The following is a 53799-nucleotide window of genomic DNA, read 5'->3' as shown; positions in this document are numbered from 1 at the left end:
TACCTTTCAGACCACTATTATCGTAACGGTAAGTAAGCCAGTTACCCATCGGCACAACGTGAGAGTAAATTCCTGCTGCTCCACCAACTTCACGATAATTCATTTTAATATTAACTTGATTGTTTCTATTTAAAAGAAGCAATCTATCAATGTTGTCTAAACTGTGGCCAGTAGATTGATAATTCCATCGATCAATTTGTTCGATTCCATCTACTTCAACTTTCAAACCAGTGTCAGCCATTGTTTGAAGGAAATAATCGCCCTTTAGTACTTGAGATTGGTCAAATAAAATTTCAAAATTATCTTTCAGATTTTGTGGACCATTACTTCCCCAGTTACATTCAATTTTTTCAGCAAAAACTGTTTCTCCAATATTAATTTGGGTACATGACTCGTTTGATAATTCAGAAGCATTGGACACTTGGATTGTGGGATAAATAAAAAACAAAACAATAAACAAGCCAAAAAACCTTTTAATTTTATTGACCTCCTTTCTTATTCATTATTTAACATAACTCGTCGCAATAAGCTGCAAGTTACATTGCTTTTATAATAACATAGAAGTCATACTCTATTCAGCAATATTCTACAATTTTTTATTAAAAAAAGAATATTTTCACAGTAGTTACATAAAGAATTTCTTGAAAAATATTTGATTTACAAATATAATTCATATTAGGTATGTGTATGCATGATTTATGTTAAAATCATTGATATATTAAAAGTCTTTATAATTTTGAAGACACTACCGACTTATAGGAGGAAAATACACAATGAAAAAAGTAATCACATACGGTACATTTGACTTGCTTCACAATGGCCATATAAATATTTTACGCCGTGCAAAAGAATTAGGAGACCATTTAACAGTTGCTATTTCGTCTGATGAATTTAATGCTATTAAAGGTAAAAAAGCTTATCACAGCTATGAAAATCGTAAAATGATTTTGGAAGCAATTAGATATGTGGATAAAGTCATACCTGAACATGAGTGGGAACAAAAGATTGATGATGTAAAGAAGTATAATATTGATGCCTTTGTAATGGGAGATGACTGGAAAGGCAAGTTTGACTTCTTGAAGGATTATTGTGAAGTCATTTATTTACCAAGAACAGTTGGTATCTCCACTACAAAAATTAAAAATGATATGAAAAAGGTAAATAATGCTTAGAGAAGTTGCAATAAGTCTTTACCTGTTCCTATTCAGGATCATGTTTTCTTTCTTTAAACTTTTTCCACAACAAGAAAAAACAGTCTTAGTTAGTTCATTTGGTGATAATATCTATCATGTTGCTAGTAAAGTGAGTCAACAAACCGATCAGAAAGTAGTTGTTTTAAAAGATTCACATTGTCGTACAGATTTTTCTGATATTAGCAATGTGCAAATTTTACAATTTCATGTATTTCAAGTGATAGATTATATTCGTTCTATTTATCACCTGGCCACATCCAAAGTGATTTTTATTGATAATTACTTTGGATTTTTGTCTGTTACATCTTTCAAACCAAATGTCAGTTGTGTACAGCTTTGGCATGCTGCTGGTGCTATTAAACAATTTGGATTAATGGACCCGTCGAATGCTGCACGATCAGATAGAGCCAATAGACGATTTCAAAAAGTCTATGATCGGTTTTCTTATGTAGTTGTCGGGTCTGAGAAAATGAGTAGGATTTTTCGTAAAAGTTTTGATTTGTCAGAGGATCGGATACTAAGAACCGGTATCCCTCGTACTGATTTCTTCTTTGATAAATATCAGATAAAAGAGGTTGAAGGACAGTTAAAGGCTAATCTACCAATGCTACAAAAGAAAAAGGTAATCTTGTATGCACCAACGTTTCGACAAGGAGAATTGCATCAAGTAAGCTTGCACCTAGATATTGAAAAGATGTATAAGACATTAGGAGACAGCCATGTATTGTTGCTACGTCTCCACCCTGCAATTCAAGGGAAATTCGAAAACTACTACCCTGATTTTGTTATTGATGTTTCGGACTATGAAAATATTAATCATTTATTAGTTATAACAGATATATTAATTACAGACTATTCGTCCATCCCGTTTGAGTTTTCATTACTAGAAAAACCAATGATTTTTTTCACTTATGATTTAGATTCTTATACAGTAAAGCAAGGCTTTTGGGAGGATTACCAAACAAATCTCCCTGGTCCTGTCGCTCACACGACTGATGAAATCGTTTCATTGATTCAAAGAAACCAATTTGATTTCAATCTAATAAGAAATTACGCAAAAAAATGGAATGCCTATTCACGCGGTAATGCTAGTGCAACTATTGTTCACTTTCTGTATGATGAAGTCCAAGCAGACGTGGCAGGAAGCATATAACGAAAAAAACTTTTCCAACCAATAACATGTTGGAAAAGTTTTTTTATTTTCTTCGTTCTAATAATTTTAACAACGGACGATAATTTTTGCTAATTAAACCAGTAATTTCAACCAACACTTCAACTAAAATGGTTAGTGCAAGTAACATAATAGTAGTGCCCCACATTGTTGATTTCGTGAAAATGATTGCAGCTAAACTAAATAGTGCACTCATTGAGTAAATTAAAATTACTGTTTGTTTGTGACCGAAGCCTAAGTTTAATAAACAATGATGCAAATGTAGCTTGTCTGGTGAGAAAAATGGTTTCTTATGCACCACACGCCTAACAATTGCAAAGAACGTGTCCAATAGTGGAACACCTAAAATAGTGATTGGAACAATTAAAGAGAACAATGTGGCATTCTTAAATCCTAGAATAGATAAAACACCAATCATATACCCCAAAAATAGCGCTCCTGTATCTCCCATAAATATTTTTGCTGGGTGAAAATTATACACTAAAAAGCCTAATGTACTTCCAAGCAGCATAAATCCTACAAATGCAACGAATCCATCTCCCAGCGAGATTGCTAAACCAGAGATCGTGATTAGTGCAATAGATGATACACCTGCTGCTAACCCATCTAAGCCATCAATTAAGTTAATTGCATTCGTTACGCCAACAATCCAAAAAATTGTGATCGGAACGCTTAAATAACCAAAATGTAATGTTTCTCCAAATGGTAAATTGATAAACGTTATCTGCGCACCACCTAATACAACAATGGTTGCGGCTAAAAGTTGAACTAAAAACTTAACTTTTGCTGATAGATCGTATATATCATCTAAAATACCAGTGGCTGTTACTAAAATGGCCCCAATGAATATTGGCCAAAAATAAGGGCTATCCGGATTAAAGATAATAAAACCAATCATAAAACTAATAAATATCGCTAAACCACCTAGTCTCGGCATCGTTTTAGCGTGTATTTTTCGCTGATTAGGTTGATCGACAGCGCCAATACGAATGGCTATTTTTTTTACAAAGGGTGTTAAGATAATTGCTACAATAAAACATAGAAGCAATGCAATATATTTCATACTTTCCCTCCCGATCACCCTGACATGTCTTTTTCATTCCAAGTACAGTCTGTTTAAAAATTAGATTTACATTAATAATAAACGGATGTTTTGTTAAAAAGTTTCACATCTCATTTAAATTTGCATAGAACTCTTATCACTATAACATAATCCCCTAAAAAAATCATGTATTTTATTTTATCAACTAGTTATGTGATTATCCCCGTATCTAATGATAAAGAAATATACAAGATTTACGATTAGTATGAGAGCGTTAGTTCATGTTTATTCACTTATGATCTTGTTGAATAAATTGGTTAAGAATCGATAATAATCTTGTCTTACCTGATTGAAATGTTTTTGGTTGAAACTGTTTGCTTTGCTCTAACACATGAGATAGCTGGTTCGTATCACGGCAAGCTAGCAAGTGACCTTGGTTTTCAAATGCATCGATTAATTGCAGTTGATGGTCATCATTGTGTTCACGATACTTCTTTAATCGTGGAACAGCAATAATTACTTTGCCTTTCTTTAGTCCAGTAATAACTGATCCTGTTCCAGCATGGGTAATAATTAAATCAGCCTGTTCATAAAGCTGATCCATTTGTTCATAGGTAAGGAATTGGTACATCTCTATCTGATTACTTTGATATTTCGTATGTCCGATTTGTGCAATTACTTGGTCTTTAATCCTATCTTTTGTGATTAAGTCATCTATCTCTTTTAGTAAGCGAGTAAAAGGGAGCTCATGGGTACCTAATACAACCAGTATCAATAAATAGACCCCCCGTAAATTGCTTTTGGATAAATTTCTTTCATTGATTCCCATTGTACGATAAACAAATCAGAAATTGGATAAACTAATCGTCCAGATAGAGTTGGACTAGTTGATTTAGCAAAACTTTCGATAAAAACAACTTTCTTTCTGAACAGTTTTGCAATGTAGCACATAGGAACGGCCGTATGTGCTCCTGTAGTAATAATGATATCTGGTCTGTGCTTTAAAAAAATACACAATGACTTGATTGTATTGTATGAGAATTTAAACATATATCGAAATGGATAATTTCTTGCACCATACAATAACAACGAAACGGAATATTTATTTTTAAGTTCTTTAGTAATTGATGATTTTTCCGTAACGATGTGATATCGATAATTTTCAAAGATAGATTCTAATTGTAACAATTGGGTTAAATGTCCACCTATTGAGGAAATAAGCAGTAATTTCTTTTGCTTCATCGTAAGTTGCTCCTATCTGCTGTAAATTGTAATTAGTGAATCAATCAACTTCTCCTGATCGTTTTGTTTTGCTTTTATTTCCCCGTAGTGGATCATTTTTTTTTGTAACGTTTCGTTAGACAATACCTCCTTTATCCCTTGAGCAAGTATATTAACTTGCTTCGGTGGAACAGATAGTCCAGCCCCTCCTTCTAATAAGACACGTAGCCCTCCTACACTTGTACCAATTACCGGTGTATGACACGCCATTGCTTCTAATGCAACTAGTCCAAATCCTTCCATGTGTGATGGCAGAACACATACATCAGCCGCAGCCATCCATGTTGCAACTTCTTTTTGTGGCTTAGCAGAATGAAAGCTCACATGCTCAAGCTTCTGTTGTTCAATTGATTGAAATAATTTCTGATAAAAAACAGGATCTTTTTTTGAACCTATTAGGTGTAACACTAGATTGGGATTAGTCTTTTTTAACAGAGCATAAGCCTGCACCAGTTCAATTAATCCCTTTGCTTTAAGAAAATTACCAACGTATAAAATAATTTTTTGTGCTTGCTCTAACTGTAAAGTCGTTTTGGCTTCTTGTTTAGGAATTGGTCGAAATACATTTCGATTTACCCCCATATTAATGACGTGTATTTTCTCTCTGAAAATCTTAAATTCGTTTAAAATGACTTGTTTCAAACCCTCTCCAACAACAATAATTTCATCAGCTTGTTCCAAAATACGTTTCGTTTGCCTATAAATCCATGGATGTAAGCGTACCATTTTGTCAATATCACCACCATGTGCGGTAACGATTAACTTGGCTTTAAACAAACGTTTAAACCATAAACCAATCCAACCACTAGGAAATACATAATGTGCATGGACAATATTGTATTCGCTTCCTTTTTTCAAAAACAATAAGAGAGCTTTCATCAGCCAAATACTATATTTTTTTATAACCATAGTCTTCCCCCTTTTTGGTTCTTTTATTGCGAGAACATCTACACAATACCCCTGCTTTCTAAGTTGTTCTACTTGATTTTTAACAAAAACACCAAATGAAGTGTGCTGTTTTGACGGATACATGGTGGTAATGACTAGTATGTACTTATTCGTTTGTTGCATATTAGCCCTCCGTTCTGTTTTTTACTGTTGGATGTGTCAATGCATATACATATCCAATTGCAATAGCCAGATAAATACTAACTGCCGGAGAGGAAAGGACATGCCCTGCCACTAGCGCAGCACCAAAACCAATACAAATGCTCATACCAATCATAATCACTTCCCAGTTCAATTTAATTGGTTTTACAAGAAATATGTGCTTGAATAGTCTTACTGCAATCATACAAATTGGTGCAATTAAAAGGATAAAGCCAATTACACCAAAACCAAATAGCCAATCTAATAGATCCATTTCAATCAGTTTTGGTTCGGTTTGATAATTTCCCCCATAGCCCATGCCGAAAAGTTTTTGTGAGGGTGATGCATCTTGATATTGTTGCATTGTTTGTTTTAAAAAATCACTTCGGCCACTTAAAATATGGTTGAATCCTTCTGCATCTTCCTCTAATAATTGATTTTCTGTGTCGGTTGATGGCGAGAATGATGGTCCTAACGTAATATGTAGATTTTGACCAATTGATGAAAATGGTAACCATATTAGTGTAGCTGCGAAAAGAATGCTCGGGATTAATATATGTAACATCGTTTTTTTTCTAAAAAAGAATTCTGATATTCCAATGATGACCGCTAGAATTAAAAACAGAATCAATCCACCAAAACTTACTTTTGTTCCAATCGTCATCATTGCCCAACAAAGAATACCTAACAGACCAAATAAAATCATCTTGACACGTGTGTTTTTTTGTCTAAAAAAATATAGTAGGATGAATCCAAAACCCATTGCTAAAATTGCACTTAATTCATTCCCGGAGAAAAACCATCCCGAATGGCCAGCTTTTAGCAACATGTCGTAAGAACGCTTTCCTGTATTAGTTAATTCTGCGAGCACCATAACAACCGCAATTATTGCCATACTAATCGTGACTTTTCTTAACAGGATGTTTTGCCAATTGTTTTTACGACTGATTGAAAAAATCACACAAACATAAACGATTAATAATTCAATAAAGAAAATAGTTTTAGTGATATGTGTTAACTCCACTACTAGCGAAAACGGTTCTTTAAACAAATAGCTAACAAGCAGGTGGATTGAAAAATAAAGGATCAGAATGATATGATAAAAAAATGCGAGCTGTTGGATTTTTTTATTTTGATTAAACAACAGATAAATCATTCCTATAAAGATAGCTAACACTCGAATGACTTCTGAAATCGGCAAACCTAGAAAAGCAAATAGATCAAGTATTGGTTGAATGAATATAAAAATAAGGAATATAGATTCGATTCGTTGCATGGTATTAGATTTTAATTGCCTCATATTACCCCTCCGACAGTTGATCATTCTCTTTTTTTCTTAACGCGCTCCACAAAAAATAGAAAGCTTCTATTTTAAGTATGTACGAACAAACCACATATATAAGTGCACCAACGAAAATAGCTATCAGAAGGTAGTTACCATTTGCTATATAAAATTTTACATTCCCTATAATTTGTAGAGTGATAGTCATCACTATTATCGAGAGAATCATTTTAGTGATTTCAATTAATCTTTGTGCGTGTATTAGACTTCCTATTTGCTTAGATAGGAACAGATAACAGCTTATTGCGTATACCAAACCGACAATAGATGAAGCTAGCGGGATCCCTACATACCCTAATATTTTTGTAAAAACACTATTGCATACTATATTAAACAGAATTGACCCTAGTCCAATCCACATCACATAATATCCTTTTTTCAATGTGTACATCGCATTATTTATAATTACGGTTAAACTAAAAAAAATAACCGATCCTACATAATAATAAGCTACCTGTGAAGTAGCTAACGTTGCTTCATGCGTGAACGCTCCACGCTCAAATAATAATTGAATAATGCTCGGCATAAGGAGCATCATTCCTGTAATGGCTGGTAATAATACATAGCACATAACCATCAATCCTTGTCCCGTCCTGTACCTTAATTCTTTTATGTTCCCTTTTGCATAACTTTTTGCTATTAACGGGAAAGTAATGGTTCCAATCGTAACGGCAAAGATAGCTTGTGGGAAATGAACAAGGTTTTTGGCATAGTTAATATAAGTTACCGCTCCTTCCTCAAAATAACTAGCAAAGATGTTGTCTACAGCTAGATTAACTTGCCCAATCATCACGGTGATTGCTACAGGGATGAAAACAATAAAGAATGATTTCACATCATCTCTATGTATTTTTGTTGAAAATTGTATAATATTTTGTTTATGAACGATCAATAATTTAAATAGGAATGATAGAATCACCCCAAATAAATAGCCAGATGATAAGGCATATGGTCCAATCTGCTTTGCAAACAGTACGGCAGAACTGATCATCGTAAGTAATACAATGAGCTGAGCAATAGTAGTAATCACATACTTCGATTCGGCATCAAAATAAGCCTCAAATACGGCATTTAAACCGACTACACCTACACACACCATAAATATCACTGTTGTATGAATCGCGATTGTCATTGCGTTTGTTTGAAAATTAGGGTATAAGATTGGAACAATCATTGGAGCGATAAGCATACCAACGACTCCTATTCCGAAACTAATCAATCCAGTTGATTTCCAAATTTGATTAAATAGGTAAGTTGATTTTCCTGTTTCCTTTGCCTCCAAGTAACTGGGAATGAATGCATGTTTCATCCCTGTTGTTAAAAAAAGAAATATCATGTTTGGAATAATAAATGCGGCTAAATAAGCATCGGCCTGATAAGTATCACCAAAATAGTATGCAATAACTATATCTCTAAGTAGCCCAGATACTTTTAGACATATGGTCAATAGAATAAAAACGATACTGGTTATCGCAGCCTTTCTCTTTCTTAAAATAATACGTCAACTCCTGTCACTATCTAACGCAACTTTTATCAAACAAAGCTATACATTTTCACGAAACATTCAGATTATGCAACTACATTAAGTCAGTTTATCCTTACCGAGAACAATTTAGACTATGCTTAGTATAGAAAAGCGTTAAATGCAACAATCAGCCTCTAGCACCCAAAGAAAATCAGCACTATTTTTTCACTGACAAAAAGCAGCCCTATTCACTAGAGCTGCTCCTCTTCCATCATTCTTCTACTTTTTTAAATTTCCTTTTAATTTTTTCTGATAAACCATCAAAATACGTATAAACTACTGGAATCAAAAGCAAGGTAAATATGCTTGAAATAGTTAGACCAAAAATAACGGTGATTGCCATCGGTTGTTGCATTTCTGCACCTTCACCAATTCCTAACCCGAGCGGAATCATGGCTAGAATCGTTGTTAATGTGGTCATTAAAATAGGACGCATTCTGCTTGTTCCAGCTTCTAAAATTGCTTCATATCGATCCATGCCTCGTCTTCTAAGAATATTGATATAGTCAACAAGTACGATTGCATTGTTAACTACAATACCTGCTAGCATGATCACACCAATAAATGCGGTGATACTTAACGGTGTATTGGTGACGAATAAACCACCTAATATTCCTACAACGGTTGCTGGCATGGAGAACATAATCACAAATGGATATAGGAAATTTTCAAATTGTACGGCCATGACTGCATAAACTAAGAAGATAGATAAAATGAGCGCTAGAGCTAAATCTGCGAATGCTTCCATCATATCTTTTGCTTGCCCACCAATACTGTACGTATAATCTTCCGGCAACTCCATATTATCCAGTGTGGATTTAATTGCAGCTTGAACACTTCCAAGATCACGATCAACTATATCAGATGTGATATTAACTTGCTGTTGCTGATTTTGGCGTGTCAATGTAGCTGGTGCTTGCTCTTGTTTAAATGTCGCAATTGTTTCTAACGGTACTTGTGTTCCTTGTTGATTTTGGATTAAAACATTTTTCAAATCATTAATGGAATCCCGTTCAGATTCAGGATGGGTTAAACGAACATCTATATCATCACCATTTTCCCGATATTGCATCACGGTTTGTCCAGTGAAATGCAGTTGCACTTGAGACATGACTTGTGCTTCTGTTAAGCCATATTGTGCTGCTACTCCCTTATCCACATGAATATTCAATTGAGGCGTTGTTTCTTCTACTGATGTTGTCGGATTATATACACCTTCCACCTTACTTATTTGAGCAATTACATCTTCTGACAGCGTCTGTAATACTTCATGCTCTGGCCCATTCAGTTGAATCTGAATCGGGCTTCCTCCACTCATTGCAGCTCCAACTGCGCTTACTGTAATTTCAGCACCAGCAATGTCTTGAACATTTTGATCGATCGCTTGCATGATTGCTTCTGTTGATTGATCTCTTTCACTAGATTTTACTAGTTGAATCGTATAGGATGCTCTATTGGAGCTACCACCACCCATCATGGCGCTTGTTGCAGCATCACCGCCACCTATCGTTACATAACTAACTTTAATGACATCATCATATGCGTCTAGTTTTTTATTTACCTTGTCTGCTATTTCTATTGTTTTTTCTTCTGTCGTTCCAACTGGTGTCTCTACAGTTACTTCTAATTGCCCTTGATCTCCTTCTGGGATAAATTCCATTCCTATAAATGGAACCAACGCTAAACTCCCAATAATAATAACTAAACTAGTAAAAATAGTTGTTTTTCTAAAACGCAGTACGCTTTTTAACACCTTTCTATAGCCATTATTGAACCGTGTTAACATGCGGTCAAACCAATATCTGCGTCCATGATCTTGCATTTTTTCTGACAATAACTTGGATGACAGCATTGGGATTAATGTGATAGCCACGACCAATGATGCAATTAAAGCAAAAGCAACGGTTAATGCTAGTGGGGTGAACAACTCCGATGCAATACCTTCTACAAATACAATCGGTAAAAATACGACCAATGTAGTAGTTGTAGAGGCGATTACAGCCGGAGCTAATTCAGAAGCACCTTTTTTCGCTGCTTCTTTCATCGAATAACCTTGCTGTCTGTATGAGACAATGTTCTCTAATATAACGATAGAACTATCCACCATCATTCCTAAACCAAGAGCTAAACCTCCCATTGTAAGAACGTTTAATGTTTCTCCCGTAAAGTAAATCAGTGTGAACGTAGCAATGATAGCAATTGGTATTGCAAGTCCTACTACAAGAGTAGCACGAATACTTTTCAGGAATAGTAAGAGAATAAGTAACGCAAACAGTCCACCTATTAACATATTCTGTACTACTGAAGAAATGGATTGCTTAATAAAATCTGATGTATCCACAACCATTTCTAGTTCTATATCATTTGGTAGTGAACCATTCAATTCTTCCATCTTATTCAATATTTGATTGGACACGTCTACTGTATTTCCATCAGACTGTTTCATCACCGATAAAACAACAGCTTCTTTTCCATTTACTAGTGTCGTACCAGCACCAGCTAATGTATCTTTGACTGATGCCACATCCTCTACTTGAATCGTTGCTCCTTGTGGGGTTTGTAATTGCGTTTCACGAATATCATCAACCGTATCGTACGTACCTTCTATCCGAATACTTAAATTTTTATCTCCTTTGGCAACAGTACCAGCTGAAGCAGATTGATTAACTTGACTAAGTGTTTGCATGATTTGTTGTGTGTTTAAACCATACTGTATTAGTTTTGCTTGATCTAGCTCTAGCTCAATAATGCGTTCTTGACCGCCTTCAACTGAGACAGAGGCAACCCCACTCTGCCTTTCAAATTGAGGTACAACTTGATCTTCTGCAATGCGTTGTATTTCGGTTAAATCCCCACCAGATAATCCTACCCACATAATCGGAAGTTGGTTTGGATTAAAACGTAATACACTTGGTTCGCCAGCACTTTCTGGTAGCATTCCTTTAACTTGATCGACACTTTCTCTAACGTCTAGTAACGCATTGTCTAAATCAGCACCCATGTTAAATTCCATTAATACGATTGCTGAGCCTGATTGTGATTGTGTTTGAATCGATTCAATCCCCTCAATAGAGCTAAGTGCAGATTCAATTGGCTGACTTACTTGCTTTTCAACTTCTTCAGGTGCAGCGTCAGGATAATTAACAGCAACAACAGCAACAGGGAAATCAATCTCAGGCATCAAATCAATTGCCAAATTTCGTACAGAGATAATTCCTAGTGCAATAATTGCTAAGACAATCATAATGACCCCAACAGGGCGTTTAACAGATTGGTCTACTAACTTCACGATGCGGTGTCCTCCCCATTATTTATGCGTATTTTTGCACCATCGGATAATGTTAACTGCCCACTTGTGACAACTTGATCTCCTTTAGATAGCGATGCATCAATGGCTGCTTTGTCTGTTTGTGTCTCTAATACATTCACTTCAACTTTTGATGCAGTGTCTTTTTTTATCATATATACAAATGTTTTGTCCCCTTCTTCCACTAGTGCGTTCGTTGGAATAATCCATGCACTTTTGACGACACTTTCAGCAATAGTTACTTTTGCAACGGTACCAGCTTTCCATTGTTTATCCTTGTTGTTAAGGGTTAATTTTACTGGGTATAATCCTGTCTCATTCGGTAATGCACTTACATTATCTACGGTTGCAGTAATTGCTTCATCTTCATTAGAAAATATAGTAGTTGCTTCGGTTCCTTCTTCAAATAAGTTTAAATTATTTGCTGTTACGGTTAATTCTACCGTTAACTTCGACAGATCTGCGATGGTTGCAACGGGTTCTTCAGTTGAAATCATGTCTCCTTCTAAGACAAAAAACTGGGTCACTTGACCATCTGCTGGCGATGAGATAGTTAGTTTTCTTCCAGACTGTGAATCAATGATAGCAAATAGATCGTCACCTTCTTTTACTTGTTCACCATTTTTGACCACAACATTGTCTATTTTGCCAATTACAGGCGTCATTACTGGCGTAGCTTGAATCGGACTGGTACGTCCATAAAAGGTTTTCTCAACATTAAAATCTCCTTGTGTGACCTTTTCTGTTTCGACAGTGGTAATTGCTTCTCCTTGATCTTCAGGATTTGATGTATCCTCCGTACAAGCTACTAAGAAAAATAGTAAGCTCATTAATATAAAGCTGATTTTTTTCATATTAAATCTCCTTCGTTTGTTTATTTATATCTATCGCGAACAAACTGGATAATCTATCCATTTGTTTTTTTAATTGTGGAATATCTTTTATTTGGATACAAATCCCTTCTAAAATAAAATGATTTGGTTCTGTTTTATTCATTTCACCCTTTATCAATTGTACCGCTTCTTGCAACTGATTTTTTTGGTCATCTTGTATGGCTAATTGATTAATCGCCTTGGATATAGCGTTCATTTCTTTTTCTACTTGCGATTTTGTCGTGTAGGATGGTATCTGTGAAAAAGATAATTGTTCGATCCCAATTTGTGGTTCAGCTTTTATCTGAATGGTACTTGTAATCATATTATCTAAACGATCAACAATGAATTGCGATAATGTTTGATTGTCTAAATACAAGTCGTGCATGACAATCGTATTACTATAGCCTAGTAATATACCATCTAAATGAATAACAAAATCAGCAATGTATGGGGTGATTATTTCTCCATATATTTCTGTTAATGCGGTTTGTATCCATTCAAATTTCTGTTGATTTAATTTGAGTGCTAAATCGTTAATATCTTGGCTGATATGTATGTTATCTCGCATATGCATAATCATATATTCTTTATGATTCGTAATTAAATCTAAAAATATAGTTATTTGTTCGATCAGTTTTTGTCTTGGTTCCTTTTCCTGTTTCTGAATAGAATGAAACTTATCCATAATTAATGACGTGTAGTAATCAAAAATTTCAACCGTTAGTTCTTCTTTCGATGTAAAATATAAGTAAAATGCACCTTTTGATACTTCACTTTTCCTTGCAATTTCTTGAACCGAAGTGGCATGGAATCCTTTTTCAGCAAAAAGCTTCACACTTTCTTCCATGATACGTTGTTTTTTTTCGTTCATTGGGGGATCACCTCTTTCTAATATCGTTTCACATGAAGGCTTTTAATGGGAGCTATTGAATAACACAGTTGATGCTTGTCTTGAAATCATTATTTACTTAATACATGATTAAATAAAAATGACCGGTCAGTCAATTTGTTTTTATACTATATCATATGTTTGATTTGATAGCAATTGGAAGATTAAGGGGTGGTAGAGCTATTTTATTCTTTATGGGCGTTTTTTGGGATCAAATACAGCTCTTTTTTGACCTAATTGGTCATTTCAGGGCATTTTTCAGTCAAATCAGTTTCCACGCGAAGGCTTCGGATTAAAAAACAGGTAGATGTCTAGCCAAATGAAAAAGAATCCATCAATAAGTGGATTCTTCTTTCAGTTGGATACATAAAGAATTATTTGTTTTCTTCGTCTTTCATTGTGTCTTCGTTACCATTGTTATTTTCATCTGTATCCTGGTTCATGCCGTCGTCTTTATCTTGGTCATTATTAGGATCTTCTCCGTCGATCATGTCTTCTGTATCTTCTTCCATCTGATCCATTTCTTCTTCCATTTCATCCGTCGGAGCTTCCTCTTCTGGTGTTTCTTCTTGTTGCATATCTTCTTCTACCGGTTGATCCTCGTCTACCGGATCTTCATCATCTTGCGCACACCCAAATAGTAATCCCATAGTAAATACGGAAGCTAGTAATGTCCAAATTGTTTTTCTCACGTTTATATCCTCCTTGACATTTTCTATTTCAAGTGTAGTTTTCCCATTTTCTCAAAATAAATCCGTACATTTATAAAAAATTAACGTTCTCTGTCAAATGTGGTGGTGTGGTTTTCACTCCACCATCTCTTTTATTACATTTATATTATCAATAATGCTTGTACCTGAACCGCAGAGGAAATAAGCTCGCTTTCCGCAGGCACGGCCTCAGCTAACTTGGTAAAGGAAATCACTTTACCAAGTGGATCTTCGGACGCGTGCTGTTCCTGCGGGAGTCTCGCCTATTTCCTCTGCTAAGGCGCTTTTATAAGGGGCACCACCACATTTAGTATAGAGCCAAATTAACTGTAACACACTTTAATATAAAAAATACCTATCCTCAACCTAAAGCGCTTTGGTTAAAGATAGGATATTCAGACTATCATTTGTACATATAGACTATTTCCGTTATTTTATTGCGAACATTATTTCGGCTTCACATGCCAATTCTCCATCAACGGTTGCCGTTGCTTTCCCTTTCCCAATAGGACCTTTTAAACGAGTGATTTCCACTTCCAAACGTAATTGGTCACCTGGTTTTACTTGTCTTTTAAAACGGCATTTATCAATTCCTGCTAAGAAACCAATTTTCCCTTTATTCTCTTCTTTGTTTAATATAGCTACTGCACCTGTCTGAGCTAATGCTTCCACAATTAACACACCCGGCATCACTGGATAATCCGGAAAATGCCCTTGAAAAAATGGTTCGTTAATAGTAACGTTTTTCTTTGCGACTACTCGTTTGTCCCCATCTAATTCTAAAATTTCATCCACTAGTAAGAAAGGATAACGATGTGGGATCGTTTCTTTAATTTGCTGAATATCTAACATATTGTACACTCCAATCTTTATCATATGTTCTTATTAATGACTATTCACTTAACTAAAACTAGTGATTCGTGTAGTTCCATTTTTTCAATAAAAACAGAAAAAGTTAATCCAATGATTAACTTTCACCTGTAACTATATCAATGATGTGCTGCCATGTTTCAAACTCTAATACTTCCATTGGGCTACCATCACCAAGTACACTGTAACCAACAACTAGTCCAATGATTAATGCTAAAAAACTAAGAATCAAGACAACAACGATACGCAGCCAAACGGGAAAAATGCGTCGCACAGGTTTTGTTTGTTTCTTTTTTGTTTTTTGTTGCTTTACCTCATTATTTTTTTCATTTTTCTTCATTTTTTTCTGTTTCTGTTCCACTACGTTTTTATCATTAGTTTTATCTGAATGTCTTGATTCCATGACTTGGTAACTCCTTAAACTTAATTTCAATATAGTATACTAGCGTAATTGGTTGACTAGACCTCGCATTTGATCATGCATGGAGATTGTTCGTGAGTTAAACTGATAGGCGCGTTGTGTCTCCATCATTTCTGTCATTTGGCTAGCTAAGTTCACATTGGATGTTTCTAATGCACCAGCTTGCAATGCCATATCACCAAAAGCAACCTCTTGTATGATATCTCCAGCATTATAAGCGTCAGCTGTCACATCTGGCAAACGAAATTGGTTGTCCCCAACCGCTTCAAGAAATTGCGGTCGAATCGCCTGCACTATATTTAATTGACCTTCTACAGCTGTTTGCCCATCTCTTGTAACTTGAATCAACCCATTATCACTAATTGTGACAGCTTCCATACCCGCCTGTAAAATAATTGGGCCATTTTGTCCAATGATTGGATGACCTTGACCATTTGATAACATCACTTGACCATTTGCAATCTCGTTTAAATACAATGTACCATCACGAGTAAAACGACGCTCGGTTACACCATTGTTCGTCACATCTACTTGTAGCATGTGATTATCTTTCAACAAAGCAATGTCAAGGCCTCTTCCTGTTTCTTTAACGGTTCCTAATGCTAAGTTCATGTTTATTTGGCCTAATTTAGCACCTGAGCCCAAACGAATACCATCGGGAGTTAGACGTCCCAGGGCATTTGCTTGCTCATCACTAAAATTATCGATTTGTTGTGTTAACAAAGAGGTGAATTGAGCATTACGTGACTTATAGCCAGTAGTCTCTAAATTAGCCATATTGTGACTGACGACATCTAATTTGTTTTGTAATTGCTTCATCGTTACTGCCGCTTGTACTGCCATACGGTTCATATCGTTAAAATTCTCCTTTCGTTAACACTATGTTAATCGCCCTATCTGATTGACCGCTTTATCCATACTCTTATCATAGGCTTGCAATACCTTCTGATTTGTTTCAAACATGCGGTACGCTTGCATCATGTCTGTCATTGTTTGAATCGTATCTACATTGGAAGTTTCTAAAAATTTCTGTTGCACGTTAAAAGTAATAGTAGGATTTTCACGGGCATTCTCCATTGCTTGTCCAGCTTCATCTAAAGCAAACAATCCTTCTCCATCTTTGACTAACTCATTCACATTTGAACTGTAAGCTACCCCAATTGGAATAGCTTGATCACCGACTTGTATCATTCCTTCATCGGTGACGTTAAACGTTTGTCCATCTGTTTCAATTGGATTACCTGCTTCATCTAATACGTATAGCCCTTCACTCGTAGTTAAAAAACCTTCCCCATCGACGGTAAAGTTACCATTCCGTGTATAACGTACATCACCAGCATTGTTTTGTACTGTAAAAAACAACCCACCTGTCTCATCTGGTAACGTCCCATTGATAAGCGCCATATCTGTTGTTAGCCCAGTCTCTCTTAATGAACCTTGTTCAAAATCTGGAATGGTTTCTTGCACATAAACACCTGTATTGATTGATCCGATTATTTGCTGATGCGGAACATTGAATCCCCCAGTTGCTGTTGGAACTTTTTTACTTTCCATACGTTGGATTAATAATTCTGGAAATGCACGAACTGCTGCTTGATCTTGTTTATACCCTGGCGTTTGCGCATTTGCAATGTTATTTGACAATGTATCTTGCCTTCGTTGCTGCGTCATCATACCACTGGCTGCTGTGTAGTATCCTCTAAGCACGGGTGAATTCCCCCTCTCCTCATAAATGTTAACCGATTCATCTTGATTTGATTTTTATGAAACAAAAAACGTGAGCAATATGTATAAGAATCAGAACTTCTACAATTTTCGCAATTTTGGTGTGCGTACGATTATATTCAAAAGTTAAATGATTTTTCTTTTTTCTATTTTATCAATATTTTCTAACATAATGCCAGTCCCTTTTGCTACACAATTCAATGGTTCCTCAGCTAGAATTACTGGTACTTTTAATTCTTCTGCTAGGAGTTGATCCATACCGTGGACTAGTGCGCCTCCACCAGTTAAGATGACACCCCGGTCAATGATATCAGCTGATAATTCTGGTGGTGTTTGTTCCAATACTGTTTTTGCTGCTTGAACAATTAAACCAACAGATTCTCGCAATGCTTCTTCAATTTCTGTAGAATGTATCGTTATTGTACGTGGTAAACCTGTTACCATGTCGCGTCCACGAATATCAATCGATTCTTCTCTAGCACCTTTAAAAACAGTGGCAACATGCACTTTAATATCTTCAGCTGTTCGCTCACCGATTAGTAATTTATATTTACGTTTTACAAAATTTAAAATCTCAACATCAAACTTATCTCCAGCCATTTTTATCGACTGTGCTGTAACAATATCACCCATCGATAATACTGCAACATCTGTTGTTCCACCACCAATATCAACTACCATATTACCACTTGGTTGAAAGATATCCATACCCGCACCAATTGCTGCAACCTTTGGCTCTTCTTCAAGGTATACTTTTTTTCCGCCTGATTTTTCAGCAGCTTCTTTAATCGCTTTTTGCTCTACTTTTGTAATATTAGTTGGGCAACAGATTAACATTCTAGGTTTAGAAAAATATCCACGTACATTAATCTTATTAATAAAATGTTTTAACATCGCTTCTGTCACATCAAAATCCGCAATGACACCATCTTTTAACGGGCGTATTGCTTCAATATTTCCTGGTGTTCTACCCACCATTTTCCTAGCAGCTTCACCTACTTCAAGGACACGCCCTGTTGAACGATCCATCGCTACAACAGATGGTTCATCTAAAACAATACCTTTTCCTTTTAAATGGATTAACACGTTTGCTGTTCCAAGGTCAATTCCAATATCCCTAGAAAACATGATTAAGATCCTCCCTACTTCATTGTTCACGTTTTGTGTATTATTTTTACATAATTGTACAGATTACCTCTAATTATATATAATATCACAAATTAAAACATTTCGTTAATCATTTTTTGAAGAAGTATACAATTTTATTAAATTGATTGTTAATTCAATCAATAGCATGATTACTTGCAGCGTGAAAAGGTGAATACTTCATAGGGAGGGGTTTCTATGTTATTTTAGCGATTGAAGTGTAGTATTTGATTTTTTCGATGATTGGATATACTTTAGTTTTGTCGCTTCACCTCCCCTTAAATGTCTAATTGCTTTATGGTGATCTAAAACATCTTTTACTCGTATGGCCAACTCTGGATTTATTATTGGCAATCGTTCCGTTAAGTCTTTATGAACGGTACTTTTTGAGACGCCAAACTCTTTAGCTATGACTCGAACAGTTTTTTTTGTTTCTACAATATAATTACCGATACGAATGGTTCGCTCTTTAATGTAGTCATGCACATTACTAGCCTCCTCGTGTTGTCTGTCCAAGGTGTGATGAGACAAGTTAGTCCATTTTATGTAATGATCGAAAAGGAAACATGAAACTGAGCTTGTTTAATTAATGAAAAAAGATAGGAGTGAGAACCTTAGACTTCTTGATTGGTTTGTAACAGTTTATTACTGATGATCATGGATTATGAACAGAAATGGTAAAATGGGGTGAATTCGTTTGTAAGGTTGATGTGTAGCATTATGCTATTTGAGTGATCACATGTATGTTTTTTCAAAAAAGAAAAGCCCCCCATTGGGGAGCTCTAATCATCATCCACTACCTCCGTGACCTGGATCTAATGCCATTGAAGGAGCATAATGAGCTACTTCTCCATTGTCTGTCGGTGTTGCATCATTTGAAACAAATGGGATTACTGTAACTAATGCAAACGCTAGAACTAATCCAATCCATTTTTTACGCAATCTTTTCACCTCCTAAAAGTAGCATATTTATTTTAACTGAGGTTAAATCTTTCTCATAGCTAGTAAAGGTAAACGGGCAAAAAAATGATCACTGCGTTTTTCTATGAAATCATTGTAGGAACTAATGAAGTACTTTCTATCTTGATGAGCCCGTCCCAAGTAATACTTCGTGAATGGGGTAACCTCAGTTATTCCTGATAACAATACTTGCGCTTCTTTCAAATTACCACGTGCGATTTCCAAGTGCGCTTGTTCACTAATGTCCTCCGTAATAATTCCATTTGGACGATTGAAATGCGCACAAATAAACGGATAATTCTGATGATCTATAATATGCAGTAATCTATTTTCTTGATATTTTTCTGCTATATTTCTAGCTTCTATTAAATGATGCATACTTGATTGATAATCATCAAAAATATAGGATAAACTCAAATTCAAGTGTAATTTAGCCTTCATTGTTTTGTTAATCGTTTTATTTAACATACGAAATCCATATTTACGAGCTAAAATTAATTCATTTCTTTTCCAATAAAATACGAATAACAATAGCTGTAAACAATGGTAATACAGCGAAGATAAGAGTGGGTCTTTGACTTGGTGCATCCGTTGTCGCAAATGATCTAAAGTATTACTAAATTCCCCATATGAAAATAGTTCAAAATAAATGTTCAGTTTGTTAATAAGTAATAAGCAAATCGTATCATTATCTTCTGCTTCCACTCCATTTAACTGATGTAATACTTTATATTGTGGTAGCTGTTGCTTAACTCTTATTTTAGCTAAGTCAAAAATAGCTGCCCATTTCTGGTTTAACGGATGGATACTTTTTTTATTTTTTTTAATAAGTATGTCTAGCTCATGGTAGAAGCCATGAATAAACAAAAGCTTCATCCCTATCCGCAAATCTTCTTCATGTGTCGTATGCAGACAAAAATCTTTCGCTAGTCTAATGGCTGTTTTTTCACCATAGTCGACAGCCATGATTTGAATAAACTGATGTAGGCGTAAGTCTCGGTAGTCGTTTATATGTTGGTTTGGGAAAGAGTTATCTCTATTCACAACTTCCCTCCTCACAAAATAGGGCACAGTTTTATTATGACACTTATTACAGTTATTTCAAGTGTTTTCCACCCATTTTCGTTCGACAAATTGGGACAAGTAGCTCAGGCTGATTTCCTCCTTATACGTTAAAGCATAGCAAAAGAGTACCCAAACCGATTTGGATACTCTTTTTGACTTCATGTGTTGGTTGTCGCTCTTGATGATTGACGATCCTCTGTTGATTCCGGAGTTTCTGATGATTCAGATTGTTCCTGATTGTTAGGCTCATCCGTTTGTATAGAAGACTCTTCTTCTTGTTTTTCTGCTTTTTCATCTGCATTCACTTCAGCTTCATCTTTATCTGAAATGCGAATGTCTGCCACTGTTTGGTTAAAGAATTGTTGTGGATCAACTGCTTCACCATCTTTACGGATTTCGAAATGTACATGGATTCCACTTGCTTGACTAAAATTGTTTTTTCCCGACAAGCCAAGCTCTTCACCTTGTTTCACTTGTTTACCTGACTCTACTTGAATATCTGTTAAACTTGCATAATGGGTAGTCACACCGTTCTCGTGTTCCATTTCTACTACATACCCTAACATCGAATCTTCTCTAACATCTATTACTTTACCACTTAAAGCTGCCACTACTGGAAACGCCTTTTCTGTTGTTGAAGCAATATCTATACCTTTACTTTGGTAATATTTATTGTTGTATAGAACGAGTGCTTGTGCTTGCTCTTCTGGTGTTTTGTCGTAATCATAAAAGTTGGTTACAATTTCAGTCTTCGTATCAGTTGATACAGGCATCTTCACTACTTCTGACGGATTCACAACTGGGTCTGAATTTTGATCGTAATCCACATTTTCACTTAAGCCTTCTTCTGTTTGATCTGTTGCTTCTGGGATTTGATTATTTAAATTCTGGTACCATAATACGCCAGCTAGCATAATTGCTGCAACAGATAAATATACTGCTGGGAAAAACCACTTCTTCTCTAAGATACGTTTCCATTTTAGTTTTGAAACGTTGCGATTATCTTCTTTCATTTTCACATCACCTCAGCAACCATTCTGATCAAATGAGGACAATTATATACATGAGATGTGAAAAATATTAAAATTGTTTTTCGACAAATTATTTTTGTACCACTAGTTTCGGTGTTGCATCTTCTATCGTTTGAATTGATATCCCTTGATAATAATAACTTGCAATTTCTTTATAAGATTTCCCTTCTTTAGCCATTCCATTAGCACCATATTGGCTCATCCCAACACCATGACCATATCCTTTTGTTGTGAAAATAAAGTAATCATCTTTTTTGGAAATTTTGAAATCTGTTGAACGCAACTCTAATTTTTCCCGCACATCTCTTCCTGTAAATGTTTTCCCACCAATTTCTATTGTTTTTACACGATGGCTCTCTGTTCTCGTTGTCGGGAAGGTAATGTCACCATCCGGAAGAGTAACTACTAGCATTTGTTCCAAATCATCTTTTGTAATTGTTTTTTGGTCTGCAAATTTAGGTGAATCTTCATCCCACGGGCTTGCAACACTTTTTAGATAAGGAAGCTCATTTTCCCAAAAATCTTCTGCATTTTCCGTGTATCCATTGCTTGTAGAAAAAAATGTAGGTGTAATTGGTTTTCCATTATAAGTAAGTACTTCTCCTACGGTGCTTGCAACTGCTTGTTTTATTTTTTTGATTTTCCACTGATAATCATTTCCCCAGATTTGTTGCAATTCTTGATCATTTTTATAAACCTGATGTTTCACAGTGTCCGTTACTTGCTGATTATTCTTTGTATTTGTTAAAAAATTAACGATGTACGTGCGTGCTGCTAGTGCTTGCGCTTTTAACGCTTCTATTTCAAAATCTGCTGGCATTTCAGATGCGACTACTCTTGTTACATAATCTTCTAATAACACGGATTCATTTTCATTTGATGCAGTTCGCATTACATCAACAGAAAAAGCTGAATCTTCTTCTTTCAATACTACGGTTTCCTCAGAATCATTCTGATCTTCCCTCTCAACAGATGTTTTATTTTCAGACATATATAGTGTTTTAGGCACGACAATCAAAGCGGGTATGACTAGAATAACGGTTACTAATATCGAAAAGCCAACGATTATTCTTTTTTTCCATTTTGTGTTTACTTTTCGTTTATAGTAGGGATGCATAACGTTCCTCCTTCATTCAAATACGAATAATCTCTACTAAATACTTTATACAAAACAAGAGAATGCTAGAACAAAAATAATTTATTAATGAAACAATGAAGCATTCAAAAAAAACTTTGATTATTATGCTACCTCATTCGCTACAACCAAGAAGTTTTGCTAGAAATACACCTTATTACAATGATTCAATCGTATGTAGTGAAAATAAAAAGGTGTATTCGCATTATCGTGTCGATAGTCATTACTATAAGGAAATGATTGTATCAGCATAAATCGGATAATAGTGTGGAAAGTGCAAAACCATTTGACATATATATTTTTACGGTTTACTATTACGTTACACGTTATAACGTTTAGTGTAATAAATGAAAGGAGATGACAAAAAACCTGTGAGTTCAACTGACCGATTTTCTGAACCAACTTTGTTTATCTTAATTAGTTTAGCTGAGGGGAACAAACATGGTTATGCAATCATGGAGGATATTGAAAATTCATACGACATTAAAATTGGACCCGGGACCTTATATGGTGCTATTAGTCGGATGGAGAAATTAAAATTAATTAGGGCTATTCCCTCAAAAGATAGAAAAAAGCCTTATCAAATTACCGCTGAAGGCAGACAGTATCTACAAGAAAAATTAAAGGAAATTGAAACTGTTACCAAGTTGGGATTTGAAAGGTTAGGTCTAACATGAAGTGGCTAATCCATCTGTATCCAAAAAAGTGGAGAGAACGCTATGAAGAGGAATTCTTATATATTTTGGAAAACAAGAATCTTTCTTTTAAAGAGGTAATTGATGTATTTATTAATGCCATGGATGCAAGATTTCTTATTTTAGTGGAGGGGATTATTAATATAGATAAGAAAATTCGTGATGTTATGCTTGGATCTGTTTTAAACCGTTTCTCGATCATTGGTTCGGTAATATTTATAGGTACGTTCGTTGGATATTGGATTGGAAATAACACTCCCTCAATTTTAGAAATATCACCTAAATCATTACTGCTAATTGGTGTTGGTTTGGGACTTTTCATTGGTTATGTTGTTGGTGTTGCGAGAGGAATTATGCGAGTCATTAATGTTACCCAAAAAGAGGATGTCTTCCTTCCTACTGGTAAATTAAAGTTCGATAAACCAAAGAGTTAATTAAATCTTCAGTTTTGTATGAGGAGAAAAAAATCATGAATTACAAGGTTTTAAAAGATGTAAAAGTAGTGTCGGGATTAACTTCGTCTATAATATTGTCAAGTATTGCAATAATACTGGCAATATACAATATTAGTTATTGGGTATTTTTTGTTGTCGTATCAATCGTAGTTCTATTTTTAAGTGTACACAGGGCTGATAAGATAATGAAAAATTGAAAACCATTTTTACTTTCTTATAAAGAAACAATTGTAATAATTAGTACGAATGAGCTGTTTAAACAGCTCATTCTGTATTTTATTTATAGTTTCCTAGTAGAGTCCACTATCCCTTCTCCTTCACATTGCCCCAAATGTGGATAAGTTCCTAACTTTTACAAACATTGTAAAAAGGAACAACTATACTTTGACATTTATGAAGCTAAAACAGTCGATCAAGCATATAAACTGTATCAAAACTGAATTTTAAATGTTCTCAAAGAATTAATGACCTATTTTGAAAACCTGATTAAGTCAATGAACAATTGGGAAGAAGAAATATTCAACTATTTCAATTCTCCAATTACAAACGCTTATACAGAGTACTTGAATCGTTTAATTAAGACAATGAACCATGTTCGTCGTGGTTACTCTTTTGAAGCCCTTAGAGCAAAAATTTTATTTACACAAGGTTATCGTAAAAATAAGAAGAAAAAAATTCAAAGAAGTTGAAGTTACTTTAGGCAAAACGTTTCCTGATCTATTTCCAAGATGGACACAAATTGGCTATGAATGGGGTTATGAAGAAATCTATAGCAACGACTTTTCCACGCTGACTAAGGCTATGGAAGAGGATAGCTTCTAACCCTTTTCAACACTATTTTTACGATTACTCAAAAAAAGTACACCTTCATTTAAGAAGATATACTCATTTTAATTGATAAAATTTATAAAGCAGACAGTTTTTGTTCTTGATCTGTGTTCAATATTATTTCTTCTATATCATTCACACGCTCAATATCAGCACCTAGCATCGCTAATTTCCCAGTAATATCAACATATCCTCGATCAATATGTTTCAACTCTGTTACTCTTGTATACCCTTCTGCGTTTAATCCCGCCAAAACTAATGCTGCTCCAGCACGTAAATCAGTAGCTGCAACTTCAGCTCCTTGAAGTGCAACTGGTCCTTCAACAATGACACTACGTCCTTCAATTTTCACTTTGGCATTCATACGACGAAATTCTTCTACGTGCATAAAACGATTTTCAAAAACCGTTTCCGTTATGACACTTGTTCCATTGGCATTTAACATTAGAGTCATCATCTGTGATTGCATGTCTGTCGGAAAGCCAGGATGTGGTAATGTCTTTAAATCAATTGGCTTTAACTGTTTTGGACCAATGACACGAAGACCATCTTGTTCTTCTTTTATTTGAACACCCATCTCTTCCATTTTTGATACTAAAGAACGCATATGTTCTTTTTCTGCACCTTTCACTAGTACGTTTCCACCAGTGATTGCTGCAGCAATCATAAAGGTTCCTGCTTCAATTCGATCTGGGATAATGGTATGCTCCACGCCATGCAGTTGCTTTGCACCATCAATTTTGATTATTTCTGTTCCGGCTCCAACTACTTTTGCTCCCATTTTGTTTAGGAAGTTTGCTAAGTCAACAATTTCCGGTTCTTTCGCACTGTTTTCAATAATCGTTCTGCCATCTGCTAATGCAGCTGCCATCATGATATTTTCAGTTGCGCCTACACTTGGAACATCTAAATAGATTTTCCCACCTTTTAGTCTACCTTCTGAAAATACTTCTACATAACCATTTCCTACGTGTACTTTTGCTCCCATTGCCTCGAATCCCTTAAGGTGCAAATCAATCGGTCTTGAACCAATTGCACAGCCACCAGGCATCGCTACTTTCGCATGGCCAAAACGCGCTAGCATTGGGCCTAAAACAAGTACAGACGCACGCATTTTTCTTACATACTCAAATGGTGCTTCCGTAATTAAAGGTTTTACTGTATTAATTTGTATTGTACAGTCTTTCATTTGAATAGTTGCATTCATGTTACTTAATACTTCATTCATTGTTACCACATCTGCTAAAGCTGGAACATTATGAAGTACACTCTTCCCCTTACTTGCCATTATACTTGCTGCGATAACAGGTAAGACTGCGTTTTTAGCACCTTCAACTTTTACGGTTCCTTGCAGCTTTCTGCCTCCGCGGACGATGATTTTTTCCAAGGTTCATTCTCCTCTAAGTCCAGTTTCTATATTATTAATATTCAGTCGTTAGGATAGGTGTTCCTACTGTGATCATTGTTTTCTCTCCAGATACCTGACGAGCTGCCATTTGTATGTTCATTTGATTGTGATTAGAAGAAGGTATAGAAGTTTCCCACTCCTTCGTAAATCCTGAAAATACCGTAAAATCTTTTTCGTTCAACTTATGTATTTCTTGAACTTGTAGGCTTTTCTTTATTTTCTCAAAAAAATAAACACTATCTATCATATCATCTATTTCCGTTTTTGCACAAGTGAATTTTTTTACATCATTAGTGAAAATGCTTCCATCTAGTTGGAAAGCTCGACTTTTGTTGATAGACTTTTCTATTGAGGCTTTTTCATTTACTTCTACTACATAAATTATTTCTACGGTAGAAGCTTTTTTTGCTTCAACAATCATAATAGATTCGTTAACGCTCGACTTTTTCTGTTCGTTCCATTTGTATTTTTTTGCGTGTGTTGTCTTTTCTAATTCGATATTGCTATTTGGAAAGATTTTATTAATCTTTGCCATATAATACTTCAATTGTTTTTTATCTATTGTTTCTCTTAATTGTATTTGCCAGTGGATTACTGATTGGTCATTCGTATGAAAGATGTGCTCTATTTGTTTAAGCTCTTCTATTAATCTATTATTTTTAGATACTGCATGTATATGGTTTGTGACTAGTACTAAACATAGGCATACAATTAAACATATTTTCTGTTTCACTCGAATCTCTCCCACGATTTTTATCAACAGTATGTACCATGCTAGCATTAGCTATACGTGGAGAAATTCGTCAAAAAACTACATTACTAGATTAAAAAAGAAAAGTGATTTGATTTGTCCAGTTTAAAAAGTCTAGGACAAACTTACTTACTGTTGTTCCGATTGTAATGGTTACAAAAATAATCAGTAACTTCGCTTCAAATGTTCGGTCTTTCTTGAAAATAGAATCTAGTCTGACCGATTGTATCACTTGCCATGTAATAATGATAAATATGATGTGAGAAATCATGCTAAGTAACGCTTGTTTTGCTAATTCTTGCATAGGTAACCCCTCCTTGAACCTGCTAATTGCTATTTCCCGGGAAATAGTGACACAAAACCTCATTTTTTTATGTCAAGAAACCTGTTCTCTGTCAAATGTGGTGGTGGGCTTTTCACTCCACCATCTCTTTTATTACATTTATATTATCAATAATGCTTGTACCTGAATCGCAGAGAAAATAAGCTCGCTTTCCGCAGGCACGGCCTCTGCTAAGGAACTTTTATAATAAGACGCTTCTTATTTCTTGTCGCCATAGTGTTTTCTTTGCTGACAGACATGTCTCTAATCCTTCTTTGGCAGTCTATGCATCACTTTCTTTAAACAATTGATCCTGCTTTTTTTCAATTAGTATGGCTCGTCTAATCGGCCATCTATTTTGAGTAATTGTTTTTCTGTTTCTCGTTCTTCTTCTGTCAATTTATAACTGGACTTCCAAAGCAATTTTTTACTTTGTTTCATACGAATGCGAACCTTCTTATCTAATGTTCGTTGCACTTCACGCCTACTTCATCTAGTGCCCAATATACTTGGCGCATAAAGTGCAAACGGTCAGCGTTAATTAACGGATCTCCTAACGCGTGACGCACTGCGTGTTTGAATGACTTAGATAAATTTATCACTACGATTTGAACAAGACTCGTATCACACGATTGTGAGTAACTCTTGGTTGAACATGTCTGTTTCTTCACCGCTGTAATTAACTCTATATAAAAGGCATCTAATTCACTACGCATATCCCAACTATCGATATGCTTGTCTTTAATCCCTAGCATTTCTATGATAAAATTGTTTTGCACGCTTTTCCTCTTCTTTTCCTTTTGATCTACAACTTTAGGGTAACAAAAGAGAGAGGAATGCGTGTATTTTTTTGCTTCTATTGAAGTCTTGATAGATCAAGGGGCACCACCGCATTTAGTATAGAGCCGAAGTCTGAACCCTTGTTCATAATAAAAGACTTTAATTCCATTTCGGGATTAAAGTCTTTTTTTGTCTAGTTTAGTTTTTTAACGCTTTTCTACAACATCTAGACGGTTTATTGCACGTTTTAATGCATATTCTGCCCTTCTGAAATCAATATCATCCTGCTTAGCTTTCAGGCGACGTTCGGCGCGTTCCTTTGCTTTACGCGCACGTTGTACATCAATATCGCCCGGTTTTTCAGCTGATTGAGCTAAAATGGTTACTTTATTCTCATTCACTTCAATAAAGCCTCCACCAATTGCTACTCGTATTGTTTCGCCTGCGCGTTTTAAACGTACAGCACTAATAATTAACGGCGCAACTAAAGGAATATGATTAGGTAAAATCCCTAATTCACCATCTTCAGACTTACAGCTGACCATTTCAAATGTATCTTCCAGAATAGGGCCATCAGGAGTGACAACACTCACCGTTAGTGTTTTCAACGAAACCCCTCCTCGGCATTTCTATTACGCCATTTGTTTTGCTTTTTCTACAACCTCTTCAATTGTTCCAACTAAACGGAACGCGTCTTCTGGAAGATCATCATACTTACCATCTAAAATTTCTTTGAAGCCACGAACAGTTTCTTTAACAGGTACATAGGAACCTTCTTGACCTGTAAATTGTTCTGCAACGTGGAAGTTCTGAGATAAGAAGAATTGAATACGACGAGCACGTGCTACCGTTAATTTATCTTCATCTGAAAGTTCATCCATTCCTAGGATAGCGATAATGTCTTGTAGTTCCTTATAGCGTTGCAGCGTCTGTTGTACATCACGTGCCACGTTATAATGGTCTTCTCCAACAACTTCTGGATCAAGGGCGCGTGATGTAGATGCTAATGGATCTACCGCAGGATAAATCCCTTGCTCAGAAAGTTTACGATCTAGGTTAGTTGTTGCATCTAAGTGAGCAAAGGTGGTTGCTGGCGCAGGGTCAGTATAGTCATCCGCTGGCACATAAATTGCTTGAATAGATGTAACAGAACCTTTATCTGTAGAAGTAATACGTTCTTGCAATTGCCCCATTTCTGTTGCCAATGTTGGTTGATAACCAACCGCTGATGGCATACGTCCAAGCAAGGCAGAAATTTCTTGACCTGCTTGTGTGAAACGGAAAATGTTATCAATAAATAGAAGCACATCTTGGCCTTGTTCATCACGGAAATATTCCGCCATTGTAAGACCAGTTAATGCTACACGCATACGTGCACCAGGAGGCTCGTTCATTTGACCGAATACCATCGCTGTTTTTGTAATAACACCAGAATCTTTCATTTCATAATAAAGGTCATTTCCTTCACGAGTACGTTCTCCAACACCTGCAAACACAGAAATACCACCATGTTCTTGCGCAATGTTATTAATTAGCTCTTGAATCAATACGGTTTTACCAACACCTGCACCGCCGAACAAGCCAATTTTACCACCTTTAATATAAGGAGCTAATAAATCAACTACTTTAATACCGGTCTCAAGAATCTCTGTTTCTGTTGCTAAATGTTCAAAGTCTGGTGATTGACGATGAATCGGATCACGTCGAACACCTTCATTTATTTTTTCGTCTAAATCAATTTCTTCGCCTAAAACGTTAAATACACGTCCTAGCGTTTCATTACCAACTGGTACTGAAATTGGTGCACCAGTGTTTTCAACTTCTGCACCTCGTCTGATTCCTTCTGTGGATGACATTGCAATGGTACGTACTGTATCATCACCTAAGTGTAATGCCACTTCAAGGGTTAGCGCTGTCGAATTATCTGCTTCTGGATAAACTAACAATGCACTATATAACTCTGGGAGATTATCATCGAATTTAACGTCGATAACAGGCCCCATTATTTGTGTTACGTGCCCTTTACTCATCCTTTTCCCTCCTAACACACGGTTTCATTATTCTTGCGCTGCTGCTCCTCCAACAATTTCCGAAATTTCTTGCGTAATAGCAGCTTGTCTAGCTCTGTTATATTGTAAGGATAGATCATCAATTAAATCATTTGCATTATCTGTTGCACTTCGCATTGCCGTCATACGTGATGCGTGCTCACTAGCTTTACTGTCAAGAAGTGCACCGTAAATTAAGCTTTCTGCATATTGTGGTAATAATGTTTGTAAAATCTCTTCCTCACTTGGTTCAAATACGTAGATACTTTCAGTGTCAGCCGGATGATCATTTTTTTCATGCACATCCGTTAATGGAAGTATCTTTTTTGAAACAACTTCTTGTGAAATAGCATTGATAAAATGATTATAAACAATGTACAGCTCATCAATTTCTTGATCAATGAATAATTGAACTGTTTCATTCGTTAAATCTTGAATATCTGAAAATACCGGTTGGTCAGACAATCCAATAATTTCGTTTGCTATTGGCATCTTGCGTTGTTTGAAGAAATCTCTACCGATTCGTCCAGCGACAATGATCGTATACTCATCTGATGATTGATGTTTTTCTTGAATCGTGCGATAGACTTTACGTAATATTCCACTATTAAAAGGACCAGCTAATCCACGGTCAGACGTAATGACAAAATAAGCCGTCTTTTTCACTTCACGATGCACGAGCATTGGATGCGCATCTTCTTCTGTGCTAGAAGCAATATGGTTAACAATTTCTTGTATTTTATCACTATAAGGTACAAAAGAGGTCGCATTTTGTTCTGCTTTATTTAGTTTAGAAGCAGATACCATGTGCATCGCATTCGTAATTTGTTTTGTCTTTTTTGTTGATGTAATACGTGTTTGAATATCCCTCAATGACGCCACAACAAGTCAGCCTCCTTTCATGGAAGGTTTCTAGTCAATATATCTAATCATTCTTTGTCTTTAAACTTATTGTGTAACAACGAATTGCTTAATAAATGCTTCAATCGCTGCATCCATTGTTTCTTTTTCTGCTAGTTGACCTGTTTCTCGAATAGTTGTTAACATAGCTGCATGGTTGAGGTCTAAGAAGTCAAATAGTTCTGCTTCAAAACGTGTAATGTCTTCAACAGGAATATCATCTAAATAACCATTGATCAACGCATAAATAATCATTACTTGTTTTTCAACAACCAGTGGCTTATGTAACCCTTGTTTTAACACTTCAACTGTACGAGCTCCACGGTTAAGTTTCGCTTGCGTTGCTTTATCTAAATCAGAACCAAATTGAGCAAATGATTCTAACTCACGATACGAAGCTAAGTCTAGACGTAATGTCCCTGCAACTTTTTTCATTGCTTTAATTTGTGCAGAACCACCTACACGAGACACTGAAAGACCTGGGTTAATTGCCGGTCTTACACCAGAGAAGAATAAATCTGATTGTAAGAAAATCTGACCATCTGTAATAGAAATAACGTTTGTTGGAATATATGCAGAAATATCCCCTGCTTGTGTTTCAACAAACGGAAGAGCAGTTAAGGAACCGCCGCCTTTTTCATCACTTAATTTCGCTGCACGCTCCAATAGACGTGAGTGTAAATAGAAAACATCTCCCGGGAATGCTTCACGGCCTGGTGGGCGTTTTAATAGTAATGAAAGTTCACGGTAAGCTGTTGCTTGTTTCGTTAAGTCATCATATACAACAAGCACATGCTTGCCATTGTACATGAATTCTTCTCCCATTGACACACCAGCATATGGCGCTAGGTATTGCAATGGTGCTGGTTCTGATGCACCGGCACTAACAACGATTGTATAATCTAATGCACCATAACGACGAAATACCTCTGTTGTTGCACGAACCGTTGAATCTTTTTGTCCAATTGCAACATAGATACAGATCATATCTTGATCCTTTTGGTTTAGTATCGTATCAACAGCAACTGTTGTTTTCCCTGTTTGACGGTCACCAATAATTAATTCACGCTGACCTCTACCGATTGGCACAAGTGCATCAATTGCTTTAATTCCAGTTTGTAGTGGCTCATGAACGGATTTACGATCCATTACACCTGGTGCTGGCGCTTCAATTGGACGTGTCTTCGTTGTTTCAACTGGACCTTTACCATCAATTGGTTGACCTAGTGGATTGACAACGCGTCCTAGTAATTGTTCACCTACTGGCACCTCCATAATTCTACCTGTACGTTTCACTTGGTCACCTTCACGAATATCCGTGTAAGGGCCTAGAATTACAATACCAACATTACTTTCTTCTAAATTCTGGGCTAATCCCATTACTCCATTTGAAAATTCCACAAGCTCTCCAGACATTACATTGTCTAAACCATGCACTCTAGCGATACCGTCACCAATTTCAATTACAGTACCGATATCACTGACTTCAATATCTGCTTGATAATTTTCAATCTGCTGTTTAATCAGTGCACTGATTTCTTCAGCTTTTATGCTCATGCCAATTCACCCCTATCTTGTCACTAATTTGTTATCGTTATATTCTTTTCCATTCTTTCTAATTTACCTTTTACTGAGCCATCATACACAGTATTTCCAATACGAAGCTTCACACCACCAAGTACATTTGGATCAATAACATTATCAATTTTTAATTTAGCAATATGTAATTTCGCTTGAAACACATCCGCTAATTGTTGTTTTTCTGCTTCAGACAGTTCACGAACAGAGTAAACAATCGCTCGCTTCGTACCTCGTGACTCTTCTGCTAGGTTGACAAATTGATCAACGATGTCGATAACTAACTCCTCTGATTGATGATCAACGATTAGTTTAAGTGTACTTTTGACTTCTACAGAAAAATCATGAAATACGTCGTCAATTATTTGTTTCTTATTATTTTTATTAAATCCTGGATTTTCTAAAAATCGGATAAAATTTTGATTTTGCTGAAAAACTTCTTTTACAATCATCCATTCTGATTCGAGCGATTCGATGATATGCTTTTCTTTTGCTAGTTGAAAAAGAGCTTCTGCGTAGCGCTTTGAAATCATTGCTTTACTCATCACTCTTCTCCTATCTGTTTCATATAGTCAGAAATTAAGCGTTCTTGGTCTTCAACGTTAATCTCTTTCTCAATTACTTTCGTTGCAATTTGAACAGAGAGACTTGCAACTTGCTCTTGCAGTGCTTCAATTGCTCTGTCTTTTTCTTGTTTAATTTCTTCTTGCGCTGCTTGCTTTATCTTCTCTGCCGCCATTTCAGCAGATTGGATAATTGTCTCTTCTTGTTTCACACCTGCTTTTTTCGCTTCATCAATAATAGATTGTGCTTCTTGACGTGTTCTATTTAAGTTTTCATTCGCTTCAAGTGAAGCTTTTTCCGCTTCTATTCGGTTCTTCTCGGCAACATCTAACTCATTCGCTATATAATTTTCGCGTTCTTCCATTTTGCTTAACATTGGTCCCCATGCATACTTTTTCAATAATGCAAGTAAGACAGCGAAACTGCCGATCCCAAATAAAATGTCACCGACGTAAAAGCCACCGACACTTACACCTACCAATGAATGACTTAACAATTCCACACCATTCACTCCCTTCGAATGCTTCTTTCATAAAATTGGCATTATCATTGTTAACTATTGTTTTCGTTTAGGAAGAAAAAACTTGGCTTATCGCCAAGTTTTATGGTGAAAGCCCTATTTTCCATGATCATATGCTAATAAACTTCAAGGCGAAGTTAAACAAATGATAAAACTTCGCCTTTTGTATTTTTTAAATAAATAAGATCAGAAAAGCTACTACTACGGCAAAGATCGGGATCGCCTCAACTAGTGCGATACCAATTAACATTACTTGTTGTAATGGACCTTTTAGTTCTGGTTGACGTGAAATCCCATCAATTGTACGTGATACGATCTTTCCGTTGGCGAAGCTGGCTCCTAGTGCCGCTACACCTACTGCTATTGCTGCTGCTAATGCTTCCATGTAAATACTCCTCCTTTAGAATGTATGTAAAACAAAAATTGTTTTTACATGAATTTATTTAATGGTCATCTGCCACTTTATGTGACATATAAACCATTGTTAACATGGTAAAAATAAATGCTTGTATTGCACCAATAAATAAACTAAATCCTTGCCATACCATCATTGGAACAATAGCAAGAAAGGTGATTGGAACAAGCAAGAAAGCTAACTGTGTAATTAAGGACAGTAAAACTTCTCCTGCAAAAATATTACCAAATAGACGGAAACCTAACGTCATCGTATTGGTGAACTCTTCGACCAATTTAAATGGCAACATGAATGGTACTGGTTCCATAAGCCCCTTAACATATTTCTTAGTCCCTCTCAGTTTCATACCATAATAGTTTGTCAATACAATAATGAAACCTGCTAAACCTAATGTAATTCCAGCATCTGAGGTTGGTGATTTCCACCACAGGTCATCTCCATGCACAATCATTACAATAACACCTAATATGTTACTAATAAAGATAAAAGTAATTAGTGTAAGTCCTAATGGCAAAAATGTTTTACCTGTTCGCCAGTCCATTGAATCACTAATGATCCCTTTGACAAAATCAACGAGCCATTCCATCGCATTCTGAACACCAGTTGGACGCATCTTAAGGTTTCGACTGGCTAAGACGCCAATGATAAAGACAATCACACATGCAATAAAAGTCATTAAAACGGTCGAAGCATTAAAGCTCAACCAAGAGATACCAAAGACATTCTCATATATTGGTGCTGTATGATCCATTTTCCTTCACCTCTTTTCTAACTATCACTTTCTTGTTTACTATAAAGTGCAAAATCTATGATTACGACAACAAACATTGTCGTTAATCCCAAAACAATTCCAGCCAAGTGGAAATATGATTCTAGTTCAAAACCAATTATTACAGCTAGACCAACAGTAGCAAATCGAGATATCGTTCCTAAACGGTGCATTTTTGGTCTATTATCTACCTTAAAGCTAAAGTTTTGTATTTTACGATGCAGTAGCGATAGATTATACAAGCTTACAGTCGTTCCTAGTAATAAGCCGTTAAAAAAAGGTTGATAAGATGTAATGAACATCGCCAAGGTGAGTAGCACTAAGTAATATAGCATCCATTTTTTTTGACGCTTCATCACTTGCTGATAAGACATATCTGACATGACTTTTTTATCCCCCAAATATTTGTAATGGAACGAAAGGCATACTCAATAACCATTTCACACTAAATATGGATCACCAATTACATTTGACATAGACCTGTTTCAAAAGTGATACTTATTCCATACTTATCCAATATTTTCAGGAATCATGGTTAACTAAATGAATAACCCTTCTCTTCATATAAAAGGAATAGCAGCGAAAACATTGTATGAGCGTACTGTCATTCTATAAAAAACAGCTTACAGTAGGGAAGATTGACTGTCAATTCTTCCACAAGTAAAATACAAAAAATAAAATGACTATCTTTCATTATAATAAATTATACACGAGATGTGTAGTAACAATTTTGTGACATTTACTTAATATTTCACTTATTTCATCTTATCAGTTAATTTTGCTAGTCACAATATTTATTTCATCTTATTTATTTTAAAAGTAATCTTAGAAATAAATAAGTACAAAACGAGGTGAACGATAAAGCTATTTTATTCGAAGCAACGTTTCTTCATGGTACATATGATTGTCTTTTGTTGAAATGGTAATTGCTGCAATATAGTTACCTGGTTTAGGTAAGTCTTTTTTAGCAATCCTATCTTCTAACAGCCCATTTGGTTGGTCTTTCTTCTCGATAAATGTTTTTTCAAACACTAATGTATTTGGGTCATATAAGTCAACCTTTACTTCTTTCACATCCTCTGGAAGATAAAGTCGATAAGTATATTCTTTTAAATTAAACGGGTCTACTTCTAATTCTAACCCCATCGCTTTTGGGTATTGAGCTGTTTGGTTAATAAATAGATAAGGTAATTGATAGCTTTCTTTTCCATTGAATAGTTTTAACCACCCTTGGTGTAAACCTTCGGGAAGCCGATTTGGATCGATTGTCAATTCAATCGGAATGAAGCGCTTTTCATTTGGTTTCACTGAAACTTTTTTAGGAAGGAACCAACGTAAGCCAGGTTGTTGTTTAGGAATATCAAAACTAAATTGATTTGTTTGGTTTGATACATTTTCAATTTCTATATGTGCAGTTAAACGTTTTTTTCCATTTTCAATTTTCCCAAACGAGAGCAATGAATCATGTAGAATCGTACGCGTCGTAATTGATTCATTCAATCGAATTCTCCCCATCCCTTGTTCAATTGGATCATACAGCACACCATTGATTTTTAATGGTTTAGCTTGTGTTAATAGTGCACCTTTCAATTGTGCTGGTGTCCAATTCGGATGTGCCTCTTTTAATAACGCTAACGCACCTGCTATGTGGGGAGCAGCCATACTGGTTCCTTGTAAAGATTGATACCCATTATTAGGTATCGTACTTGTTATGTTCTCACCAGGTGCAACAATTTCGGGTTTAATTGACCAATTAGCTGTTACAGGTCCTCTTGAGCTAAAGTCTGTTATTTGGTCTTGCTGTTGTTGATGCATCGTTTGAATCCAATAGCTATCTTTTTGCACTTGTTTTTTTAGCCACTCTCCATCAGCTTTTGAAACTGTTACAGCAGGAATGTTGCTTTCCGCTTGAAGGCTAGCTTGGAAAGGTTCCTCCTCATTATTATAAATGATTACTCCTACAGCACCACCCACTTCTGCTTGTTTAACTTTTTCTGTAAAGGTATGTTCACCGCGCTTAATTAAAACGATTTTTCCTGATATATTCGATAATTTTTTGCCAATACCGCCGTCAACTAGCAGATACTTGCGTTGAAATGTCCACTCGATTGATCCCGCAATAGGCGTTAAAGGAATTTGTTTTTTTTCAAAACGGTCAATGATAGAGGCAGTTTGTACTATCGGCGTGGATGCTCCTACCGCGATCGCTTTCGTCGCTGTAGCTGGTGAACCAACCGTCCAATTGGCAGGACCTGAATTCCCATTTGCTATAACAACCGAAACACCTTCTTCTACTGCCCGATTTACAGCAACACTCGTTGGCCAATCAGGACCATTCACGGTATTACCTAGTGACATATTAATAATGTCCATGCCGTCGTTTACTGCTTTCTCCAATGCCGCAATGACCTGAATCGATGTGCCTGCACCACCCGGTCCAAGTGCTCGATAACCATATAACGAAACATTTGGTGCCATCCCTTTCATTTTACCATTTGCGGCAATAATTCCAGCAACATGGGTACCATGTATGGTAGGTTCTCCTTCTGTTAGTGTAGTTTCCATCGGATCATCATCAAGATCCACTAAATCATACCCGCCTTGATAATTGGATTGTAAATCTGGATGATTGTAGTCGATCCCTGTATCAATAACACCTACCTTCACACCTTTTCCTGTATACGTTCGATCGACTTGAACGGTTTCCTTTTTTAATAAAAAAGGTACACTCTGATTCAATTGTGTTTGATAGGTTTTAACTGGGTAGCTGTTTTTAATAAATGTTTCTTTTGATAATTGTTCGAGTTGATGATCTTTTGCTCGAATTGCAAGTCCTTGAAATAATGTATGAAATACTTCAACAACTTCAATTGTCGGATGATATGTTTCTATGTATTGTTTATGTTGTTGAGGGTCGCCATTGACTTCAATAATTATTTGTGTTTTTTCTATTGGTGACACTGCATCTGAAATAGTTGGTGAGGCTAGAAAAATAATGATTACAAAAAAAGCGAGGGGTATGTAGCGCATTAGCATAATCTCCTTCATTTTCTTACCCATATTCATACTTACGAGAATAAAACTTTTCATGGCATACGTTTTACAATATAGTATGGTAAGTTGATGATGATCTTATGCAACCTATTATGTGATCTTATCTCATTAAAAGAAACCGAATATTATTACACTTTAAATTAAAACCAACGGAACGAAAAAACGAATTAAAAATAAAGCACGTCCTAAAGCAGCTTAACTCCTTTAGGACGCGTACACATAATTATTTAGTTGACTAGTCATTTGACGTAGAACCTTATTAATGTTGAAAATAGGAAATGATGGCGTCTGCAATTCGTCTGCTAGCATGTCCATCCCCATAAGGATTCGATGCTTGTGCCATTAGTTGATATGCGTTATCATCGCTTAATAATTCATCAGCTAGCTTAAAAATATGCTCCTCTTCTGTTCCAGCTAATTTTAATGTGCCTGCTTCAATTCCTTCAGGACGTTCAGTCGTATCACGTAAAACAAGTACAGGGACACCTAAAGAGGGCGCCTCTTCTTGTACACCGCCAGAATCTGTTAAAATTAAATGTGCTCGTGAGGCAAAATTATGAAAATCAACTACGCCAAGCGGATCAATCAATTGAATACGGTCATGATCACCCAATATTGTTTCGGCAGCCTCTTTTACAACTGGATTTAGGTGGACAGGATAAACAACGTGAATATCATCATGCTTGTCAACCAGTCTCCGGATCGCTCGGAACATTTGATTCATATTTTCACCTAGATTTTCACGTCGATGCGCAGTCATAAGCACTAATCTTTTTTGACCTAATGCTGTTAATATGTCATTCGTATATGTTGTGTTAACCGTTGTTTTTAATGCATCAATTGCTGTGTTTCCAGTAACAACAATCGTTTCTTCCCGTTTATCTTCTTGTAGCAAATGCTGTTTTGCTTTCTCTGTTGGTGCGAAATGAAGATCAGCCATCACCCCAGTTAATTGACGATTCATTTCTTCAGGGTATGGAGAATATTTATCCCAAGTACGCAATCCTGCCTCAACATGCCCAACAGCAATTTGATTATAGTATGCTGCAAGTGATGCTGCAAACGTAGTTGTCGTATCGCCGTGTACCAATACGATATCAGGGGCGGTTTCTTTCATCACTGTATCTAAGCCTTCAAGGGCTCGTGTAGTAATTTGCGCCAATGTTTGTTTCTTTTTCATAATATTCAAATCAAAGTCTGGTGTAATATCAAATATATCAAGGACTTGGTCAAGCATTTCTCGATGTTGTGCTGTCACGGTAACAATCGGGTCGAATATTTCTACTCTTTTTTTAAGTTCTAATACGAGTGGCGCCATTTTTATCGCTTCTGGTCTTGTACCGAAAATAGTCATTACTTTTATACGTTCTGACAATTGTTTCATCCCTTTCAATCACCTACTGTTTTATCCTTTAGAAAAAACGCTACAGTAGCTGTAACGTTTTTCTAACGTTATTATTTTGTTCCAAACAAACGATCTCCTGCGTCACCTAAACCAGGAACAATATAACCTTTTTCATTCAATTTTTCATCTAATCCAGCAAGGTAAATATCTACATCTGGATGATTCTTCTTAATCAACTCTACTCCTTCTGGTGCTGCAATCAAGCACATTAATTTGATGTTCGTTGCTCCACGTTTTTTCAATGACGCAATGGCATCATTAGCAGATCCACCAGTTGCGAGCATTGGATCAATAACGATTAATTCACGTTCTTCGATATCAGAAGGAAGTTTAATATAGTATTCTACCGGCTGAAGCGTTTCAGGATCACGATATAAGCCAACATGTCCTACTTTTGCTGCTGGAATTAATCGTAAAATCCCATCAACCATACCTAATCCAGCTCGTAATATTGGTACTAAACCGATTTTTTTACCGCTTAATGTTTTTGTTACCGCGGTTGTAACCGGTGTTTCGATTGTTTTTTCTTCTAATGGTAAATCACGTGTAATTTCAAATGCCATTAAAGCAGAAACTTCATCAACTAGTTCACGAAATTCCTTTGTTCCAGTGTCTTTTTTGCGAATATGTGTTAACTTGTGTTGAATGAGTGGATGATCTAGTACAAATACATTACCCAATTCTGATCACTCCTTTGGTTTTTTTGCATCCTTAAAATTGTACTGAAAATTAGCGGTGGTTTCAAGTAAAGATTTAATAGTATTATCAATTTTATTTGTCTATTGACTATTAGGATTGCTTGATTATTTTTCCATCACTTCTTGAGAGAGCATTATTATCATATTTTACACTGCAATTATCGTATTTTTAGCGAACAGATCGCACAGTCAAACGTCTAGATATTTCATTGGGTATCGCTTGTTACAAATGTATATTCCCCTATGTGTGCTATACCATTCTTTTTCGTTGCAAAAGAATGGGAAATGGGTTAATTTGTTTACTCAACAAAATCCCTTGGCAACTAAAATGACAAGGGATTAATCTATCGTTTATTTAACGTTGATAAAGTGGGAATTTATCTGCCAATACTTTTACACGTGCTTTCACTTCATCTAGTTTCTCTGTATTTTGATGATTTTTTAGTGTAGTAGCAATAATAGATGCTATTTCATCCATTTCTTCTAAACTAAAACCACGTGTAGTTACAGCAGCTGTACCAACACGAACACCGCTAGTGATAAATGGGCTCTCTGGATCAAAAGGAATTGTATTTTTATTTGTTGTGATCCCAACATCATCTAGAGCTTTTTCTGCGTCTTTACCAGTTAAACCAAGTGCACTGACATCAAGCAATAGTAAATGATTATCTGTACCGCCAGATACTAAACGAATGCCTTTTTTATTTAAAGATTCCGCAAAGCGTTTTGCGTTATCAATAATCTGTTGCGCATAATCTTTAAATGAGTTATCTAAAGCTTCTTTAAATGCAACTGCTTTTGCAGCAATTACATGCATCAGTGGCCCTCCTTGAATTCCTGGGAAAACAGACTTATCTATTTGCTTAGCAAATTCTTGTTTACACAAAATCATTCCACCGCGAGGACCACGTAACGTTTTGTGTGTCGTTGTTGTAACAAAATGGGCATGTGGAACTGGATCAGGGTGCAATCCAGCAGCAACTAAGCCAGCAATGTGTGCCATATCTACCATGAAATAAGCATCTACTTCATCTGCAATTTTACGGAAAGCTTCAAAATCAATTGTTCTTGAATAAGCACTTGCTCCTGCTACAATTAATTTAGGCTTTACTTCTTTTGCTTTTGCCAAAACAGCGTCATAATCAATTTGTTCTTTTTCTTTGTCAACACCATATGCTTCAAAATTGTATAAAGTACCACTGAAATTAACTGGGCTACCGTGTGTTAAATGGCCGCCATGACTCAAGTCCATCCCCAACACCGTATCTCCAGGTTCTAGAATAGTGAAGTATACTGCCATATTGGCTTGTGCACCGGAGTGCGGCTGCACATTAACATGCTCAGCACCGAATAATTGTTTTGCTCGATCTCTCGCTAAATTTTCAGCAACATCGACATACTCGCACCCACCATAATAGCGACGACCTGGATAGCCTTCTGCATATTTGTTTGTCAGTACTGAACCTTGTGCTTCCATTACAGCTTCTGATACAAAGTTCTCTGATGCAATAAGCTCAATTTTATCGTGTTGACGATACCTTTCCTGTTCCATTGCATTAAATAATTCTAAATCTGCTTGCTTCACATGCTCCATTTCATTTCCCCCTTAAATAAAAGTAGTTTATATCTTAAATTATCCATAGAGTCAATATGTTTTCCGTAATTCGTAGCTAGTTCGCTTTTTACAGAGTACGGATTCGGGTCCACACAGTTAGACGTTGTCACAAGGCGTGACAGCTTTAGTCTAACATCCATATGAATAATCAAGTTTCTCTATAAAGAATAATAATAGATCATTAGCTATGCTGCTTATCTCATGATACATTGCGCTACTTTTAACCTGAACTTTTACTGATAAATACCCCGTGCTCCCCCGATTAGTTTCGGTCTAGTATAAGCTGCATTGACACGTGCTTGACCTAGTTTTCGTTGATGTAATCGAATAGGAACAGCTACTGGCTTTAAATGCATACCAATCATTGTTTCGCCAATATCTACCCCTGCATGTGCTTGGATATACTCCACTAGTACTGGGGCTTTCATTTGTTGATAAGCAAAAGTAGCCATAGAACCACCTGCTGTTTTAACAGGAATAACATGAACAGTTTCATATCCGTACTTTTCACAAGTTAACCGCTCCATCACTAATGCACGATTTAAATGTTCACAACATTGAAAAGCGAGATGAACGCCTGTCTTTTTTTGTAATGTTTGCATTGCTGAAAAGACAAGTGTAGCTACTTCCTCACTTCCGGCAGTTCCTATCCTTTTGCCGAATACTTCACTCGTGGAACAACCAATAACGAATAACTCCCCTTGACGTAAATAATTGGTTGATAGCCATTCTGAAACAAGCTGTTCAAGTTGTTGGTCTAGTGTCATTGTTCACACTTCCTTATTTTGATTCATAAGCAGACAGCTTCTCAATACGATTAATATGTCTGCCACCTTCAAATTCCCCAGCTAACCATGTCTTAACAATCTCTTTTGCTAAATCAACACCGATAACACGAGCACCCATTACAAGTATGTTAGAATCATTGTGCTCTCTTGTTACACGAGCGGTATACACATCATGAACCAAAGCAGCTCGAATCCCCTTTACTTTGTTAGCTGCGATGGACATTCCGATACCTGTACCACAAATTAAAATTCCTCGATCGTACGTCCCGGTAGCTACCTTCTCTGCTGCAGGTATACCGTAGTCCGGATAATCAACTGACTCCGCACAATCACAACCAATATTGTCGTAAGCTATTCCAAGCGTATCTAACTGACTTGCAACTTCTCGTAATAGCTCGACACCTCCATGGTCTGAAGCTAATACAATTTTCATTTTGAAGCACTCCTTTATAATCGAACCTGTCCTTACTTCTTATTCTACTTGTTTTTTCATTGAAATTATAGAGCGAATTAGATTATTTGTTGTGATCACTTACGCCTCTATTTTTTCTATTAATAAATCAATGTACTTTTCCATTTCTTTCATCGTCTCTTGATAAACCTCAGCATTCCCTCCAAAAGGATCAGCTATATCGTAGTTAGGCATTTCTCTTTCTATACGGTCAATTTCATCTTGTTCCTCGCGTAAAAATGCCCGCATTTGTTGCTCTGTTTGCATTTGATCTTTTTCATAAACAATCGTCGCTCGCTTTTCCTCTAAACGACGATACGCATTTTTTAGCTTTTCCCAAGTAAATTCCCCATCTAATAGAACGTATTCCTTTAAAGTGTAAGTCTTATCGTATACTTGTGAATAATTCGTGAGCAAGGTTTCTTTATGATTCATCGTCATCGTTAAAATTAAATCTGCCCAATCTAGTAATTCAGTAGTAACTGGCTGCGATTGATGTTGACATGTCACACCAATTGAAGATAGCGAAGTTTGTGTCGCCTCTGATGCCGGGGCACCTTCACTCGCAAACACTCCCGCTGATTGCACGTTTACACTTGATTTTTGTTGAAGTAATGCTTGAGCCATTGGACTTCGACATGTATTTCCTGTACAGATAAATAATACATTCATCGGTATTTAATTCCTCCTATTTTTATGTTCCAATTTTTTAAAAAATCATTTTAAGAAGGGGGTTGGCTTACTATGCATGCTGTTTATGTTTTACACTCATTTTCAGTCTTTTGTCTTATGATATAATTAGTATGTTTAAAGTGCAAGCTATAGGTTGCTATCTTCTCATTGTTCTCTAGTAGAAACGATTCCATAAAAAACAAAAAAAAATCAACGACACTTAACGATGATTTCTTGTGTTTCATACCATTTTTTTAAGTTGAGAAGCCTCGCGACATATTTATCCGAAAATAAAGTGAAGACCAAATCCACATAATATCGATCCACCAAGCCACTCACTATAAACCCCTAACAAACCACGTGCTTTTTTACCTAATAGTAAACCGACCCAACTTAAGATCATACTACTCAGTCCAAACAAGATAATCGTTAAAATAATTCTCATACCAGACATTCCTAAACTTAATCCAACTGAAAAACTATCAATACTTACACTAAACGAAAATAGAAATAAACCAATACCAATCGGCTTCATTAATTGTTTTCTTTCTGATTGGAACGTCTGCAGTATCATATGTACTCCTAATCCAAAAAGCAATAGACCAGCAAAAAGAATTGCCACATCTTCTAGTTGAATCGTAATCAATCTACCGACAAGCATTCCTATAAACGGCATGACAACATGAAAAATACCTACTACGATGCCAATAAAAAAAATCCGTTTTAAGCGTAATAGTTGTAATCCCATCCCTAATCCCATTGAAAATGCATCCATGCCTAGTGCAATTCCCATAATAAGTAGTGAAATCGTTTCATTTAGTTCCACCATAGTATTCCCTCCACATATCGGACATGCTAATCTACTATATGTAGAGGGATATATAGATATGCTGATAAATTGTTCTGTTTGATGATTTAAAAACCTTTTTGTTTAGCAATTAATACTATATAAATAAAAAATCAAACGTGATACAGCTTATTGCCTGCATGACGTTTGATTTGTTTGATTATGATTGTTTGATTATTTTTGAGGCGGCTTTTTCCAAACGATTCATTATTGCTTGTCCAATTCCTTCGTTTGGAAAAACCTCACCTAAAATAATATCCGTATCATTTGTTTTGAATGATCGCAGTGAATCATATAATCGGACTGCAATTGTGTCCAAATTTAACTTAGAACCACAAATACTGCTATTAGAAACGTGCAGCTTACTGATCAACTCTTCACTCCCCATAACTCCTACTTTTAAGCCTTGGGTGGACAGTCGGTTAACTTGCTGTTGAAAAAAATCACTCGTACCATCGACTAACCAAAGCGGCATATCTGGTTCATAGTGAGTATACTTCATTCCAGGTGCTTTAGGCTTATCTGTTTGCTGGTCCATCGTCGAATCAACCGTAACAACCCCAGTAACATCTTCTATCTGCTCTCTTGTTATTCCACCAGGTCGTAAAATAATTGGAACATCACTTGTACAATCAACGACTGTAGATTCCACACCTACTTCGGTCGCAGCACTATCTACAATTCCTGCTATTTTTCCATTTAAATCATGAAAGACATGAATCGCACTTGTTGGACTAGGTCTTCCGGAAGTGTTCGCACTTGGTGCCGCAATTGGTAGATTAACCGCTCTTAATAAGGCTCGTGCGATTGGGTGATCTGGAATACGTATCCCTACAGTGTTTAAACCAGCGGTAACATTCATCGCTATAGCCTCACTACTAGGTAAAATAACAGTAATCGGTCCAGGCATAAACGCATGGATTAATTTTTTCGCAATTGGGGTTACTTGTTTCACATAATTAGGTATTTGTTCTGCATCCGCTAGATGAACAATTAATGGATTATCTGCTGGTCGGTCTTTTGCTGCAAAAATTTTTGCAACAGCCACTTCACTTGTTGCATCAGCTCCTAATCCATATACTGTCTCAGTTGGAAAAGCAATTAATTCTTGTTGCTTTAATAAAGTTGCTGCCATTTCAATTGCTTGTTGTCCTTTTTGATCTAGTTCTCTAATTATCCAATACTTTGTCTGTCTTTCCATAAGAATTCCTTTCTATTATCAACAGTTTTGTCCACAGTTAAACAACATTTTATCCACAAGTTATCCACATTCACATAATTTATCGATTAACTTTCTTGCCTGCAACTTAGCTTTTCGTTTCAGTCAGAAAGTTTTATATATATTATTTGGTTTATCAACAAATTGTTAACATGATTTATCCACAGTTGTTGATAACTTTAAGCATGTTCTACATTGACCACCCACCACTTACCTGGACTTTGTTGCTTATCTGGTGTTAATAGCACATGTTCAAACTGTAATTGTTGCACTAACTGATTTAACGGCTCTTGTTCACTATAAATATACATATACTTCAATTGCTTTGTTTTTACTAGTTGAATGCATATTTCAATCATTGCAACAATATACATTGAGGCTAATTTTTCTTTCATATACAGGTGCTTTAATTGAACGCTATCTTCTTTTAGGGGCACAAGCATAAAGAATGCTTGTAATCTATCCTCTTTTATAAAATGGCCATAAGTACGGATTGCTTCTTCTGTTACATTTTCAGGGAATTGATCTTGAAAAAATGTTTCCCATTCAGCTCGCTTGAAAGCACTTGCCTCTATACATTCCATTTTAATCCTCTCCTCATAGAAAATCTAGCTTTCTACTATTTCTATGATAGATTTGCTTTATTATACCTTATCGAAACCATTCTAAGAAAAATAATTTTACTTCGACATCTTTTTCTTTTTCTTTCTCTGTCTCTTTCGGTTCAGCTGTTTCTTTCAATTCATTCGACTCTTCAGCAGATACGGTTGTTCCATTAGAAAAATCGAGGAAGCATAATGGTGGAAATAATACACACCACCAATTGGCACCTTGCCCCTCTCCAAGCGTAATAAGGATTGCTTCATACTCTCCCGCAGGGTATACATATGTTCCATATACTTTAGAAGGGAAATTTACATTTTTATCATAATCAACTTGGTAATCCATTGTTATATTTTCTTGTCTTAATGTCCGTTCAATAATTGTTTCAATTGCAGGTAAACGCTCTTGAATTACCTTCCTAGCACCTTCAATAGAGTTTAAGTTTTTTACCCATTTTGTTATTTCTTGATTGACGTTATCTCTTATTTGTCGTTTGATGGATTGATCTTCTTCTTGATCACTATTTGCTAAAATACGCAAACGGATCGCTTCATCAGGAATGACTTGATATTCACTTGCAGTAGATTCTTGATTTATCCACAACTGGTTAATTAAAATAAACAAACCGATAAATGATGTAACTATAATTATTTTCTTCATTTTTAATCACTCCCACTGTTTACTATAGAAACAGTATGGGCGTACTTAATAACTTTTAAACTAACAATCTAGTATTTTTTTCGCTAATGGTTCTAAATTGTTGCGTACACCATTCGGTCTTTTCCGTTTATATCTTTTTGTATTTCGACGTTACTATTTGGGAATTTTGCTTTAATTACTTTTTTTACTGCTTCACCCTGTTGATAACCTATTTCAAAAGCAAGTAATCCACATGTGGATAACATTTGCTCTGCTTGTGCTATAATTTGTTGATAAGCATATAAGCCGTTATCATCTGCAAATAATGCTAAGGAGGGATCAAAGTTTATTACTGTGTCTGATAATGTATCACTATCTTCCCATGGAATGTACGGTGGGTTAGAAATAATGACATCACACTGCTTGTTTTTAGAAATCAAAGATTCTAAAAAGTCACTTTGCACGAAAGATACATCGGCTCCATGATCTGTTGCATTTACTTGAGCTACTGCTAATGCTTCCTTAGAGATATCAAGTGCATACACTTCTAATGACGGATCTTCTAATTTTAAAGTGATTGCAATAATCCCACTGCCTGTACCAACATCAACTACCCGAAGTGGACGTTTCATTTGTTTCAATTTTCCCAGTGCACCTACAATAAGTTCTTCCGTTTCTGGTCTTGGTATAAGTACATCTTTATTTACAGTAAATTTCCGACCAAAAAAAGATTCGTATCCAATCAAATGTTGCACAGGCACCCCTGTTTTCACATGCTTTACAAGATCACACTGGTATTTTTCGTATGCTTGAACTGGTATTTCCTCACGTAAATGCATAAGTAATTGAGCTTTATCTAGCTGCAAATGATGCATTAATAACATTTCTGCTATACGTGGTTCTCTATGATTCTGTTCTAAAAAAAGAGAAGCCCGACGAAGGACTTCTTGTAAGTTAGGCTGTGTCATGTTATTCACCGATTTGATCCATTTTATTCGTTTGTTCTTCCATTAGAAGTGCATCAATCACTTCAGTCAGTTTTCCTTCTAGAATTTGATCTAATTTTTGAATCGTTAATCCTATGCGATGGTCTGTTACACGATTCTGAGGGAAATTATACGTTCTAATTCGTTCAGAACGGTCTCCAGAACCTACTGCTGATTTTCTTGTTTCATCATATTCTGCCTGTGCTTCTTGTTGGAATTTATCATAAATTCTAGCACGTAAAATTTTCATCGCTTTTTCTTTGTTTTTAATTTGGGATTTTTCATCTTGCATGGATACGACAATACCAGTTGGTTCATGCGTTAAACGAACTGCTGACATCGTTGTATTTACACTCTGTCCACCAGGTCCACTTGAAGCAAAAGTGTCTACACGAATATCTTTTTCATGAATGTCGACTTCAACTTCTTCTGTTTCTGGTAAAGCAACAACGGTCGCTGTAGATGTATGAATTCGTCCGCCAGATTCTGTTTCCGGAACACGTTGTACACGGTGGGCACCATTTTCATATTTTAATTTTGAATATGCACCTTTTCCATTAATCATAAAAATAATTTCCTTATAACCGCCCACACCAGTAGAGTTAGACTCCATCACATCCATTTTCCAACCTTGTGCCTCAGCAAAACGGGCATACATTCGAAAAAGATCGCCAGCAAATAGTGCAGCCTCGTCTCCACCCGCTGCCCCACGGATCTCCATAATAACGTTTTTATCATCATTTGGGTCTTTAGGTAACAAGAGTAGTTTTAATTGTTCTTCTAGTGCTGGAAGTTGTGGTTCTAATTCACTGATTTCCATTTTGACCATCTCTTCCATGTCATCATCTAGTTTATCTTCTAACATTTGTTTCGCATCATCTAACTGACCAGATATATCTTTGTATTCACGATACACTTGAATAATATCTGTTAAATCTGCTTGCTCTTTAGAATACTCTCTTAATTTCTTTGTATCACTAATTACTTCAGGATCACTTAACAATTCATTTAATTTATCATAACGAGCTTCTAGTGATTGCAATTTATCAAGCACGTTTCTCACCTCTTTTTCTTTTACACGCACAATTCATCTTATTATTATACAATATTTTTTATTATAATATAGTAAAAATAGTCCGTCAAAATCAGCTAACAAAAATGAATCAGTTTGGTATAGTTCGTTTTCCCACAATTCTATTTGCTTCAGTTGCTTCGACTACTTTGATGTGTTTGTCGTCGTGTTTTTACGTATCATCGGTCTCGGTTTGTTTGGAACTTCATGGTGGTGGCGGCATCTCGGCTCATAAGATTCTGAAGCACCTACTAAAATAATCGGATCATTATATGATGCTGGTTTGCCATCAATTAAACGTTGTGTTCGACTTGCAGGAGAAGCACAAATTGGACAGATCGCATTTAGCTTTGAGATCGATTCACTTAACGCCATCAATTTTGGCATTGGTCCAAAAGGTTCTCCTCGAAAATCAGTATCAAGACCAGCTACTATGACACGGTGTCCGTGATTAGCAAGCTCATCTACAATTTCTGTAATTTCATCACCAAAAAACTGTACTTCATCTATTCCTACTACATCAATATCGTCATCCATTTGTTCAATAATGTCGTTTGCACACGTCACAGGTCTAGCTAAAATAGAGTTTCCGTTATGTGATACAACAGATTCTTCCGCATATCGATTGTCAATTGCTGGTTTAAATACTCGAACAGTTAAGTTACCATAAGTTGCTCTTCTAACTCGGCGAATTAATTCCTCTGATTTCCCCGAAAACATACTCCCACAAATAAGTTCTACCCAGCCACTCTGCTTCATTACATACACCGTATGGCCTCCCCCTTCTTATGTAAAACAATGCGCATCATTGTTAAATATTCTTTAAATAGTTGCCACTTTTTATTATATATGATTTCCTATTTTTTAATATAGGATACAAAAAAAATCTATCGCAAAAAAGAAAAAACAGGCTACAAACATACGCCTGTTTTCTCCACTTGTCTAAGGTTAAGAGGAGCCATTTCTGAAATAGAAATGGCTCTCTACATTAACTAATTTAATACTTAGCTAAGGTTATATTTTTTCTTAAAGCGATCTACACGGCCACCAGCTCTGTCAGCTTTTTGTTTACCAGTATAGAACGGGTGAGAGTCTGAACTAATTTCTACGCGGATTAGTGGGTAAGTATTGCCATCTTCCCATTCAATTGTTTCATCAGAAGACTTTGTTGATCCGGTTAGAAACTTGTAATCAGAACTTGTGTCAAGAAATACAACTTTTCTGTATTCTGGGTGAATTCCTTGTTTCATGTCTTTCCACTCCTTTTGCCCTGAATCCTTAGGAAACAGAGTTATTCACGACATTACACTTTTGTGCAATACGTATCAATATATGTCACACAGAAAGATTATAACAGTGTGCTCTACTGTTTGCAAGAGCTAGTTTATCTTTCTATACTTGATTCAATTTTTAAAAACAGTTCCATACCACTATGACTTTCTTGTTGTTCCCTTACGTTTCATTTCGTCTTTTAATTGCTGGAAAAACTCTTCATTATTTTTCGTATGCTTTAATTTTCGTAAGAAACGATCCAAGAAATCTGGTGAATCTTGCATCGACTTACGAACTGCCCATATTACGTCTAATTGTGATTTAGGTAATAGTAATTCTTCTTTTCTTGTACTTGAACGTAAAATGTCGATTGCAGGAAAGATTCTTCTTTGCGCAAGGGAACGGTCTAAATGGAGTTCCATGTTACCTGTTCCTTTAAACTCTTCATAAATGACATCATCCATACGCGAACCTGTTTCTACTAGTGCAGTAGCTAAAATCGTAAAACTACCACCCTCTTCAATATTCCTAGCAGCTCCGAAAAAACGTTTCGGACGATGAAATGCAGCAGGATCAATACCACCAGATAGTGTTCGTCCACTTGGTGGAATAACCAAGTTATAAGCACGTGCCAATCGTGTAATACTATCCATTAACACAACAACATCTTTCTTATGCTCAACTAGGCGCATCGCACGTTCTAAAACAAGTTCAGACACTTTAATATGGTTTTCAGGGACTTCATCAAATGTGGAGCTAACAACGTCTACATCAGGATGCACAGAACGCTCAATATCAGTTACTTCCTCTGGTCGTTCATCCACTAATAGAATAATTAATTTTACATCTGGATGGTTTTCTGTAATACTATTTGCAATTTGTGTTAGTAACATCGTTTTACCAGCTTTTGGTGGCGCTACAATAAGTCCGCGTTGTCCATAACCAACTGGGGTAATCAGATCCATAATTCGTGTTGAAATATTTTTTGTTTTCGTCTCTAAATGCATTAAGCGATTAGGATATAATGGGGTTAAAGCAGGAAAATGCACACGTTCTTTTGCCATTTCTGGATTTTCTCCATTTACTGCATCTACATGCAACAAACCATAGTATCGTTCATTTTCTTTCGGAGGACGAACTTTTCCAGAAACTTTATCTCCATTACGGAGATCAAAACGACGTATTTGAGAAGCGGAAATATAAATATCCTCTGCACTTGGAGAGTAATTGATTGGTCGTAAAAAGCCAAACCCTTCGGATGGAATAATTTCCAAAATACCATCCATAAATAAATAGCCACTTTTTTCTGCTTGCGCTTTTAAAATCGCAAAAATTAATTCCCTTTTTGTTAATTTTGCATAGTAGGATACTTTAAATTCTCTTGCTTTAGCATAAAGCTCCTTTAATGTCATTGTCTCTAGTTGAGAAATAGTTACTTCTGCCACACGATCACCACACCTATTATTATTTTACGACGAGCATTGCTGCATTGATTAACATCACATGCATTGCTTTCTTGTCTTATTTATTATTATTGAACTTTAATTATCAAACATTTCTATTGGATACTTCCTGATTTTGAAGTTTTGCTTTGTCAGTGTTATATCGTTATCTAAGAAGATGTGCTCAGACACATGACTTATTTCTACCAGGAAGTGATGTGAAGGAAAATATTTATAATAGAATAGAAGTTTTGAATACTTTTTAACAAGCATTCCCTTACCTTTTATTATTAAACCCTCTTTATCGTACCGTGTTCTTGTATTTTATTCAACTATATTTTTAAAATTTATCATAGTTACTAACAAAAAAATAGAAGTTGCCGTAGCAGACAACTCCTATTTTTTTAAAAATGTGTCAATGATTATTAAGAGTTCTGAAATTGTTCCATTTCACTTGTAGTCATTTCTTCTCTCCAAATAACGGCACCAAGGTTAGATAGTTTTTGTGTAAATTCCTCATAACCACGATCGATATGTTCTAACCCTGTGATTTCTGTTACCCCTTCAGCAAGTAATCCAGCAACAATAAGCGCAGCACCTGCACGCAAATCACTTGCTTTCACTTTTGCACCTTCCAATTGGACAGGACCAGTAATAATCGCCGAACTTCCCTCTACTTTAATTTGGGCATTCATCCTTCTTAATTCATCGATATGTTTAAATCGAGCTTGATAAATCGTATCTGTTACTACTGATGTTCCCGTTGCTTTTGTTAATAGTGAAGTCAAAGGCTGTTGTAAATCAGTCGGAAAACCTGGATGTACCAAAGTTTTAATATCTACTGATTGCAAGTTTTCACTCCGCATAATTAACAACTGCTCTTCCCCTTCTTCCATTTGCACTCCCATTTCACGGAGTTTAGCTAACAATGGTTCTAAATGTTGTGGGATGACATTGTCGATTAGAACTTTTTCACCCTGTGCAGCAGCCATTATCGCATAAGTACCGGCTTCAATTCGATCTGGAATAATAGTGTGCATACATCCTGTCAGTTCATTTACACCTTCAATTCGAATCACATCGGTACCAGCACCTTTTATTTTGGCACCCATACTTGTTAGTAATGTGGCAACATCTATAATTTCAGGCTCACGAGCAGCATTCTCTATAATTGTTTTTCCTTTTGCCTTAACTGCAGCTAACATGATATTAATCGTTGCACCTACACTTACGACATCCAGATAAATACGCGCTCCTTTTAATTCGTTCGCACGTAAATATATAGCACCTTGCTCATTGGTTACTTTCGCACCTAATGCCTCAAAACCTTTTATATGTTGATCAATTGGACGTGGCCCAATGTGGCAACCACCAGGCAATCCGATTACCGCCTGCTTAAAACGCCCTAACATCGCACCCATGAAATAATACGAGGCGCGTAATTTTTTTACTTTTCCGTTTGGTAATGGCATAGCAGTCATATGTGTCGGGTCAATATGTATTGTTTGTCCACTCCACGAAACCGCCCCACCTATTTCTTCCAACAACTCACCTAATACTCCGACATCCGAAATTTTAGGTAACCCTTCTATAATCACTTTAGAATCAGCTAGAATAGCCGCAGGTAACAAGGCGACTGCACTATTTTTTGCACCACTAACACGAACCTTCCCATTTAATGGAACACCGCCCTGCACAAATAGCTTTTGCATATAAAATTCCTCACTTTATTTATTGGTTAAATCTTAATAAAAAATTGGTTTGACAATCATGATTAGTTTGCACATTTTTACCAAAAACATGCACGCTTAAATGCGTTAGTTTTATTATACAAACTTTTAGTGCTAGAATCTACCTCAAATCTTAAAATGAGACAAGGGACAGGCTTCGAATCACATTTATAGGACACAATACCCGTCTTCCCTTATGCTTTTTTTAAAAAAGCATAAACACTTGTTAACAATGTACAAACTGGGCTAGATTGAACCACATAAGATAATGAAAACACAACACAAAAATTAATTTACTGATGATACGCTGGTGGGAAAAGGTTCAGTCATTGATGGGGATTTATGCTGACACAGTTAATTTTAACCTTTATCTATACGCTGAATACTTTTTGCATAATATATATTGAGCAAAGAAAAAGGGTTGTACAATAAATGACGTTGGTGAGTAAAAAAACTCACGAACGTCATTTTTAAATTCATGTTCTAAGTGATGATA

Annotated in this window: 57 protein-coding genes and 1 pseudogene; 6 read left to right on the top strand and 52 right to left on the bottom strand. The window is 36.0% G+C overall.

Features of this window, described 5'->3' with window-relative positions; all coding sequences use genetic code 11:
• Window positions 1–448, bottom strand: a pseudogene (locus ACH6CY_RS11630) (hypothetical protein); the annotation flags it as partial.
• 325 nt (window positions 449–773) lie between these two features.
• Between ACH6CY_RS11630 and tagD the strand changes: the two are divergent.
• On the top strand, window positions 774–1172 hold the full coding sequence (gene tagD / locus ACH6CY_RS11625) for a glycerol-3-phosphate cytidylyltransferase (protein ID WP_374067501.1): 399 nt from the start codon (window positions 774–776) through the stop codon (window positions 1170–1172).
• Window positions 1165–2346, top strand: a complete 1182-nt coding sequence (locus ACH6CY_RS11620) for a CDP-glycerol glycerophosphotransferase family protein (RefSeq protein ID WP_374067500.1) — start codon at window positions 1165–1167, stop codon at window positions 2344–2346. The genes tagD and ACH6CY_RS11620 overlap by 8 nt, the downstream gene beginning before the upstream one ends.
• 43 nt (window positions 2347–2389) lie before the next feature.
• Here the strand turns inward: ACH6CY_RS11620 and ACH6CY_RS11615 are convergent, their stop codons facing one another.
• From ACH6CY_RS11615 to spoIID, 20 genes are all read right to left on the bottom strand, one after another.
• Window positions 2390–3427, bottom strand: coding sequence for a glycosyltransferase family 4 protein (locus ACH6CY_RS11615; RefSeq protein WP_374067499.1), 1038 nt, complete (start codon window positions 3425–3427; stop codon window positions 2390–2392).
• A gap of 268 nt (window positions 3428–3695) precedes the next feature.
• The gene (pssE, locus tag ACH6CY_RS11610) at window positions 3696–4181 is read right to left on the bottom strand and encodes a PssE/Cps14G family polysaccharide biosynthesis glycosyltransferase (RefSeq protein ID WP_374067498.1); all 486 of its coding nucleotides are present in this window, start codon (window positions 4179–4181) and stop codon (window positions 3696–3698) included.
• Window positions 4178–4648 (bottom strand): PssD/Cps14F family polysaccharide biosynthesis glycosyltransferase, encoded by a 471-nt coding sequence (gene pssD / locus ACH6CY_RS11605; RefSeq protein WP_374067497.1) that lies wholly within the window; start codon window positions 4646–4648, stop codon window positions 4178–4180. The genes pssE and pssD overlap by 4 nt, the downstream gene beginning before the upstream one ends.
• A gap of 12 nt (window positions 4649–4660) precedes the next feature.
• Window positions 4661–5758, bottom strand: coding sequence for a glycosyltransferase (locus ACH6CY_RS11600; RefSeq protein ID WP_374067496.1), 1098 nt, complete (start codon window positions 5756–5758; stop codon window positions 4661–4663).
• A gap of 1 nt (window position 5759) precedes the next feature.
• The gene (locus ACH6CY_RS11595) at window positions 5760–7076 is read right to left on the bottom strand and encodes an O-antigen ligase family protein (protein WP_374067495.1); all 1317 of its coding nucleotides are present in this window, start codon (window positions 7074–7076) and stop codon (window positions 5760–5762) included.
• Between the two features lies 1 nt (window position 7077).
• Window positions 7078–8571 (bottom strand): murein biosynthesis integral membrane protein MurJ, encoded by a 1494-nt coding sequence (murJ, locus tag ACH6CY_RS11590; RefSeq protein WP_374067503.1) that lies wholly within the window; start codon window positions 8569–8571, stop codon window positions 7078–7080.
• A 283-nt stretch (window positions 8572–8854) separates the two neighbouring features.
• Entirely contained in the window at window positions 8855–11932 is a 3078-nt protein-coding gene (locus ACH6CY_RS11585; protein WP_374067494.1) for an efflux RND transporter permease subunit, read from the bottom strand.
• The gene (locus ACH6CY_RS11580) at window positions 11929–12804 is read right to left on the bottom strand and encodes an efflux RND transporter periplasmic adaptor subunit (RefSeq protein WP_374067493.1); all 876 of its coding nucleotides are present in this window, start codon (window positions 12802–12804) and stop codon (window positions 11929–11931) included. The genes ACH6CY_RS11585 and ACH6CY_RS11580 overlap by 4 nt, the downstream gene beginning before the upstream one ends.
• Window position 12805: 1 nt before the next feature.
• A complete protein-coding gene (locus ACH6CY_RS11575) occupies window positions 12806–13696 on the bottom strand; it encodes a TetR/AcrR family transcriptional regulator (RefSeq protein WP_374067492.1) in 891 nt (296 codons plus the stop codon).
• A gap of 392 nt (window positions 13697–14088) precedes the next feature.
• The gene (locus ACH6CY_RS11570; protein ID WP_374067491.1) at window positions 14089–14406 is read right to left on the bottom strand and encodes a hypothetical protein; all 318 of its coding nucleotides are present in this window, start codon (window positions 14404–14406) and stop codon (window positions 14089–14091) included.
• 447 nt (window positions 14407–14853) lie between these two features.
• A complete protein-coding gene (fabZ, locus tag ACH6CY_RS11565) occupies window positions 14854–15276 on the bottom strand; it encodes a 3-hydroxyacyl-ACP dehydratase FabZ (RefSeq protein WP_374067490.1) in 423 nt (140 codons plus the stop codon).
• Window positions 15277–15391: 115 nt separating this feature from the next.
• Window positions 15392–15697 carry a DNA-directed RNA polymerase subunit beta gene (locus tag ACH6CY_RS11560; protein WP_374067489.1) on the bottom strand — a complete coding sequence of 102 codons (306 nt, stop codon included), beginning with the start codon at window positions 15695–15697 and terminating at the stop codon, window positions 15392–15394.
• A gap of 39 nt (window positions 15698–15736) precedes the next feature.
• A complete protein-coding gene (locus ACH6CY_RS11555; RefSeq protein WP_374067488.1) occupies window positions 15737–16567 on the bottom strand; it encodes a flagellar hook-basal body protein in 831 nt (276 codons plus the stop codon).
• A gap of 27 nt (window positions 16568–16594) precedes the next feature.
• Complete coding sequence (locus ACH6CY_RS11550; protein WP_374067487.1) at window positions 16595–17422, bottom strand: flagellar hook-basal body protein; 828 nt, start codon at window positions 17420–17422, stop codon at window positions 16595–16597.
• Window positions 17423–17566: 144 nt separating this feature from the next.
• Window positions 17567–18568: a rod shape-determining protein gene (mreB, locus tag ACH6CY_RS11545; RefSeq protein WP_374067486.1), complete on the bottom strand. Its 1002-nt coding sequence runs from the start codon at window positions 18566–18568 to the stop codon at window positions 17567–17569.
• Window positions 18569–18787: 219 nt separating this feature from the next.
• Complete coding sequence (gene spoIIID / locus ACH6CY_RS11540; protein WP_374067485.1) at window positions 18788–19072, bottom strand: sporulation transcriptional regulator SpoIIID; 285 nt, start codon at window positions 19070–19072, stop codon at window positions 18788–18790.
• Window positions 19073–19375: 303 nt separating this feature from the next.
• Window positions 19376–19528, bottom strand: coding sequence for a hypothetical protein (locus tag ACH6CY_RS11535; RefSeq protein ID WP_374067484.1), 153 nt, complete (start codon window positions 19526–19528; stop codon window positions 19376–19378).
• A 42-nt stretch (window positions 19529–19570) separates the two neighbouring features.
• Window positions 19571–20590 carry an AimR family lysis-lysogeny pheromone receptor gene (locus ACH6CY_RS11530; protein WP_374067483.1) on the bottom strand — a complete coding sequence of 340 codons (1020 nt, stop codon included), beginning with the start codon at window positions 20588–20590 and terminating at the stop codon, window positions 19571–19573.
• Between the two features lie 179 nt (window positions 20591–20769).
• Window positions 20770–21624 carry a stage II sporulation protein SpoIIQ gene (spoIIQ, locus tag ACH6CY_RS11525; protein WP_374067482.1) on the bottom strand — a complete coding sequence of 285 codons (855 nt, stop codon included), beginning with the start codon at window positions 21622–21624 and terminating at the stop codon, window positions 20770–20772.
• Window positions 21625–21712: 88 nt separating this feature from the next.
• Entirely contained in the window at window positions 21713–22759 is a 1047-nt protein-coding gene (gene spoIID / locus ACH6CY_RS11520; RefSeq protein ID WP_374067481.1) for a stage II sporulation protein D, read from the bottom strand.
• A gap of 95 nt (window positions 22760–22854) precedes the next feature.
• Between spoIID and ACH6CY_RS11515 the strand changes: the two genes are divergently transcribed.
• The 4 genes from ACH6CY_RS11515 to ACH6CY_RS11500 all read left to right on the top strand — a co-directional run bounded on the left by ACH6CY_RS11515 (window position 22855) and on the right by ACH6CY_RS11500 (window position 24616).
• On the top strand, window positions 22855–23031 hold the full coding sequence (locus ACH6CY_RS11515) for a hypothetical protein (protein ID WP_374067480.1): 177 nt from the start codon (window positions 22855–22857) through the stop codon (window positions 23029–23031).
• Window positions 23032–23148: 117 nt separating this feature from the next.
• Window positions 23149–23454: a PadR family transcriptional regulator gene (locus ACH6CY_RS11510; protein ID WP_374067479.1), complete on the top strand. Its 306-nt coding sequence runs from the start codon at window positions 23149–23151 to the stop codon at window positions 23452–23454.
• Window positions 23451–23906, top strand: coding sequence for a hypothetical protein (locus ACH6CY_RS11505; RefSeq protein WP_374067478.1), 456 nt, complete (start codon window positions 23451–23453; stop codon window positions 23904–23906). Before ACH6CY_RS11510 ends, ACH6CY_RS11505 begins: the two co-directional genes overlap by 4 nt.
• Before the next feature lie 485 nt (window positions 23907–24391).
• The gene (locus ACH6CY_RS11500; RefSeq protein ID WP_374067477.1) at window positions 24392–24616 is read left to right on the top strand and encodes a transposase; all 225 of its coding nucleotides are present in this window, start codon (window positions 24392–24394) and stop codon (window positions 24614–24616) included.
• Window positions 24617–24831: 215 nt separating this feature from the next.
• Here the strand turns inward: ACH6CY_RS11500 and murA are convergent, their stop codons facing one another.
• The 31 genes from murA to ACH6CY_RS11345 all read right to left on the bottom strand — a co-directional run bounded on the left by murA (window position 24832) and on the right by ACH6CY_RS11345 (window position 53285).
• Window positions 24832–26142 (bottom strand): UDP-N-acetylglucosamine 1-carboxyvinyltransferase, encoded by a 1311-nt coding sequence (murA, locus tag ACH6CY_RS11495; RefSeq protein ID WP_374067476.1) that lies wholly within the window; start codon window positions 26140–26142, stop codon window positions 24832–24834.
• A 34-nt stretch (window positions 26143–26176) separates the two neighbouring features.
• A complete protein-coding gene (locus ACH6CY_RS11490; protein ID WP_374067475.1) occupies window positions 26177–26896 on the bottom strand; it encodes a YwmB family TATA-box binding protein in 720 nt (239 codons plus the stop codon).
• A gap of 91 nt (window positions 26897–26987) precedes the next feature.
• Window positions 26988–27218: a DUF1146 family protein gene (locus ACH6CY_RS11485; RefSeq protein ID WP_374067474.1), complete on the bottom strand. Its 231-nt coding sequence runs from the start codon at window positions 27216–27218 to the stop codon at window positions 26988–26990.
• A 345-nt stretch (window positions 27219–27563) separates the two neighbouring features.
• Window positions 27564–27713: a hypothetical protein gene (locus ACH6CY_RS11480; RefSeq protein ID WP_374067473.1), complete on the bottom strand. Its 150-nt coding sequence runs from the start codon at window positions 27711–27713 to the stop codon at window positions 27564–27566.
• Window positions 27698–28015 (bottom strand): transposase, encoded by a 318-nt coding sequence (locus ACH6CY_RS11475; RefSeq protein WP_374067472.1) that lies wholly within the window; start codon window positions 28013–28015, stop codon window positions 27698–27700. The genes ACH6CY_RS11480 and ACH6CY_RS11475 overlap by 16 nt, the downstream gene beginning before the upstream one ends.
• A 207-nt stretch (window positions 28016–28222) precedes the next feature.
• A complete protein-coding gene (locus tag ACH6CY_RS11470) occupies window positions 28223–28624 on the bottom strand; it encodes a F0F1 ATP synthase subunit epsilon (RefSeq protein ID WP_374067471.1) in 402 nt (133 codons plus the stop codon).
• 24 nt (window positions 28625–28648) lie between these two features.
• Window positions 28649–30046, bottom strand: coding sequence for a F0F1 ATP synthase subunit beta (gene atpD, locus ACH6CY_RS11465; RefSeq protein ID WP_374067470.1), 1398 nt, complete (start codon window positions 30044–30046; stop codon window positions 28649–28651).
• 27 nt (window positions 30047–30073) lie between these two features.
• The gene (gene atpG, locus ACH6CY_RS11460; protein ID WP_374067468.1) at window positions 30074–30946 is read right to left on the bottom strand and encodes an ATP synthase F1 subunit gamma; all 873 of its coding nucleotides are present in this window, start codon (window positions 30944–30946) and stop codon (window positions 30074–30076) included.
• A 66-nt stretch (window positions 30947–31012) separates the two neighbouring features.
• Complete coding sequence (gene atpA / locus ACH6CY_RS11455; RefSeq protein WP_374067467.1) at window positions 31013–32521, bottom strand: F0F1 ATP synthase subunit alpha; 1509 nt, start codon at window positions 32519–32521, stop codon at window positions 31013–31015.
• Window positions 32522–32544: 23 nt separating this feature from the next.
• A complete protein-coding gene (locus ACH6CY_RS11450; protein ID WP_374067466.1) occupies window positions 32545–33087 on the bottom strand; it encodes a F0F1 ATP synthase subunit delta in 543 nt (180 codons plus the stop codon).
• A complete protein-coding gene (gene atpF / locus ACH6CY_RS11445; RefSeq protein ID WP_374067465.1) occupies window positions 33087–33608 on the bottom strand; it encodes a F0F1 ATP synthase subunit B in 522 nt (173 codons plus the stop codon). The genes ACH6CY_RS11450 and atpF overlap by 1 nt, the downstream gene beginning before the upstream one ends.
• Window positions 33609–33798: 190 nt before the next feature.
• Window positions 33799–34011, bottom strand: a complete 213-nt coding sequence (atpE, locus tag ACH6CY_RS11440; RefSeq protein ID WP_374067464.1) for a F0F1 ATP synthase subunit C — start codon at window positions 34009–34011, stop codon at window positions 33799–33801.
• A 58-nt stretch (window positions 34012–34069) separates the two neighbouring features.
• Entirely contained in the window at window positions 34070–34792 is a 723-nt protein-coding gene (gene atpB / locus ACH6CY_RS11435) for a F0F1 ATP synthase subunit A (RefSeq protein ID WP_374067463.1), read from the bottom strand.
• A 17-nt stretch (window positions 34793–34809) separates the two neighbouring features.
• Window positions 34810–35193, bottom strand: coding sequence for an ATP synthase subunit I (locus ACH6CY_RS11430; RefSeq protein ID WP_374067462.1), 384 nt, complete (start codon window positions 35191–35193; stop codon window positions 34810–34812).
• A 481-nt stretch (window positions 35194–35674) separates the two neighbouring features.
• Window positions 35675–37840, bottom strand: coding sequence for a S8 family serine peptidase (locus ACH6CY_RS11425; protein ID WP_374067461.1), 2166 nt, complete (start codon window positions 37838–37840; stop codon window positions 35675–35677).
• A 283-nt stretch (window positions 37841–38123) separates the two neighbouring features.
• A complete protein-coding gene (gene wecB / locus ACH6CY_RS11420; protein WP_374067502.1) occupies window positions 38124–39239 on the bottom strand; it encodes a non-hydrolyzing UDP-N-acetylglucosamine 2-epimerase in 1116 nt (371 codons plus the stop codon).
• Window positions 39240–39319: 80 nt separating this feature from the next.
• Window positions 39320–39949: a uracil phosphoribosyltransferase gene (upp, locus tag ACH6CY_RS11415; protein ID WP_374067460.1), complete on the bottom strand. Its 630-nt coding sequence runs from the start codon at window positions 39947–39949 to the stop codon at window positions 39320–39322.
• A gap of 373 nt (window positions 39950–40322) precedes the next feature.
• Window positions 40323–41561, bottom strand: coding sequence for a serine hydroxymethyltransferase (locus ACH6CY_RS11410; protein WP_374067459.1), 1239 nt, complete (start codon window positions 41559–41561; stop codon window positions 40323–40325).
• Window positions 41562–41815: 254 nt separating this feature from the next.
• Window positions 41816–42349 (bottom strand): TIGR01440 family protein, encoded by a 534-nt coding sequence (locus tag ACH6CY_RS11405; RefSeq protein WP_374067458.1) that lies wholly within the window; start codon window positions 42347–42349, stop codon window positions 41816–41818.
• Between the two features lie 13 nt (window positions 42350–42362).
• A complete protein-coding gene (gene rpiB / locus ACH6CY_RS11400) occupies window positions 42363–42803 on the bottom strand; it encodes a ribose 5-phosphate isomerase B (protein WP_374067457.1) in 441 nt (146 codons plus the stop codon).
• Window positions 42804–42902: 99 nt separating this feature from the next.
• The gene (locus ACH6CY_RS11395; RefSeq protein ID WP_374067456.1) at window positions 42903–43493 is read right to left on the bottom strand and encodes a low molecular weight protein arginine phosphatase; all 591 of its coding nucleotides are present in this window, start codon (window positions 43491–43493) and stop codon (window positions 42903–42905) included.
• A 280-nt stretch (window positions 43494–43773) separates the two neighbouring features.
• The gene (locus tag ACH6CY_RS11390) at window positions 43774–44322 is read right to left on the bottom strand and encodes a manganese efflux pump MntP (RefSeq protein WP_374067455.1); all 549 of its coding nucleotides are present in this window, start codon (window positions 44320–44322) and stop codon (window positions 43774–43776) included.
• Between the two features lie 178 nt (window positions 44323–44500).
• A complete protein-coding gene (locus tag ACH6CY_RS11385; protein WP_374067454.1) occupies window positions 44501–45541 on the bottom strand; it encodes an L-threonylcarbamoyladenylate synthase in 1041 nt (346 codons plus the stop codon).
• 197 nt (window positions 45542–45738) lie between these two features.
• A complete protein-coding gene (locus ACH6CY_RS11380) occupies window positions 45739–46143 on the bottom strand; it encodes a hypothetical protein (RefSeq protein ID WP_374067453.1) in 405 nt (134 codons plus the stop codon).
• Between the two features lie 67 nt (window positions 46144–46210).
• A complete protein-coding gene (spoIIR, locus tag ACH6CY_RS11375) occupies window positions 46211–46822 on the bottom strand; it encodes a stage II sporulation protein R (RefSeq protein WP_374067452.1) in 612 nt (203 codons plus the stop codon).
• 92 nt (window positions 46823–46914) lie between these two features.
• Window positions 46915–47769, bottom strand: a complete 855-nt coding sequence (gene prmC, locus ACH6CY_RS11370) for a peptide chain release factor N(5)-glutamine methyltransferase (RefSeq protein WP_374067451.1) — start codon at window positions 47767–47769, stop codon at window positions 46915–46917.
• A 1-nt stretch (window position 47770) separates the two neighbouring features.
• Window positions 47771–48841 carry a peptide chain release factor 1 gene (prfA, locus tag ACH6CY_RS11365; RefSeq protein ID WP_374067450.1) on the bottom strand — a complete coding sequence of 357 codons (1071 nt, stop codon included), beginning with the start codon at window positions 48839–48841 and terminating at the stop codon, window positions 47771–47773.
• Between the two features lie 162 nt (window positions 48842–49003).
• A complete protein-coding gene (locus tag ACH6CY_RS11360) occupies window positions 49004–49627 on the bottom strand; it encodes a thymidine kinase (RefSeq protein ID WP_374067449.1) in 624 nt (207 codons plus the stop codon).
• Between the two features lie 236 nt (window positions 49628–49863).
• On the bottom strand, window positions 49864–50109 hold the full coding sequence (locus ACH6CY_RS11355; RefSeq protein ID WP_374067448.1) for a type B 50S ribosomal protein L31: 246 nt from the start codon (window positions 50107–50109) through the stop codon (window positions 49864–49866).
• A gap of 180 nt (window positions 50110–50289) precedes the next feature.
• Window positions 50290–51576, bottom strand: coding sequence for a transcription termination factor Rho (gene rho / locus ACH6CY_RS11350; RefSeq protein ID WP_374067447.1), 1287 nt, complete (start codon window positions 51574–51576; stop codon window positions 50290–50292).
• Between the two features lie 422 nt (window positions 51577–51998).
• Window positions 51999–53285: a UDP-N-acetylglucosamine 1-carboxyvinyltransferase gene (locus ACH6CY_RS11345; RefSeq protein ID WP_374067446.1), complete on the bottom strand. Its 1287-nt coding sequence runs from the start codon at window positions 53283–53285 to the stop codon at window positions 51999–52001.
• Between the last annotated feature and the right edge of the window lie 514 nt (window positions 53286–53799).

Source organism: Paraliobacillus sp. JSM ZJ581 (assembly GCF_044383835.1).
Lineage (GTDB): Bacteria > Bacillota > Bacilli > Bacillales > Amphibacillaceae > Paraliobacillus.
Note: the sequence above shows the minus strand (reverse complement) of the source record. Positions and strands in the feature narration are given on the sequence as shown.

Coding starts and splice junctions, on each gene's coding strand:
- ACH6CY_RS11345 (WP_374067446.1), bottom strand. CDS start 53,285: ATGCAAAAGCTATTTGTGCAGGGCGGTGTTCCATTAAATGGGAAGGTT.
- ACH6CY_RS11430 (WP_374067462.1), bottom strand. CDS start 35,193: ATGTCAGATATGTCTTATCAGCAAGTGATGAAGCGTCAAAAAAAATGG.
- ACH6CY_RS11410 (WP_374067459.1), bottom strand. CDS start 41,561: ATGGAGCATGTGAAGCAAGCAGATTTAGAATTATTTAATGCAATGGAA.
- ACH6CY_RS11500 (WP_374067477.1), top strand. CDS start 24,392: ATGACCTATTTTGAAAACCTGATTAAGTCAATGAACAATTGGGAAGAA.
- ACH6CY_RS11580 (WP_374067493.1), bottom strand. CDS start 12,804: ATGAAAAAAATCAGCTTTATATTAATGAGCTTACTATTTTTCTTAGTA.
- spoIIR (WP_374067452.1), bottom strand. CDS start 46,822: ATGAAGAAAATAATTATAGTTACATCATTTATCGGTTTGTTTATTTTA.
- prmC (WP_374067451.1), bottom strand. CDS start 47,769: ATGACACAGCCTAACTTACAAGAAGTCCTTCGTCGGGCTTCTCTTTTT.
- ACH6CY_RS11485 (WP_374067474.1), bottom strand. CDS start 27,218: ATGCAAGAATTAGCAAAACAAGCGTTACTTAGCATGATTTCTCACATC.
- atpD (WP_374067470.1), bottom strand. CDS start 30,046: ATGAGTAAAGGGCACGTAACACAAATAATGGGGCCTGTTATCGACGTT.
- ACH6CY_RS11515 (WP_374067480.1), top strand. CDS start 22,855: ATGAAGCATTCAAAAAAAACTTTGATTATTATGCTACCTCATTCGCTA.
- ACH6CY_RS11425 (WP_374067461.1), bottom strand. CDS start 37,840: ATGCGCTACATACCCCTCGCTTTTTTTGTAATCATTATTTTTCTAGCC.
- spoIID (WP_374067481.1), bottom strand. CDS start 22,759: ATGCATCCCTACTATAAACGAAAAGTAAACACAAAATGGAAAAAAAGA.
- spoIIQ (WP_374067482.1), bottom strand. CDS start 21,624: ATGAAAGAAGATAATCGCAACGTTTCAAAACTAAAATGGAAACGTATC.
- ACH6CY_RS11395 (WP_374067456.1), bottom strand. CDS start 43,493: ATGAATGTATTATTTATCTGTACAGGAAATACATGTCGAAGTCCAATG.
- ACH6CY_RS11620 (WP_374067500.1), top strand. CDS start 1,165: ATGCTTAGAGAAGTTGCAATAAGTCTTTACCTGTTCCTATTCAGGATC.
- ACH6CY_RS11390 (WP_374067455.1), bottom strand. CDS start 44,322: ATGGTGGAACTAAATGAAACGATTTCACTACTTATTATGGGAATTGCA.
- ACH6CY_RS11595 (WP_374067495.1), bottom strand. CDS start 7,076: ATGAGGCAATTAAAATCTAATACCATGCAACGAATCGAATCTATATTC.
- ACH6CY_RS11560 (WP_374067489.1), bottom strand. CDS start 15,697: ATGGAATCAAGACATTCAGATAAAACTAATGATAAAAACGTAGTGGAA.
- ACH6CY_RS11505 (WP_374067478.1), top strand. CDS start 23,451: ATGAAGTGGCTAATCCATCTGTATCCAAAAAAGTGGAGAGAACGCTAT.
- ACH6CY_RS11450 (WP_374067466.1), bottom strand. CDS start 33,087: ATGAGTAAAGCAATGATTTCAAAGCGCTACGCAGAAGCTCTTTTTCAA.
- rpiB (WP_374067457.1), bottom strand. CDS start 42,803: ATGAAAATTGTATTAGCTTCAGACCATGGAGGTGTCGAGCTATTACGA.
- mreB (WP_374067486.1), bottom strand. CDS start 18,568: ATGTTTTCTAGGGATATTGGAATTGACCTTGGAACAGCAAACGTGTTA.
- ACH6CY_RS11380 (WP_374067453.1), bottom strand. CDS start 46,143: ATGGAATGTATAGAGGCAAGTGCTTTCAAGCGAGCTGAATGGGAAACA.
- ACH6CY_RS11600 (WP_374067496.1), bottom strand. CDS start 5,758: ATGCAACAAACGAATAAGTACATACTAGTCATTACCACCATGTATCCG.
- atpB (WP_374067463.1), bottom strand. CDS start 34,792: ATGGATCATACAGCACCAATATATGAGAATGTCTTTGGTATCTCTTGG.
- pssD (WP_374067497.1), bottom strand. CDS start 4,648: ATGAAGCAAAAGAAATTACTGCTTATTTCCTCAATAGGTGGACATTTA.
- ACH6CY_RS11555 (WP_374067488.1), bottom strand. CDS start 16,567: ATGAACCGTATGGCAGTACAAGCGGCAGTAACGATGAAGCAATTACAA.
- ACH6CY_RS11405 (WP_374067458.1), bottom strand. CDS start 42,349: ATGACACTAGACCAACAACTTGAACAGCTTGTTTCAGAATGGCTATCA.
- atpE (WP_374067464.1), bottom strand. CDS start 34,011: ATGGAAGCATTAGCAGCAGCAATAGCAGTAGGTGTAGCGGCACTAGGA.
- fabZ (WP_374067490.1), bottom strand. CDS start 15,276: ATGTTAGATATTCAGCAAATTAAAGAAACGATCCCACATCGTTATCCT.
- tagD (WP_374067501.1), top strand. CDS start 774: ATGAAAAAAGTAATCACATACGGTACATTTGACTTGCTTCACAATGGC.
- ACH6CY_RS11575 (WP_374067492.1), bottom strand. CDS start 13,696: ATGAACGAAAAAAAACAACGTATCATGGAAGAAAGTGTGAAGCTTTTT.
- atpA (WP_374067467.1), bottom strand. CDS start 32,521: ATGAGCATAAAAGCTGAAGAAATCAGTGCACTGATTAAACAGCAGATT.
- ACH6CY_RS11615 (WP_374067499.1), bottom strand. CDS start 3,427: ATGAAATATATTGCATTGCTTCTATGTTTTATTGTAGCAATTATCTTA.
- ACH6CY_RS11385 (WP_374067454.1), bottom strand. CDS start 45,541: ATGGAAAGACAGACAAAGTATTGGATAATTAGAGAACTAGATCAAAAA.
- ACH6CY_RS11355 (WP_374067448.1), bottom strand. CDS start 50,109: ATGAAACAAGGAATTCACCCAGAATACAGAAAAGTTGTATTTCTTGAC.